This window comes from Williamsia sp. (assembly GCF_036566845.1).
Taxonomy (GTDB): domain Bacteria; phylum Actinomycetota; class Actinomycetes; order Mycobacteriales; family Mycobacteriaceae; genus Williamsia.
The window spans coordinates 1-53,421 of sequence record NZ_DATCVM010000289.1 but is presented as its reverse complement, the minus strand read 5'-3'; the positions used below and the strand labels follow the sequence as shown (position 1 = coordinate 53,421).

Below are 53,421 nucleotides of genomic sequence, written 5' to 3'. Positions count from 1 at the left end.
GCGGGGCGTGCAATGTCGATCGCACGGTCGGTCCGCACCGGGACGTTGGCGATCAACGGCGGCAACTATTCGGGCGCCGACGCACCGTTCGGCGGATTCAAGAGCAGCGGCGTCGGAAGGCAGTGCGGCATCGAAGGATTCGCGCAGTACCTGGAGACGAAGACTGTCGCTCACCGGGCGCCGCGACAACGCTGACCGGACCGCGAAACCCGGCATCGCACTTCAATTCATCAACAGCAAGGGGATCAGCACATGGGACAACTGGACAACAAGGTGGCGGTGGTGTCGGGTGCGGCACGTGGCCAGGGCCGTTCGCACGCGGTGAATCTGGCCGCCCAGGGCGCCAGCATCATCGCACTGGATATCTGCGCCGACCTGGAGGGCAACACGTATCCGCTGGCCCGGATCGAAGACCTGGAGGAGACCGCGCGCCTGATCGAGAAGGAGAACGTGCGGGTGGTCACCGCGGTGGTCGATGTTCGCGAACGGGCCGCGGTGTGGAACGCGGTCGCCGACGGCGTCGAAGAGCTCGGCCGCCTCGACATCGTTGTCGCCAATGCCGGAATCTGTGCCATGGGCGACGGGCAGACGATGCAGTCGTGGTCGGACACGATCGACACCGACCTCTCCGGTGTTTTCAACGTGATTCAGGCCAGCCTGCCGCACGTCGCCGACGGGTCGTCCATCATCGCGACGGGCTCGCTGGCTGCACAGCTCGGTAGCGCCACCAATCAGGGGCCGGGTGGGTCGGCCTACAGCCTGGCGAAACAGATCGTGGCCCGGTACGTCAACGATCTGTCGATTCAGTTGGCCAAGAGGATGATTCGCGTCAACGCGGTCCATCCCACCAACGTCAACACCGACATGCTGCACAACGAGGGCATGTACAAGGTATTCCGTCCCGACCTCGAGAACCCGACTCGCGAGGATGCGGAGATGGGATTCCCGGCCATGCAGGCGATGCCGGTTCCGTACATCGAGCCGCAGGACGTCTCGGATGCGGTTGTGTTCCTCGCCAGCGACGCATCGAAGTACATCACCGGGACACAACTGCGGATCGATGCCGGTGGCTTCATCAAGGCCAAGCCGTACAAGGGCTGATGAGTCGGGTTGAAGGGAAGGGATGAACGCATGCCAGAGGTGATCGGCTTCATCGGGGCGGGGCAGATGGGTGAGCCCATGGTCACCCGTTTGCTCGCCGCCGGGCACGAGGTGCTGCTCTATGCCCGTAAAGACGAGGTGCGAAGCCGCCTGTCGGATCAAGGTGCACGGCTTGCGGATTCGGTAGCCGAGGTGGCCGCGGTCAGCGATATCCTGATCCTGTGCGTGTTCTCGGATCCGCAGATCTCCGAGATCGGACGTGGAGCGGAGGGATTCATGGCCAACGCGAAACCTGGATCGGTGATCATCTCGCACACCACGGGTTTGCTCAGCACCCTCACTGCGCTGACGGATGACCATCCGGCCGGCCCAACGCTGATCGATGCGCCGGTGAGTGGATCGTCGAACGACATCCTGGCCGGCGAGCTGACAGTTCTGCTGGCCGGACCGGAGGCGGTCCGTGACCGCGTCCGGCCGGTCCTGACCGCCTACGCCACACCGATCATCGATACCGGTGACGTGGGAAGTGCGCTGGCGCTCAAGCTCATCAACAACGTGCTGTTCGCCGCCAACGCGCAGTTGGTCGCCTCGGCGATCGAACTCGGTGAGAAGCTCGGTGTCAACGAAAAGAACTTGCTGGAGGCGCTGTCCGTCTGTAGCGGTTCGAGCAAGGCGGTGGAATCGTTGCAGCTGATCGGTGGCCTCCAGGGGTTCACCGACTTGGCCGGGCCGTACATCGCCAAGGACGTGGCGGCCTGTATCGCCTCGGCGGCGGAATCGGATGTTGATCTCGGCCAGTTGCGTTCGGTGGTCGAATCCGGACCGATGAAGATCACCTGAACGGTCCTATGAGCGGAATCCAACGATGAGTCTGAGCCCGTGCCATCGGCACGGGCTCAGACCTTGTTCGTCGTCACGGAGTGATGGCTGTTCGCAGAACGGGCTGGGCGGGAGCCTGGCGACCGCACAGGGCCAGTTCCAATGAGGTGAGAAGGGCATTGCGCGTTTCTGTGGGGTCGATGAGTTCGTCGAATCCGAGGTGTCCGGCGGACCGGTAGGAGGCCTCGAGTTCCATCTCGCGAAGTACCGTGCTCATGTCCTCCTTCGCGTTCGAGGCCCGGCTCAACGCGGCGGCACTCATCGCCCCCATGGTTGCCCCGGGGAACGCGAAAGTGGCCGCCTGGCTGTCGAACCCGATGAGCGACATGACCATCGACCCGAACCCGTAGGCCTTACGCAGCGTGACATGCAGCTTGATGGTGGAGGCTCCGGTTTGAGCCGCGAACATCCGGGCGCCGCTGCGGAGTACGCCGGCCCGCTCGGATTCACCACCCGGGAGCATGCCGGGGTTGTCGGCCAGGAAGATCAGCGGGAGGTGGAAGGAGTCGGCCACGTTGATGAAGTGCGCGGCTTTGTCGGCGGCGTCGGAGTTGATGGAGCCGGCAAGCATCTGCGGCTGATTTGCCACAACTGCCACCGGGTGCCCGCCCAGATGCGCGAGCGCGCAGATGATCGCGGGCCCGAAGTTCGGTTGCACCTCGAAGTAGTCGGGACGATCGAAGACGACGTCGAGTACATCGTGCATGTCATAGACCCGGCGACTGTCGCGGGCGATGATGTCGAGAAGCTCGGTGGTGGGTCGCTTCTCGTTGTCATCGTCGTCGCCGGCGACGACAGATGGCGGATATGACCAGGCACTCGAGGGAAAGTAGCTCAGGTACCGTCGGAGATCGTCGAGAGCCGCTTCGTCGTCGTCGGCGAGGTTGTGGATGACCCCGCTGGCAATCGCGGTTCGAGGTCCACCGAGGTCCTCTTTGGTGATGGTCTCGCCGGTCGACTCTTTGACCACGGGCGGCCCGGCGGTGAAGATTGCGCCCTGGGTGCTCATGACGGTGAAGTCGGAGATGGGGGCGACGAGGGCGCCGTGTCCGGCCGACGAACCCAGTACGGCCGTGACCAGCGGCACCTGGCCCGAACACCGGGCCTGCGCCAGCAGATCGGTGGGAGTGCGGCCGTATGCATGTGCGGTGGCGCGGAAACCGGCGCCCTCGAGCATCATGACCAGCGGGACCTTGTTGCGCACAGCGAGCTCGGCGATGCGGTACCGCTTGGAGTTGCTGCCCGGGGCGATGGTGCCCGCCATGGTGGTGAAGTCTTCCGCACCGATCATCACCGGGCTACCGCCCACCGTTCCCGATCCGACAACGATGCCGTCGGAGGCGATCTCGCCGCCGACCAGTGTGCCGATCTCCTGGAAGCTACCCGGATCGAGAAAGCGGGCAACACGTTGTCTCGCATCGAGTTTGCCCTTTGCGTGGTGCTTGGCAACCTTCTCCGGCCCGCCCATCGCGTGTGCGTGCTGCCGCCGGTGCTCGAGATCCTCGAGTGTTGCCTTCCAGCCCTGTGCGTTTGTCATGTGCCTCGTTCCTCTTTGAGAGAAGTGGTCGAAAGTGGTGGTGTGGGCGCTACTTGGCTGCGGTGTGCCCGGTCGCTGCCTTGATCTGGGTCTGGAAGTTCGCCAGCTTCTGCGACGCGTCGATGGTGTGGTGGCTGCGCGCTTGAATGCTGATGTCGTGGCCGGCCGCCGCCGCTCGCAACGCCCCGACCGTGGCCTGGTCGCGCGGAATGTGTTCGAACGGGTCAAATGAGTACCAGCGCATGGCATTGAGGTGGGTGATCTTGTTGATCTCGTTGTCGGGGACGTTCTCGGCGGTGAACACAGTGTCGAGTTCCTCTGGTGCCTCCGGCCACATCGAATCGCTGTGCGGGTAGTCCATCTCCCAGCTGATGTTGTCGATCCCGATCTCGTGGCGCAGCTTCACGCCGAGTGGATCGCTGATGAAGCAGGTGAGGAAGTGCTCGCGGAACACCTCGCTCGGCAGTTTGCCGCCGAAGTCCTGCAGCGTCCAGGTGGAGTGCATCTCGAAGGTGCGATCGACCCGTTCGAGGAAGTAGGGGATCCACCCGGTCCCGCCCTCGGAGAGGGCGATCTTCAGGTCGGGATAGTCCTTGATCGGCTTCGACCAGAGTAGATCTGCGGCCGCCTGCACGATGTTCATCGGCTGCAGTGTGATCATCACATCAGGCGGAGAATCGACGGCCGGGATCGAGAGCCGGCCCGAGGATCCGATGTGCACAGAGAGCACGGTCTCGGTGTCCACCAGCGCCTTCCACAGTGGGGTCCAATAGGGGTCGTGGAAACTCGGATAACCCAGTGCCGCCGGATTCTCGCTGAATGTCAGTGAATGAACACCCTTTTCGGAGACCCGGCGGACCTCTTCGGCGCAGAGTTCCGCGTCCCAGATCACCGGCAACGCCATCGGGATGAAGCGACCGGGATGCGCCCCGCACCATTCGTCGATGTGCCAGTCGTTGTAGGCCCGCACCAGCGCGAGAGAGAATTCGGCATCGTCGGTGGCGAACAGGCGCGCTGCGAACCCGGGGAACGACGGGAAGTTCATCTGGGCCAGGACGCCACCGGCATTCATGTCCTTGACGCGTTCGTCGACGTCGAAGCATCCCGGCCGGATCTCGTCCAGTCCATCCGGTTCGAGCCCGTATTCCTCCTTGGGGCGGCCGGCGACGGCGTTGAGCGCGACGTTCGGTATGACGATGTCGCGGAACTTCCAGACGTCGGCGCCGCTGTCCTGGTGAACCAGCACAGGCGCGTCGTCGAGGTACTTCTTCGGCAGGTGGTTCTTGAACATGTCCGGCGGTTCGATGATGTGGTCATCGACGCTGATCAGGATCATGTCATTTCTGTCCACGACTGTTCTCCGTTCCGAGGGACATACAGTATGGCTTTCAATTTAGCCTGCAACGACGATGTTGGGAAGGCGCCGCAGCATCTGGGGAATGGGATACGGTATGACTTACAGTTAAGGCTCGACCCGGGTTGTGGCGATGATCGCGGTCATCGCCCGGAGGCCGGAACACCGACTTCGCGAGGGACATGTGGGCGCTATGGGCAGACGTCGAATCATCCAGTGGGCCACGGGGACTGTCGGTAGGCATGCGTTGGCGGCCGTCTCGGCGCACCCCGATCTGGAGTTGGTGGGTGCCTATGCCTACAGCGACTCCAAGGTCGGCCGGGACATCGGTGGGGTCTGTGGAATCGCCGACACGGGTGTGCTCGCCACCAACAGCATCGATGACATCCTCGCGCTCGACGCCGATTGCGTCCTCTACATGGCGCAGGGAGAGATGGATCCGTTTGGAGCGGTGGACAACATCTGCCGGCTGCTGGCGTCCGGAAAGAACGTCGTCTCCACCGCGGTGACCGCACTGATCTATCCCCGGAGCCTCGGCGCGCATGTGGTCGACAGGCTGGAGGCGGCCTGCGCAGAAGGAGGGACATCGTTCCACGCCACGGGCATCGAGCCCGGCTGGGCGTCAGAAGTGGTGCCGCTGATCATGTCTGGCCTCTGCGGTCACGTAGAGTCGATCCTTGTGCAGGAGCTTCTCGACTACGCGGCCTACGACAGCCCCTCGATGTTGTTCGACATCATGGGTTTTGCGAAACGTCCGGAGGAGCAGGTGCCGATGTCCGACCCGGCCGTCGCCGGATCCTCGTTCCGGGCGCCACTGATGCTGCTGGCCGATGGCTTCGGCGCCACCATCGACGAGTTCACCTTCGACCGCCGGGTTGCGGTCACCGACGAGGCGTTCGAGGTGAAGGCGGGCAGCGTTGCGGCCCGAACCGTGTCGGCCCAGCGATTCAGTTGTACCGCGGTTGTCGACGGCAGGGCTGCCCTGACCGTCGAACACATCACGCGGCTGCGTGATGATCAGGCCCCGGACTGGCCCAGCGGGCGCGGATGGAAAGTCACCGTGGCGGGCACGCCCTCACTGGTCCTCGAAGCCCAGATCGCCACCGGCGGTGAAGACGAGAACGACCAGGCCTGTTTGGGAACAGCGATGCATGCTGTTCACGCGATCGAACCCGTGTGCGCGGCAGCGCCCGGAATCCGCACATTCCTGGACTTGCCGATGATAATCGGCAAGCACGTGTTGTCCGGCTCAGAGAAGTGATCTGCAGGGGGTTGTGAAATGACGGTTCCGAGTATCGATGACGCAGCGGGGGTATTGGCCGATCCATCGGCCTACACCGATGAGTCACGGTTACACAGCGCGCTGACCCATCTACGGACCACCGCTCCGGTCTCGCTGGTGGAGTCACCCAAGTACCGCCCCTTCTGGGCGATCACCAAACACGAAGACATCATGGCGATTTCGCGGAACAACTCCCTGTTCACCAACTTTCCGCGGCCAGTGCTGATCAAGGCCGTGCAAGAGGAGATGGACATCGCGAGTCAGGTGAAAACCCTGATCCACATGGACGATCCCGAACACAAGGTGGTGCGTGCGATCGCGGGGGACTGGTTCCGCCCCAAGGCGATGAAGGCCATGAAGGCCAGGGTCTCCGAACTCGCCACCACCTATGTCGACAAGATGCGTGCGATGGATGGCGACTACGACTTCGTCCAGCAGATCGCGGTGAATTATCCGTTGTACGTGATCATGTCGCTGTTGGGCGTGCCGGAGTCCGACTTCCCGCTGATGCTCAAACTGACGCAGGAGTTGCTCGGCAGCGAGGAGCCTGAGTACCACCGCGGCGCAAACCAGGAAGACCGGACCATGGCCCTGCTGGAGATGTTCGAGTACTTCAACGCCGTCACCGCGTCCCGGCGTGAACATCCCACCGACGATCTGGCGTCCACCATTGCCAACGCAACGATCGATGGCGAGCCGCTCTCGGACATCGAGACGGTGTCGTACTACCTGATCATCGCCACGGCCGGTCACGACACCACCAGCGCAACCATCGCCGGCGGCATGCAGGCGCTGATCGAGAACCCGGGTGAGCGGGCACGTTTGGTGTCCGATCCGGGGTTGATCACCTCGGCGGCCGAAGAGATGATCCGGTGGACCACACCGGTGAAGGCATTCATGCGGACCGCGGCGCAGGACACCGAGGTGCGCGGAGTGCCGGTCGCGCAGGGGGAGTCGCTGCTGCTGTCGTACGTGTCGGGCAACCGGGACGAAGACATCTTCGACGACCCGTTCCGGTTCGATGTCGGCCGCAGCCCCAACAATCACGTTGCCTTCGGTTACGGGGTCCACTTCTGCCTGGGGGCCGCGCTGGCCCGCATGGAGGTCAGCAGCTTCTACTCGGAACTGCTCCCACGCCTGGAGTCGGTGGAACTGGCCGGTGAACCCGAACTGATCGCGACCACCTTCGTCGGTGGCCTCAAGCACCTGCCGGTCCGGGCGGCTGTGGTCTGAAACCGGGCCTCGACCAACAAATCCGCCCGCCCGGCTGAAGCCGGGCGGGCGGATTGTTTTGTCTTACTTCAGATCACACGCGACGATCACACGTCGCATCGTCGGAGACGATCACACGTCGTAGTAGAGCGAGAACTCGTACGGGTGCGGGCGGATCTGGACGGGCTCGATTTCGTTCTCGCGCTTGAAGCTGACCCAGGTCTCGATGAGATCCTCGGTGAACACGCCACCCTCGGTGAGGTAGTCGTGATCCTCTTCGAGGCGGTCGATGACAGCGCCGAGCGAGGTGGGAGCCTGCGGGATGCCCTTGGCCTCCTCCGGCGGGAGCTCGTACAGGTCCTTGTCGACGGGCTCGTGCGGCTCGATCTTGTTCTTGATGCCGTCGAGGCCGGCCATCATCATGGCGGCGAACGCGAGGTACGGGTTGCCCGAGCTGTCGGGGCAACGGAACTCGAGGCGCTTGGCCTTCGGGTTGTTGCCGGTGATCGGGATACGCACGCAGGCGGAGCGGTTGCGCTGGCTGTAGACCAGGTTGATGGGAGCCTCGTAGCCCGGGACCAGACGCTTGTAGGAGTTCACCGTGGGGTTGGTGAACGCCAGCAGCGACGGCGCGTGGTGCAGGATGCCGCCGATGTAGTGGCGGGCCAGGTCGGAGAGTCCCGCGTAGCCGGCCTCGTCGTGGAACAGCGGCTTGCCGTCTTTCCACAGCGACTGGTGGGCGTGCATGCCCGATCCGTTGTCACCGAAGAGGGGCTTGGGCATGAAGGTGACGGTCTTGCCGTTCTGCCATGCGGTGTTCTTCACGATGTACTTGAACAGCTGGACGTCGTCCGCGGCGTGCAAGAGGGTGTTGAACTTGTAGTTGATCTCGGCCTGGCCGGCGGTGCCGACCTCGTGATGGCCACGCTCCAAGGTGAAGCCGGCCTTCTGAAGGTTGGTCGAGATCTCGTCACGCAGGTCGACGTAGTGGTCGTACGGTGCGACGGGGAAGTAGCCGCCCTTCTGGCGGACTTTGTAGCCGAGGTTCGGTGAGCCGTCGGGATCGACCTGCGAGCCGGTGTTCCACCAGCCCGACTCCGACTCGACGTTGTAGTGGGTGCCGTTGATCTCGGAGCTGAACGAGACCGAGTCGAAGATGTAGAACTCGGCCTCGGCGCCGAAGAAGCACGTGTCGGCGATGCCGGTGCTGGCGAGGTAGTCCTCGGCCTTGCGTGCGATGTTGCGCGGGTCGCGGCTGTAGGACTCACGCGTGAACGGATCGTGCACGAAGAAGGTCACGTTCATCGTCTTCGCCTTGCGGAAAGGATCGATGCGTGCGGTTGCCGGGTCGGGCAGCAACATCATGTCCGACTCGTCGATCGACTGGAAGCCGCGAACCGACGAACCGTCGAATGCCAGGCCGTCCTCGAAGACACTCTCATCGAAGGCCGATGCCGGGATCGAGAAATGCTGCATCGTTCCGGGGAGGTCGCAGAAGCGGATGTCGACGTATTCGACACCCTCAGCCTTGATGCCCTCGAGCAGTTCTTCCTTTGTGTTGTACACCTGCGGGTGACTCCTTCACTCGTGCCCAATTGCTGCCAGCGCCAGATTCATGGGTTTTGCAAGGGCTGGCGATTGTCCTTGTCCACTGTAGAGTGGCGGATCATCAACGCTGACCGTATTGACGTCAAGTTGCTTCGTGGATACTTCGGTGTTTCGCCCGTGTTACGTACGGCCGTCCGTGGGGATTTGTTGTGTGACGTTGGCCGCACAATGCCTGGTGAGGCTGTTCTCCCAGCGCATCTATGATTGAGGCATGGGACGTATTACCGGATCGTGGCTTTCGGGCCCGCAGGCGGCACTCGGAGAGAACACCGAAGTGGGTGCATACCGCGGCGAAAAGCTCGGTTTGGCCGAGTCCGGCCCGAACTCGCTGGCATCGTCGTGGCATCGCTGCCTAGGACTGCTTGCCGACTGGCTGATGTCGGGCGGCGTCACACTGATCTTCGTCCGTGACCTGCAGTCGCCGATCCTGTCGAACGTGGTGTTGCTCGTCTGGTTCGTGGTCGGCATCGGATCGGTGACCGCGTTCGGCTTCACCCCCGGGCAGTACCTCACCGGCATGCGGGTGGCGCGAGTCGACGGGGGAGCGAGAGTCGGTTTCGTCCGGGCGCTCGTCCGCCAGATCCTCATCGTCTTCCTGGTGCCACCGCTGATCAACGACCACGACGGACGCGGCATGCACGACCGGGCCACCGGCACCGCATTGATCCGCACTCGCTGACAGAACAAAAGGAAACCACCCGTCCCGGTCAGCCGAGGGCGGGTGGTTTCCTTTTGTTTTGTGATCAGCGAGAGTGATCAGCGCCGACGCGCGGTGCGCTGGATGCTGCGCATCTTGGCTCCCGCGGGCATCGGTCCCTTGGGCATACCCGGACCTGGCGTTTTGCCGCCGAGTGCCGCCAAGCGCGACTCGAGCTGATCGATGCGCTTCTTGTCGATGTTCTTCGGGAGTTTGTTCAGGTGCCGCTCGAGGTTCTTCAGCGGGATCTGACCCTCCTCGTTGCCGACGGTGATGTCGTAGATCGGGGTGTCACCGACGATGCGGGCAACACGCTTCTTCTCCTGGGCCAGCAACGACTTCGTGCGGCTCGGAGCGCCTTCGGCGACGATGATCACGCCCGGCCGACCGATCACGCGATGGATGGCGTCGAGTTGAGCGGTTCCGGAGACGGCCTGCTTGACGCGCCACTGACCCCGCATGTTGTCGAGGGCCCAGGCAGCGGCACCGGCCTGACCGTCCGCCTTCTTGAACACCGTCTTCTGCACGCGGCGCCCGAAGATGATGAATGCGAGCAGCACACCGAGCAGGATGCCCATCGGCAGGACGAAGACGAGACCGCCGACGAAGATCCCGATGAGAACCGCGATCACCGTGAGGCCGACGATCACACCGATCATCAGTGGCAACAGCAGCTTGTCTTCTTTGCGCTGCATCTGGAACGCCTGCCACAGCTGTTTGCGGCGAGCGCGCGACGCTTCCTTACGAGCAGCCTTCGCCGCCGCCTTTGATTCTTTTGTCGCTTTTGTTGCCTTCGCCATGCTCATCAGGATACTGGCCCGTGGTCGCGGTCAGGTCAACGCGGTACCCCGGACTCCGCCGGTGCCGAAACCGCCACGCGATTCTTGCGTGCGATCAAACGTCAGCGAGCGAGTCGGGCGATCAGTGAGGATGCTTCCTGGCTGGCGCTTCCACCGTCGGCCAGATGCGACATCGCTTCGGGGAGTTCGCGTCCGTGATGCCTCATCGCCTGCGCGTACAGACGGCCGGCCCGGTACGACGAACGAACCAGGGGTCCGGCCATGACACCGGCGTAACCGAGATCCTCGGCGAACTTCGAATGCTCTACGAACTCTTCGGGCTTGACCCACCGGTCCACCGGATGATGCCGCGGCGACGGACGCAGGTACTGCGTGATCGTGAGGATGTCGCAGCCGGCCTTGTGCAGGTCGACAATCGCCTCGGAGACCTCGTCGGGGGTTTCGCCCATACCGAGGATCAGGTTCGACTTGGTGACCAGGCCGTAGTCGCGGGCAGCGGTGATGACGTCGAGGCTGCGCTGGTAGCGGAACGCCGGGCGGATCCGCTTGAAGATACGCGGCACCGTTTCGACGTTGTGCGCCAACACCTCCGGGCGTGACGCGAACACCTCGGCGAGCTGCGCCGGGTCGGCGTTGAAGTCGGGGATCAGCAACTCGACGCCGGTGGTCGGGTTGAGTTGTTTGATGTACCGGACCGTCTCGGCGTAGAGCCAGGCGCCGCCGTCGTCGAGGTCGTCGCGGGCCACACCGGTCACCGTGGAGTAGCGCAGGCCCATGGTGGCCACACTCTCGGCCACCCGCCGCGGCTCATCGCGGTCGAGGTCCGCGGGCTTACCGGTGTCGATCTGGCAGAAGTCGCAACGGCGGGTGCACTGCTCGCCGCCGATCAGGAACGTGGCCTCGCGGTCTTCCCAGCATTCATAGATGTTGGGGCAGCCGGCCTCTTCGCAGACCGTGTGCAGACCCTCGCTCTTGACCAGGGATTTGAGCTCGGTGTAGTCCGGACCCATCGTCGCGCGCGTCTTGATCCACGACGGCTTGCGCTCGATCGGGGTCTCGGAGTTGCGGGCCTCGAGGCGCAGGAGTTTGCGTCCATTCGGGCCGACAGACGCCGGAGCGCTCGACTTGGCTGGTTTGTCTTGCGAAACAGTCACTGGGTTGATCCTACGTGGGTGGGGGTGTCACGCTCGGTGACCATGGATGATGCAGTGTGGGTGGCGACCGGCAACGTCCCGTCGAGAGCGTCGGCCACCGCCGCGGCGAGCAGCGGCCTCACCTCCTCGACGGTGATCGTGCGACCGAGTTCGCCGGTGAGGGAACCTGCTCCGGCATCCGGGATGCCGCAGGGAATGATCGATCCGAACGCACTGAGGTCGGGATCGCAGTTCACGGCGATGCCATGCAGCGCGACCGCCCGGGCCACCCGGATGCCGATCGCACCGATCTTGCGATCGGGACGGCGCATGATCCCGGTGGGCCCGGCCTGATCGACGGCCCAGACACCAGAGCGGCCGTCCACCCGGAACGTCGGCAGACCCAACGCCTGACAGACGTGGATAATCGCTTCTTCCAGGCGCCGGACGTAGTCGACCACGTCGACTGGACTGGCCAACGCGACAATCGGGTACGCGACGAGCTGTCCGGGGCCGTGCCAGGTGATCTTGCCGCCGCGGTCCACATCGATGACGGGCGAGCCGTCGGTGGGACGATCGGCGGCCTCGGTACGGCGGCCCGCGGTGTACACGGACGGATGTTCGAGCAACAGCAGGACGTCGTGGCCCAGGACACCGTCGGCCCGTTCATCCGCCAGCCGATGCTGCAGGTCGAAGGTCTCCTGGTAGTCGACGCGGCCGAGCCACCGGACTTCGAGAGGTTCGGTGGACAGACGAGCACTGGACATCAGGACGCCTTGTCCACTGCGTAGGCGAGCGCAGAGTCGATGGTGGGATGGCGGAAAACGAAGTCGTTGTCGATCAGCACCTCAGGTACAACGTTCTGACCCTGCAACAACATTTCCTCGGCCATTTCGCCGGCTGCCTTCGACAGCACGGCACCGGGCACCGCGAACACCGCGGGGCGTCCGGCCGCACGCCCGAAACTCTTGGTGAACTCGGCGTTCGTGACCGCTTGGGGCGCGCACATGTTGACCGGGCCGGCGAGCGGCCGCGTCAATACCAACTCCAGGACCCGCACCGCGTCGACAAGGCTGATCCACGGGAAGTACTGCTTCCCGTTTCCCAGCCGACCGCCGAGGCCGAGCCGGAACAGGGGCCGAAGCTTGCCGAGCAGTCCGCCGGACGGTGACAACACCGGCGCGGTACGGATCAGGGCGACCCTGGTCGACGATCCCGACGTCTGAGCCGTGAGAGCGGTGGCTTCCCAGTCGGTGGTGAGATCGGCCAGGAACCCGGTCCCGGCGGCGTCCTTCTCGGTCACCGCGCGGGTACCGGTGTCGCCGTAGTAGCCGGTTGCGCTGGAACTCACAAAGATCGGGACCCCGGCCTGCCGGACGGAGTCGGCGAGGACCCGTGTCGGGATGATCCGGCTGTCCCGGATCTCCTGCTTGACGTGTCCGGACCACCTGCGATCGGCGATGCCTCGACCACAGAGGTTCACCACCGCGCGTCGACCCCGTCCAATGCGGTGGGGTCGATGCCGAACGAATCAGGGGCCCAACGGATCTGGTCCGGGGCGGTGGTCGGGCGGCGGACCAGGCGGACGACCTGATGGCCGGCCCCGGTGAGACTTTCCACCAGGGCCGAGCCGATCAGGCCAGAAGATCCCGCTATGGCGATCCGCACAGGGCGTCCTACAGCCCCAGATCCGCCTCGAACGAGGCCTCTTCGAGGCGGTGCTTGACGGTGCTCAGGAAGCGTCCGGCATCAGCGCCGTCGATCAGGCGGTGATCGTAGGTGAGCGGAAGGAAGGACATCGAGCGCACTGCGATCGACTCGGAACCGTCCGCGCTGGTCATCACGACCGGACGCTTGACGATGGCACCGGTACCGAGCATGGCCGCCTGCGGCGGAACCAGGATGGGGGTGTCGAAGAGCGCACCCTGGCTACCGATGTTGGTGATGGTGAAGGTCCCACCGGTGAGGTCGTCGAGCTTGAGGTTGTTGCTCCGTGCCCGCGCGGCGATGTCCGCGATGGCCCGCGCCAGACCGGCGATCGACAGATCGTCGGCGTTGTGGATGACGGGGGAGAGCAGCCCCTGCTCGGTGTCGACCGCGATCCCGAGGTTGACCTTGGAGTAGTACGTGATCTCCTTGGCCTCTTCGTTGATCGAGGCGTTGACGTTCGGATGCGCCTTCAGTGCCTCCACGACTGCCTTGGCGATGAACGGCAGGTAGGTCAGGTTCACACCCTCGCTGGCCTTGAAACCTGCCTTCGCGGCGGCGCGCAGTGCGGCGATCTTGGTCATGTCGACCTCGAACACCTGGGTGAGCTGTGCGCTCTCCTGCAGGGACTCGCGGGTCTTCTTGGCGGTGATCTGCCGGATCCGATTGATCTTCTGCGTGGTGCCGACCAGCTTGGCGAGCTCCGGGTTCGGTGCGGCCGGAGCCGACTTTGCCGGCGCGGCCGGGGCCGATTTCGCCTGTGCCGCAGCCGGTTCGGGAGTAGCCGGTGCTTTGGCTGCCTCGGCGGCGGCCAACACGTCCTGCTTGCGGATACGGCCACCGACACCGGTGCCCTTGATGGCGCCGAGGTCGACGTCGTTCTCCGCCGCGAGCTTGCGGACCAGCGGGGTCACGTACGGGGTGGCCTCCTGGTCGGCTGCAGGCTTGGACTCTTCCTTCGGTGCCGCCTTGGGCTCTTCCTTCGGTTCCGGCTTTGCCTTCGCGGCCGGGGCGGGCTCTGGCTCTGGCTCGGGTGCGGGCTCTGGCTCCGGATCGGACGGAGCGACGGTGGGCTTGGAATCGGCAGAACCGACCACGGCCAGGCGACCGCCGACCTCGATCACATCGTCTTCTTGGGCGATGATCTCGAGCAGGGTGCCGGCAACCGGCGACGGGATCTCGGTGTCGACCTTGTCGGTGGAGACCTCCAGCAGCGGCTCGTCCTCCGCGACGGAATCCCCGACCTCCTTGAGCCAGCGGGTGACCGTTCCCTCGGTGACCGACTCGCCCAGTTCGGGCATCGTGACGTCGGTGCCCTGCGGCGACCCGTCGGAGGATGCAGCCGGTGCCGCCGGGGTCGCCGGTGCCTCTGGCTCAGATTCCGGTTCGGGCTCTGCCTCGGGCTCCGCGTCTTTCTCGGCGGGCGCCTCGGAGGCCGGGGCACTGTCACCGGCGGACTCGCCTGCCTCGCCGATCTGGCCCAGCTCGCCGCCGACCTCGATGACGTCGTCTTCCTGCGCGACGATCTTGATCAGGACGCCGGACGTCGGTGCCGGGATCTCGGTGTCGACCTTGTCGGTCGACACCTCCAGCAACGGTTCGTCGGCCTCGACCGTGTCACCCTCCTGCTTGAGCCACCTGGTGACGGTGCCTTCGGTGACGCTTTCACCCAGGGCTGGCATTTGGACGGAGAAGGCCATCGTTGTCGACTCCTTGATTTCGAGAACCGGTGTGCGGTCTACGGTCTGGGCCTTACCACCGGTGTTGGTGGCAGGCATGTTGTTGATGATCCGCCGGATGAGGCGAACCGCCGGTCTAACCCTACCTTTTGCCCTATCCTTCGGCAGCGATGTCCTCCAGTACGGCGAAGATGGTCCGTACCGGCACCCCCGTTCCACCCTTACCGGTGTAGCCCCACGGGCCGCCGGTGTTGAAAGCCGGGCCGGCGATGTCGATGTGCACCCACTGCACGTCCTTCGCAACGAACTCCCGGAGGTAGATGCCCGCCGAAAGCATTCCGCCCCACCGATGGTTGGTGACATTGGCGAGATCGGCGACTCGTGAATCGAGGTCGGGGCGGAGCTCTTCGGGGAACGGCATCGGCCAACCCGATTCGCCTTCTGCCTGCGAGATCGACGCAACGCGGTCACGGAAATCGTCGGTGCCCATCACGCCGGGGGTACGGGTCCCGAGTGCGACCATCTGCGCGCCGGTCAAAGTGGCGGTGTCGATCAGGTAGTCGGGCTCGTCCTCGCACGCCCGAACGATGGCGTCGGCCAGGATCAGCCGGCCCTCGGCGTCGGTGTTGATGACCTCGACGGTCTTGCCGCCGTACTGGGTCAGGACGTCGCCGGGACGCTGAGCCGTACTCGACGGCATGTTCTCGGCCATCGGAACCGTGGCGATCACGTTGACCCCGACATCGAGGTCGGCCGCCAGGATCGCGGTGGCGATCACGGCCGCCGCGCCGCCCATGTCGGACGTCATGTTCTCCATGCCGGCAGCCGGCTTGATCGAGATGCCGCCGGTGTCGAAGGTGATGCCCTTGCCGACGAGCGCGACGGTCTTGGCCTTCTTCCCGGCGCTGTGGCTCAGGCGGACGAGGCGCGGCGGCCGTGAACTGCCCTTGCCGACGCCGATGATGCCGCCGTAGCCGGCCTTGTCCAGAGCGGACTCGTCGAGGATCTCGACCTTGAGTCCGGCCGCTGATCCGAGGGCCTTCGCACGGTCGGCGAACTCCTCGGGGAACAGGTGGCTCGGCGGGGTGTTCACGAAGTCGCGTGCGATGGACACCGCCCGGGCGATGGCCTTGGCGCGATCGAGTTCGGCCTGTGTGGTCTTGTCGACCGCGGGCACGATCAGGCCAACCGCCGCCAGCGGAGCCTTCTCGGGCGGAGTCGAACGGAACTCGTCGAATCGGTACGCGCCCAGGAAGAATCCTTCGGCGGCCGCGGCCAGATCGGCGGCCGGGAGGCTAGTCACGGCGGTTGCCACACCCTGCAGGCTGCGGGCGGCGACACCGGCCTGACGGCGAACGTGTTCGGCGTCGTCGAGCTTGTCCGGCGAACCGAGTCCGACGGCGAGCACCGAGGTGACGCCGAGGCCCGCGGGGGCGGGAAGTTTGGTCAGTTCACCGGCCGAACCCTTGGCGCCGACGGCGGCGAGCGCGTCGTCGATCGCGGAGGCGGTGGCATCGTCGAAGAGACCTTCACCGATGACCAGGCTCGGTGCCCCGTCTTCTTCGGCCGAGGTCAGTCCGATGACCAGAACGTCGTCGTCCTTGCTGATCCCGGTGACCAGAGACAGTTGCGGACCCAGCTGACGTATTGCGCTTGACTTGCTCACACTTCACTCCCAGTCGTAGCGGTACCTTGCCGAGGCCCAAGCTTAGTGGTCGGCGCCCGGTCGCTCTCGCGGCGCGATAGCGTTGCTCCCATGAGCGAAGGCGAACTGCTGGCCGGCCCCATCGAAGATCTGCATCGCGGACTCGGCGCAAGTTTCGCCGAATTCGGCGGTTGGAACATGCCGGTGTCGTACGCGGGTACCGTGGCCGAACACACCGCGGTCCGCGAAGCGGTCGGCATCTTCGACGTGAGTCATCTGGGCAAGGCCTCGGTGACCGGACCTGGTGCCGCCGAGTTCGTCAATCGTTGCCTGACCAACGATCTGAACAAGATTCACCCGGGCAAGGCGCAGTACACGTTGTGTACCAACAACTCTGGTGGTGTGGTCGACGACCTCATCGTCTACTGGGTCTCCGACGACGACGTGTTCCTGGTTCCCAATGCCGCCAACACCGCCGCGGTGGTGGCGGCGCTGGCCGCGGTGGCCCCCGAGGGTGTCGAGGTGGTCGACCGCCATCGTGACTTCGGTGTGTTCGCCGTCCAGGGACCCCGGTCGTCTGCGGTGTTGTCGGGGCTGGGATTGCCCACCGACATGGAGTACATGTCGTTCGCCGACACCGAAATGGTTGTGGGCCAGTCGGGTTACCCCGTCCGGGTCTGCCGGACCGGGTACACCGGTGAGATCGGCTACGAATTGTTGCCGGCCTGGGACGACAGCGAACCGGTCTTCGCGGCGCTGTCCGCCGCCGTGATCGCGGCCGGGGGAGCGCCCGCCGGGTTGGGGGCACGCGACACCCTGCGCACCGAGATGGGTTACCCGTTGCACGGTCACGAACTGTCCGTCGACATCAGTCCGGTGCAAGCCCGCTGCAGCTGGGCCGTGGGTTGGAAAAAGCCCGAGTTCTTCGGTCGCGAGGCCCTGCTCGCAGAGAAGGAGTCGGGTCCTTTGCGTCGACTCTGGGGCCTGCGGGCAACCGGGCGGGGCGTGCCGCGGGCGGATCTGGCGGTCCTCGACGGCCCTGGGGGGACACAGATCGGCGCCACCACGTCGGGAACCTTCTCGCCGACGCTCAAGACGGGAATCGCCCTGGCACTCATCGATTCGTCCGCGAACGTCGCCAAAGGTGACACCGTCGTGATCGATGTCCGCGGCCGTGCGCTCGAGTGCGAGGTCGTCCTGCCGCCATTTGTGACGGCAGGGACCAGCTAGCTCCAACTGGCTAGCTCCGGCCTGCCTCCGCCCGACGGTGGTCCACCGGGAGAAATGGCTCGCGACGTCAGGCGATAGGATTGACACATGACTTTGGAGTTCGCCCGGACCGAGCACCCGCAGCCGCTGTCGGCAGAACGCCGTGCGGAAATCCTGGCTGCCCCGGGGTTCGGTAAATACTTCACCGACCACATGGTGACCATCGAGCACAGCGCCGAACAGGGCTGGCACGATGCCCGGGTGGTTCCGTACGGACCGATCCAGCTCGACCCATCGGCGATGGTCCTGCACTACGCGCAGGAGATCTTCGAAGGCCTCAAGGCGTACCGCCAGGCGGACGGGACTGTCTCATCGTTCCGTCCCGACGCCAACGCGCTGCGTATGCAGCGGTCGGCGGAGCGTCTGGCGATGCCGGAACTGCCGGTCGAGGACTTCATGGGCTCGTTGCGGGCCCTCGTGGAGGCCGACCATCTCTGGGTTCCGGAAGCCGGCGGCGAGGCCTCGCTCTACCTGCGTCCCTTCATGATTGCCACCGAAGTCGGTCTCGGCGTGCGTCCATCGAACGAATACCGCTATCTGCTGATCGCATCGCCGGCCGGGGCGTACTTCCCGCGCGGCGTGCACCCGGTGAGTGTGTGGCTCTCCACCGAATACGTGCGGGCCGCCCCCGGTGGAACCGGCGCGGCGAAGTTCGGCGGCAATTACGCCGCCTCGCTGCTCGCGCAGGCTCAGGCCGCCGACAAGGGCTGCGATCAGGTGGTCTGGCTCGACGCCATCGAACGCCGCTTCGTCGAGGAAATGGGTGGCATGAACCTGTTCTTCGTCTTCGGCTCCGGGGCCGACGCCAAGCTCGTGACCCCCGAACTGTCCGGGTCGTTGCTTCCGGGCATCACCCGGGAATCGCTGCTGCAGCTCGCCGCCGATGCCGGCTTCGACGTCGCCGAGCGCAAGATCAGCGTCGAGGAGTTGCGCAAGGGTGTGGCCTCCGGCGAGATCACCGAGGTCTTCGCCTGCGGTACCGCCGCAGTCATCACGCCGGTCGGCCACGTCAAGGGCGACACCGACGACTACACCATCGGTGACGGACAGCCGGGCGAGGTCACGATGGCCTTGCGCGACACGCTCACCGGTATCCAGCGCGGCACCTTCGCCGACACCCACGGCTGGATGACAAAGCTCCACGGCTGATCTCGTGACGGCTGATCTCGTCAGAGCCCAGGTGCGAATCGCGACTCAGGCGATCAGCAGTCCGCAGATCGCGATCAGGGCACTGAGTTCGATCAGTGCGCCGAGCACATCGCCGTTGATGCCGGCGAATCGGCGGGAGCAGTGAAAGCTGAACCACCAGGCGAACGCGACAACCGCCACCGCGCTGAACACGCCCGGAAGCGGTAACGCCGGGTCGACCATGTACCCGACCGCAACGGCGCCGAGCGCCCAGAACACGACCGTGAGTCGCTGAGTTCCGGCAGTCAGCGCGCCGAACTTCGATTCCTCGGTTGCCGACAGGTTGACGCGGCATCCGACGACTGGTGCGACCCGGCTGGCGAACAGCACGAAAACGATTGCTGCCCAATCTTTTTGCTCGATCAGTGCCCCATAACCGACTGCCTGTGCGACCAGGACCAGCACCAGGGTGGCCGCGCCGAACGGACCGGCACTGCCGCTGTGCATCACCTTGTGCACGCGTTCGGGAGAACCGAAACAACCCAGTCCGTCCGCGGTGTCCGACAATCCGTCCAGATGCATTCCGCGGGTGAGAATCGCGATGACACCGACGGTCAACAAACCTGCCAGCAGCGGTGGCAGGTCGGTATGACCGAGGCCGACGGCGATTGCCGCCGTGATCACACCGAGCAGTGCACCCACGAGCGGTGCCGATCCGATGGCCGCGCCGCCCAGCGCGCGGTCAAAGGGCCCCTTGGGCGCGGGGATCGGCAGGATCGTCAACCACGAGATCGCGGTCTGTGGACCCCGAAACGCGGCGCGCACATTCATCAGTTGTCAGGACACATCGGGTGCACCGCTGACCTGGGCTTCGGCAAACGTCGCCATCGATGCGAGCGTGTTCACCGCAGCCTGCACCAGGGGGAGCGCGGTCAGGGCCCCGCTGCCTTCACCGAGACGCATCGACAGATCGAGCAGTGGAACCAGATCCAGCTGCCGCAAAGCGATCTGGTGAGCCGGCTCGGCCGAGCGGTGACCGGCCACCCACCACTCGCGGGCACCGGGTGCAAGGTCGTTGGCCACCAAAGCGGCCGCCGTCACCACCATGCCGTCGAGGATGACAGGTGTCTTGCGCACAGCGGCCTGCGCGAGGAACCCGGCCATCGCCGCGATCTCCGCGCCGGAGACGGTGCGCAAGAGGTCGAAGGGGATGCGGGCGTGCGGCCGGCCCCGGCGCATGCCGTCCCGTACCGCTGCGGTCTTGCGGATCCACCCGTTGTCGTCGATGCCGGTGCCGCGCCCGACAACCACGACGGGCTCGGTGTCGGTGAGCAGGCCGATCAGCACCGTGGCCGGTGTGGTGTTTCCGATACCCATCTCGCCGGCGATGAGAAGATCTGCGCCGGAATCGATTTCCCGGTCCGCGATGGTGCGCCCGGCTGCCAGCGCGGCGCGGGTCTCGTCCGCGGTCAGCGCATCTTCACGCGTGAGGTCGCCGGTGCTGCGACGGACCTTGAAGCGGCTGATCGCTTCCGGGGTCTCCGCGTTGACGGCGAGGTCCTCGACACGGACCCGGGCACCGTTCTGTTTTGCCAGCACGTTGACCGCCGCGCCGCCGGCCGAGAAGTTCGCCACCATCTGTGCCGTGACCTCGGGGGGGAACGCCGACACGCCTGCCTGGGCGACGCCGTGGTCGCCGGCGAAGATCACCACGGTGGGTTCTGTGATCGGGCGGGGTGGGCAGACTCCCTGGCAGGAGGCCATCCAGATGCCGATCTCCTCGAGCCGCCCGAGTGATCCGGCCGGCTTGGTCAGTTCCCCGTGGCGCGCTCGTGCGGCGATCGCGGCCGTGCGGTCCGGTGCGTCCACGAAACCGAACTGTTCCGGGTTCTCGAACTCGGTGATGGGCGCGGCACCGTCGGTGACGGACACGGCACCCAGTGTGCTCGGGGCGGGTACCGGGTCGGGAGAAGGCACCGGCGCGGGGGCCGGGATCGGAGCCGGAATCGGTGCGGGGACAGCGGATGCGACCTCGTGTGGCACAGCCGCGTCGGCGGCCGCGCCACCGCGGAGTTCGAGTGCTCGACCCGCAACCACCAGCACAACCCGGTCACAGACCGCGGCGACCGCGGCATTGAGGATGCCCAACTGATCCTGGAACAGCCGTCCGGCCGGAACCGGCGCCACCAGCGACAGGCCGACCTCGGGGCTGATCATCACCAGGTCCCCGGTGAAATCGGCCACTGCCGTGGACAATTCCGTCACAGCCGCGGACATGTCGAAGGTCTCGTCGTCCCAGCCGCCGACCCCGTCGATGTGCCGGCTCAGCCAGCTCCCGAGATCGTCGACCAGCGTTGGCGTGACGGGGTCACGGCGCAATTCGGTTGCAACGTCGGCGGATTCGACCGTGGTCCACCCACTCGGCCGGCGAGCGCGGTGCGCATCGATCCGGCACGCCCACTCGGGGTCGCCGGTTGCCGGATCAGATGCCGTTGCCAGGTATCTGACGCCGACTTCCGGCAGCAGACCTTCACCGAAAGCTGATTTGCCCGAACGTATTCCACCGAGTACCAGGGTTCGCATCACCGATCAGACCGCGTCGCCCGGCTTGACCGTGGGGCGAGGGGCGCGCATGAATCGCATCTGCATGGCGCGGCTGAAGCCGTACCAGGTGAGTTTGAATCCACCGTCCGAGGTGTTCGGGAAGCGTTCGTGAATCCGGTTGTTGAGGGTCCGGCCGAGCAGGAAGCCGTCGATCACCAGGAAGATGACGAAGATGAGCATGAACAGCGTGGCGTAGACCGCGAGGGCGGGCAAGAACATCACGAGGATCAGCAGGATTGCGAACGGCATGAACAGCCCGGCGAAGTTGCGCCGGGAATCGACGATGTCGCGGGCGTATCGACGGACTTCGCCTTTGTCTCGAGCCATCAGGTAGCGCTCGTCGCCGTCCATCATCTTCTCGCGCTGTTCGGTGCGAGCCTTGCGGCGTTGATCGGACTGGGCCCGCTTCTCCTCTTTGGTCAGGCTGACGGCTGAACCCTTCAGGTCCTTCTTGCGGGCCCGGGCCTCGGCGCGGGTCGTCGGGGCCGGAGCAACCGGGCCGCGACGCTTGCCCTCGGCTTCCCGGCGCTTGGGAGTCGGGCGACCCTTGCCCTCGGTGTACCTGCGATCGGCCGCAGCTTCTTCCGGAGTCTGCTCGACTGTCGACGTCGTATCGACCTCGGCGTCGTCGTCTTTCTTCCAGGGCAATTTCACCCTTCCAGATTATCCCGCCCGCGTGCGCCACCGCTGTCGGGTCTGCGCTGCGCGAATTGTGATGGCCGCGGCGCTTCATCGCGATCGCGGGCCCTGCCGACCGGGCGCGTCCTTCCTATACTTCCCACATGAAAGCGCTGATCGCCCCGGACTCGTTCGGTGACACACTGACCGCCGTTGCCGCCGCGGAGGCGATCGCTGCCGGCTGGGCAGAGTCCCGTCCGGACGACGACTTGATCCTGGCACCGCAATCCGATGGCGGTCCCGGATTCGTGGCTGTCCTGGCGAGCCGGTTCGGTGAGGTCCACACAGAAACCGTCAACGGACCCCTGGGTGCGCTGGTCGACGCCCAGTGGCTGCTCCACGGTGACACCGCCTACATCGAATGCGCGCAGGCCTGCGGGCTGCACCAGCTCGGCGGTCGCCCGTCGCCACGGACCGCGGTCGCGGCGGACACCTACGGGGTGGGGCAGCTCATCGGGGCAGCCGTCGACGCCGGTGCGGCGAAGGTCGTCGTCGGTCTCGGTGGCAGCGGCAGTACCGATGGGGGCAAGGGCCTGGTCGATGCCCTCGGCGGACTGGACAGTGCGGCGCGACTGTTGCAGGGCGTGGAGCTGGTGGCCGCCTCGGACGTCGAGAACCCGCTGCTCGGCCTGGAGGGCGCGGCTGCCGTGTTCGGTCCGCAAAAGGGTGCCGACCCCGACACCGTCGCCGCATTGGAGCAGCGGATGAGCACGTGGGCCGCACTGCTCGGAGAGTTCGCCGGCCGCGACATCAGTCCGCTTGCCGGAGCCGGCGCCGCCGGCGGACTGGGAGCGGTGCTGCTGGCGCTCGGCGGCACCCGGATCTCCGGCGCGACGGTGATCGCGGATGCGACCGGACAGGCCGACCTGATCGCCGGAGTCGACCTGGTGATCACCGGTGAGGGCAAATGTGATGAACAGACCCTCAAGGGGAAGGTCGTCGCGGCCCTGACCAGCGCGGCCCGGGCGCACCAGACCCCGACAATCGTGTTCGCCGGGCAGCTCGCACTGACACCGGCGCAGATCGCCGAGGCGGGCATCGCACGCGCTCACGCCATCGTCGAGGTCGCCGGATCGGTCCAGCGGGCGATGGACGACGCGCAGAATCAACTGACGGAGCTCACCAGGCAGGTCGCCGGCACTTGGTGATGACCGGTGACGGCTCACCGGTGTGATAGGCGGGAATAGTCCGCAAAGGAGTACGGTTGTACCCGACGGAAGTTCGCATCCGATCCCGGACCACTGTGGGTTCGCACGCCTACGCCCCGCACACTGAGGAGATTTCATGACCGCATCGAACGAGACTGCTGTGCAGACCGAGACCGAGGCACCCGCGCACGGTGTGATCCTGACCGATGCCGCAGCGTCCAAGGCGAAGGCACTACGTGAGCAAGAAGGCCGTGAAGAGCTGATGCTCCGTATCGCCGTTCAGCCCGGCGGCTGCGCCGGCCTGCGCTACCAGCTGTACTTCGACGACCGCAATCTCGACGGCGACCTCGTTGTCGAGTTCGACGGCGTCGGACTGGCCGTCGATCGGATGAGCGCTCCGTACGTCATGGGTGCGAGCATCGACTTCGTCGACACCATCGAGAAGCAGGGCTTCACCATCGACAACCCGAACGCAACGGGCAGCTGTGCCTGCGGCGATTCGTTCAACTGACGCCAGGCACTCTCACCAGGCAGCGTGACCCCCGCACTTCGAGAATGGGGCCGCATCCGAGTTCGTCTCGGATGCGGCCCTTTTTTGTTGTCGGACCTCGGCGATGTTCGTATGATCTGGCCGGGGCTGGCTGCGTTCACCTGGTGGGAAGGTAGCGTTAAGCCATTATTCGGTGAGTAAGAAAGGCACTCCTTCGTGGCCATTGCCATTTGCGGATCGATCGCTACCGACCATCTGATGCGTTTTCAGGGCAAGTTCTCTGAACAGCTCTTGCCAGAACACCTCAGCCACATCTCCCTGAGCTTCCTCGTGGAGGACCTGGTGATCCGGCGCGGTGGTGTCGCCGGCAACATCGCGTATGCGATGGGAGTGCTCGGGGGGTCGCCGCTGCTGGTCGGCTCGGTCGGCAGTGATTTTGACGACTACCGGCGCTGGCTCGAGCGCAACGGCGTCGACACGCGTGGTGTCCGGGTGTCGGAGACGGCGCACACGGCGCGCTTCATGTGCACCACGGACGACGAGATGGCCCAGCTGGCAAGCTTTTACGCCGGTGCGATGAGCGAGTCGCGCGAGATCTCGCTGAACAAGCTGGCCGCCGAACTCGGATCCCCGGAGCTGGTCCTCATCGGTGCCGATGACCCCGAGGGCATGATTGTCCACAGCCGCGAATGCCGCGAGCTGGGCATCCCGTTCGCCGCCGATCCCTCGCAGCAGCTCGCGCGACTCGACGGTGAGCAGGTGCGCGCCCTGATCGACGGGGCCACCTACCTGTTCACCAACGAATACGAGTGGGGTCTGCTCCGCCAGAAGTCGGGCCTGAGTGATGCCCAGGTCGCCAAGATGGTCGGTGTCCGGATCACCACACTCGGTGGTGGGGGAGCGGAGATCGTCGAAGCCGACGGTTCACGCATCCACGTTCCGGTTGTCCCGGAGACCGCCAAGGTCGACCCGACCGGAGTCGGCGACGCCTTCCGTGCCGGATTCCTCGTCGGCAACGCGGCCGGTCTGAGCCACGAGCGCAGCGCCCAGCTCGGTTCGATGGTCGCCGTCCTCGTTCTGGAGACTGTCGGCACCCAGGAATGGGTGTGGGACCGCGAAAGTGCCCTCGGGCGCATGTCGGGTGTCTACGGATCACAGGCCGCCGCCGAGATCGGCGCGATACTCCCGGCTTGACGCGACACCAAACGCTCCACCTATACGAAGACGCTCCACAAATATGTGGAGCGTCTTCGTATAGGTGGAGCGTTTGCGGTTGGGGTGCTACAGGCGGACGGGGTAGTGGTGGTCCTCGATCTGCGGAACGATGGTGCCCTCGACGAAGATCCCGTGCCACACCATGAAGATCAGCACGGTCCACAGTCGACGGCTGTTGTCGACCGCGCCGGTCCGGTGCTCGGTGAGCATGGTCCGGATCGCGTCCTTGTTCAGGATGTGGTCGGTCTGTGAATGCTCGATCGTCTCGTGCGCCCAGTCGTAGAGCTCGGTGCCGCGAAGCCAATGCCGAACGGGCACCGGGAATCCGAGCTTCTTGCGGTGCAGGACGTGTGCCGGAACGATCTGTTCCAGCGCCTTACGAAGCGCGTATTTGGTTGTCCCGTGGGAGATCTTCTCCTCGAACGGCAGAGCCTCGGCCACCCGCAGCACCTCGGAGTCGAGGAACGGCACCCGCAATTCGAGCGAGTTTGCCATCGTCACCTTGTCGGCTTTGACGAGGATGTCGCCGCGCAGCCAGGTGAACAGATCCAGATGTTGCATCCGGGCAACCGGATCCCAGCCGCGCGACGTCGCGTAGATGGGGGCCGTGACATCGGTGTGGAGCCAATCGGGACGGAAGTCCTTGAGCACGGCCTTGAGTCGGGCATCGTCGAAGCTGCGGGCGTTGCCGTAGTAGCGCTCTTCGAGTGTCATGGACCCGCGGTGCAGAAGGCTCTTTCCGCGCTTGCCTTCGGGGATCCGGTCCGACAGTTTGCCCGCTGCGGCGCGCAGGCCGCGGGGGAGACGTTCGAAGGGCTTGAGCGACAACGGCTCTTTGTAGATGGTGTACCCACCGAACAGTTCGTCGGCGCCCTCGCCGGACAACACGACCTTGACGTGCTTGCGGGCTTCCTTCGCCACGAAGTACAGCGGGATCAACGACGGGTCGGCCACCGGATCATCGAGATACCAGACGATTTCGGGAATCGCGGCGACGAACTCGGCCGGCCCGACGGTCTTCACGATGTGCTTGGCGCCGATCGCGGCGGCGGATTCGGCGGCCACGTCGACCTCCGAATAGCCTTCCCGCTCGAACCCGGTGGTGAAGGTGATCAGGTTGGGATTGTGCTTGATCGCCAAAGCAGCGATCGCGGTCGAGTCGATACCGCCGGAGAGGAACGAGCCGACGGTGACGTCGGCGCGCATGTGCTTGGCCACCGAGTCGGACAATGCCTCGGCGATCTCGTCGTAGCGAGCCTGCTCACTGCCCGGAGTGAAGGGGCGCACCGCGAACTGCGGTGTGAAGTATCGGTAGACCTTCGGCATCTGGCCCGGTCGCAGAGTTGCATAGCTGCCCGACTCCAATCGGCGGATGCCGGCGTGCAGTGTCTCCGGTTCGGGGACGTACTGGAGCACCGTGTAGTGCTGGATCGCCCGACTGTCGAGTGAGTCCGAGACGCCGATGCGGTCGATCAGTTCGAGAAGGCTCTTCTTCTCGCTGCCGAAGATGGTGCCGCCCGACCCGGTAGCGATGAACAGCGGCTTGATGCCGAAAGGATCGCGGGCCAAGAACAGGGAGCGGTCCTCGGTGTCCCAGATCGCGAACGCGAACATTCCGCGCAGGCGGGTGACCGAATCGGGGCCCCAGTGATGGAAGGCCGCGACGATCGCCTCGCCGTCACCCTCGGTGTGGAACTGGGCGCCCTCGTCCTCGGCCAGCTGAGCGCGGATCTCGAGGTAGTTGTAGATCTCGCCGTTGAAGACGAGTGCATAGCGTTCCGGGTTCTCCGGCGGGCCCCACCGCAACGGCTGGTGCGAATGCTCGATGTCGATGATCGAGAGCCGATTGAAGCCGAAGACCAGGTCGGAATCGTGCCACGTGCCCGGTTCGTCAGGTCCTCGATGCCGCATGCAGTGCAACGCGGAAGCGACCAGATCGGCTGACTCGGCGGCCGATGCGTCGCTAGACAGCAGACCTAACAGACCACACACGAAAATTGCCTCAATTCGTCCAGGGACGGGGTAGGGATCACGCCCGAGTATGCCGCAATGAGGAGTGCCACCGCGTGTGCGGCCCAGGTTGTGTGGTCGGTCGACAGCACCCGGTGACACGAACCCAAACCCCGATACGAATGTTGACCGGGGTTGGTCTACGCTGCGTAGTACACGAGTTACCAGTCGTGGTTAGCGTTGTGACTGTTTCCAGTCAGGGCAGGGTAGGAAGGCGTGAAATTGGCACACGGTGGGCGACCTCCGGCATCGACCAAACGTCAGCACCGCGGACGTCGAATCAAGCAGATAAGCGCAGCCTTGTTCCTAGGCGTTGGCGCACTGATGCTGTCGAGCTGCAGCGCTGAGGAAGCACTGCGATTCGGTTGGCCCGTGGGCATTACGCCCGAGGCCGAGGATATGCGGCATCTATGGACGTGGTCGGTGATCTCGGCCCTCATCATGGGTGTTTTGGTGTGGGGTCTGACGTTCTGGACCATCACGTTCCACCGTCGCAAGGCAGGACAAGATGAGTTCCCGCGTCAGACGGCATACAACGTGCCGTTGGAGTTGACGTACACCGCGATTCCCTTCGTGATCATCGCAGTCCTCTTCTACTTCACGATCATCGTGCAGAACAAGGTCGAGGCGAAGCAGCCCGATCCTGCAGTGGTGGTCGACGTGACCGCATTCCAGTGGAACTGGAAGTTCGGCTACCGCACCGTCCGCTTCGAGGACGGTCAGATCTATGACGGCGCCTTGACCGAGGGCAATCCGTACGATCGTCAGGTCCCGCACGGTGACTCGGAAGAGTCCGAGGGCGGTCACAGCGATGCTCCGGACCAGTCCGAAGAGGACGACGTCCGTGATTACCTGAAGTTCAACGAGATCGAGACCATCGGTACGTCCGATGTGATCCCGGTTCTGGTGCTCCCGACCGATCGTCGTATCGAGTTTGAGATCGCGGCAACAGATGTCGTTCACTCGTTCTGGGTTCCGGAGTTCCTCTTCAAGCGGGACGTCATGCCGTTCCCGAAGGAGAACCACTCGGACAACCGGTTCCAGGTCAGTGAGATCGATCGCGAGGGCGCGTTCGTAGGCCGCTGTGCGGAAATGTGCGGCACCTACCACTCGATGATGAACTTCGAAGTTCGTGCGGTGAGCCCGGAGAAGTTCGACGAATACATCAAGTTCCGCGAAGCCAACCCCGACGCGACCAATGCCGAGGCACTCGAAGCGATCGGTGAGGATCCACTTGCGGTCACCACCGCGCCCTTCGATACCAAGCGCGGCACGCAGACCGCGTCGAACTAGTCACGGAGAAGCTACGAGATGCATATTGAAGCGCGGATCTTCGAGATCCTCACCGGATTCTTTTTTGCGGTGGCTCTCGCGTACGGGTTGGCCACGGGTCTGACCAGTAAGAACGTCGAATGGGTAGGCGTCACCGGCATCGTCATGACCGGTGGTCTGACGCTGCTGATCGGCACCTACTTCCGCTTCGTGGCCCGACGGGTGGACATCCGCCCGGAAGACTACGAAGATGCCGAGGTCTCTGACGGTGCAGGCGAACTGGGATTCTTCAGCGCCGGTAGCTGGTGGCCGATCCTGATCGCCGGCGGCGCCGCACTCTTCGCGGTCGCACTCGCTTTCGCACAGTTCTGGCTGGTTGCTTTCGCCGCTGTCTGCATCATCGGCGCGGTGTGCGGTCTGGTGCTCGAATACCATATCGGGCCCGAAAAGCACTGACAACAATCACCAACACTCAGCTCCCAGGTCCGCAGCTCCAACTGCGGCACACCTGGGAGCTGAGTGCTTTCTGCCGAAAGGCGATCCGGGAACTCCTCGACGGGGCCTTCGACGGCGACTTCACCGACACCGACTTCGATCACGCACTCGGGGGACTGCACGCGATCATCACCGACGGAGACGTCGTGATCGGTCATGCCGCGGTGGTCGCCCGTTCGATCGTCCACGACGGCCGCGCATACCGCGTGGGCTACGTCGAAGCGGTGGCGACCGATCCGGAGCGACAACGTCAGGGTCTCGGTGACCGCGTCATGAGTGCTGTGGAGGCCGTGATCGATGGCGCGTACGACTTCGGTGTCCTGGGGGCCAGCGAGGCGGGTCTGCGTCTCTACCGCGCACACGGCTGGACACCCTTCACCGGTCGGTTGTCGGCGATGACCCCGGACGGCGTCATCGAGACCGCTGACGACAGCGTCCACGTCTACGGACGGTCGGCACCGGTATCGGGTCAACTCATCTGTGATTGGCGCTCAGGAGAGCTCTGGTGAACGATCCGTCCGCACCTCGGGACTGAACATCATGTGTAGCAATGGAAACGGACGCCCGCCGGAGTCCAATGCGGATCGACCTGTCACCACAAACCCTTTGCGTCGATAGAAGTCGGCGGCATCGGGATTCTGTTCGTTCACGTCAAGCCCCAGTGCTCTTGTTCGAGCGAGAGCGTCTTCGAGCAGGGACGATATTCACAGGCGTCACGGCTGAAACCCTCCAGGGGCCGAAAGTGGCGGCACCGCAGCGAGAGACCCACGGTGGGGTAGGGGAGGGGCCCGTGCATACAACAAGAGCCGAACCGCGATTGCGGTCCGGCTCTTGTTGATTGGCTGTGTCAGTCGACGAAGGGATCTCCGCCGCGCTGCTGGAGCTCGCGCAGCGCGTCCTTCTCCTCGTGATGAGCCTGCTTGTCCTGCTCGACGTTCCGGGTCTGCTCTTCGGTCGGGTCTGCGACCAGCAGGGAACCGGTACCCGGCGCACCAGCGGAACCGAGCTTGTTCATGCGCTTCGGAAGTGCAGCGCCCTCGTACGGCAACGGAACCGGATGTCCGTGGTCGTCGACAGGTCCGAGCGGCTGATGCAGTTCGATGAACTCACCGTGAGGCAGACGCATGATGATGCCGGTCTCGATGCCGTGCTCGAGCACGTCCCGGTCGCTGCGCTGCAGTGCCAGAGCCCAGCGGTAGGCGATGTAGTACGCCAGCGGCGGGATGACGATCAGGCCGATTCGACCCATCCACGTCGTCGCGTTCAGCGAGATGTCGAATTTGTACGCGATGATGTCGTTCATACACGAGATCGTGAGAATGATGTAGAACGACAGCGCCATCGCGCCGACAGCGGTGCGCACCGGAACGTCACGCGGACGCTGCAGCAGGTTGTGGTGAGCGTGATCGCCGGTCAGCTTCTTCTCGATGAACGGATACGTGAACATGAGCCCGAAGACAATGGTCAGCACCACGACCACCCAGAAGATGGCCGGGATCGTGTAGGCGTTCCCGAAGTAGATCTCCCATGCGGGCATGAGTCGGGCCAGGCCGTCGGTCCACATCATGTAGATGTCAGGCTGGGAGCCGGCAGACACGTGTGCCGGGTTGTATGGCCCGAGCACCCATACTGGGTTGATCTGGAACAGACCCGCGATGATCGCCAGGATGCCGAAGGTGACCGCGAAGAACGCGCCCGACTTGACGGCGAACACCGGGAGGATCCGGACACCGACGACATTTGTCTCGGTGCGGCCGGGGCCGGGGAACTGCGTGTGTTTCTGGTACCAGACCAGCGCGAGGTGAGCACCGATGAGCGCCAGGATGATTCCCGGGAACAACAGGATGTGCAGCACATACAGGCGCGGGATGATGATGTCGCCGGGGAACTGTCCACCGAACAGAGCCCAGTGGATCCAGGTGCCGACAACCGGGATACCCAAGACGATGCCCGACATGGCGGCGCGGACGCCGGTGCCCGAGAGGAGGTCGTCGGGGAGTGAGTATCCGAAGAAGCCCTCGAACATCGCCAGAACCAGCAGGAAGCAGCCGATGACCCAGTTGGCCTCACGCGGACGCCGGAAGGCGCCGGTGAAGAAGATGCGGGCCATGTGGATGATGATCGACGCCGCGAACAGCAGCGCTGCCCAGTGGTGGATCTGACGGACGAAGAGGCCGCCGCGTACCTCGAAGGAGATGTCGAGGGTGGTGGCGTACGCCCTGGTCATCATGACGCCGTTGAGCGGTTCGTAGGCACCGTTGTAGATGACCTCGGACATCGACGGATCGAAGAAGAACGTCAGGTACACACCTGAGATCAGCAAGATGATGAAGCTGTACAGAGCGATCTCACCGAGCAGGAACGACCAGTGGGTGGGGAAGACCTTGTTGATCTGGCGGCGAATACCGGCCGCCATGTGATACCGGGCATCTGCTGCCTCGGCCTGCTGTCCGATCTTGCTCATGGTCGATCCTCTCCTCTGCCGCGTTCCCAGAACGCCGGGCCGACGGGCTCGATGAAGTCGCCGGCAGCCACCATGAAGCCCTGTTCATTGACCGTGATCGGCAGCTGCGCCAGAGCACGGGCGGCAGGGCCGAAGATCGGCTTGCCGTATTCGAGGGCATCAAACTGTGACTGGTGGCAGGGGCACAGAATGCGATTTGTCTGCTGCTCGAACAGTGAGGTCGGGCAGCCGAGATGCGAGCAGACCTTGGTGTACGCGAAGTAGTCGCCGTAATTGAAGCTCTCCTGGCCCTTGCGCTTGATCGCCTTGGCGGCGTCGTTCGGGCGGAGACGGATCAACATGACCGGGTTGCTGATGTAGCGCAGCCCCTCGATCAGCTTGTGCCGAGACTCTTCGGTCTCGCCGGTTCCATCGGACACGCGCCAGGGGAACACCGTCTCCATGCCGCCGGCATCGAGGTCTTCGGGACGGACCAGGACGACGGACATCGGGTTACCGGTGTCGCGGCGCAGGAAGACCGTCTCGTTCGGGTTCTCCGGAGAGTTGTAGATCGGGGACCAACCGGTGTGCCACAGCGGCGCATCCTTGCCGAGTGCCCATGGGTTCTTGATGATGCCGCCGAGCATCGCGACGACACCGGTCAGCGCAAACGCACCCAGGCCGAACAGCCCGGCCCGCTTGATCGCCTTGCGGCGGGGGAGGGTGGAGGTGTTGAGCGAATCGGAGAACTCTGCAGCGATGGTCCGCTTGTCGACCTCGGCCGAACCGCCGTCGTGGCGATCCTGCACCGAGATCTCTTCGGGGATGAAGCGCTTGGTGAACTGCACGGCGCCGATGCCGATGGAGAGGATCGACAGACCGAACGTGAAGCCGATCAGCGGGGTGTTGAGGATGTATGCCCAGTAGTTGTCACCATCGGGCATCACGAATTCCCATTGGTTGAACAGGAAGACGATCAGGCATGCGAGGGCTGAAACGCCGGCAAGAGTGAACCAGAACGCGACTGTGCGCTCTGCGCGCTTCTCCGCCTTGGTGCCCGGCACGGGGAAACGCTCGCGGCGGTGGATGACCTCCACGCCGTCGAGGTTGGTGCCGAGTTTGACCAGCGCTGCGTGGTCCATGGCATCCAGCTCATCCGTGGTCGGAGCTGGCTTCTGCTGGTCGGTCATGTACGTGATCCCATCCACATCGCACCGGCGACAACTGCTACGACGCCGACGAACCACATGAACATTCCTTCGGACACCGGGCCGAAGCCGCCGAGTCCGTAGCCGCCCGGATCCTTCGCCGTGGTGGCGTACTTGACGTAGCCGATGATGTCGCGCTTTTCATTGTCCGTCAGCTGCCGGTCGGAGAACTTGGGCATGTTCTGAGGTCCGGTGAGCATGGCGGTATAGATTTCCTGCTCGCTCGGCGCGTCGAGGGCGGGTGCGAACTTTCCCGACGACAGTGCGCCTCCACGGCCGGTGAAGTTGTGGCACGACGCGCAGTTCAGGCGGAACAGCTCGCTACCGCGGCCGATGTTCTCGCCACGCAGTTCGCCCTGCTCGACGACTGGGTAGCCGTCCTTGAAGATGACGTTGCCGTTCGCATCCTTGGCGTAGACAACCTGAGGGCCGCCGCCGACGGACTGTATGTAGGCGCCGAGCTGGTCGATCTGGGCCTGAGAGAATTTGGACGGCTTGCGCTCGATCTGGGCTTCGCCGCGGACCGCGGGCATACGGCCGGTCGAGACCTGGAAGTACACAGCCGCGTCGCCGACACCCACCAGTGACGGACCGCGATCGGCCACACCTTCGAGGTTGGCGCCGTGGCAGGTGATGCAGGACGTCTCGTAGAGCTTGCGGCCATCCTGGACCAGCGCGGCAGTTGAATCACTGTCGGCCTTGGCGACCTGCGCCTCGGGCGTGATGGCAGTGGCCAGTCCACCGGCGACAACCAGTCCTGCCAACAGCAGGAGAATGCCGGAGGCGCGACGGCGCATCTTGCGGCGCGACTTCGACTTCTTGGCAGCTGTGTTGCCGGTGCCCTCGCTCAGGGCACCCGTTTCAGAATCCCCAGGTGAGGTGGGTGGGGGAGATGAACTCATCTGTATCTCTCTGCTTAGCGGACTGACTTTGCCTGTGCCAAAAGACTGTTTCGGCCGTTACCGGATGAAGTAGATGGTCGCGAAGAGTGCGATCCAGACGATGTCGACGAAGTGCCAGTAATACGAGACGACGATCGCGGCGGTGGCCTGAGCCGGGGTGAACTTGCTGAGCCGCGTGCGGATCAGCAAGACCACGAAGGCGATGAGACCGCCGATCACGTGTAGGCCGTGGAAGCCTGTCGTGATGTAGAAGACAGAGCCGTAGGCGCTCGACGAGAGCGTGGTGCCTTCGTGGACCAGGTGGTAGTACTCGTACGCCTGGCCGGCAACGAAGAACGCGCCCATGAACAGGGTGAGGGTGTACCACCGTCGAAGACCGAAGACGTCGCCCCTCTCGGCGGCGAAGACGCCGAGCTGACATGTCACCGAGGACAGAATCAGTACGGCGGTCACGGGGATCGCCAAGTACAGATTGAGCTCGGTGGGCTCCATCGGCCAATTGCCGTAGTTTCCGGCCCTTGCCACGAAGTACATCGCGAACAATCCGGCAAAGAACATCAGCTCGCTCGAAAGCCACACAATGGTGCCCACGCTGACCATGTTTGGCCGGTTCAGCGAGTGCACGCGCTGGGTGATAGCTGATCCTGTGGGTGCTGCAGCGCTAGTCACCAGAGAAGTATGACGGTTCGTAGTAAGCCCTGACCACTTGGGTCCAGATTTTTTTCTGCGCTGATGCGGCGCTGCTGGTAGTAGGGCTGAAACGGTTTCTCGCGGCGTGTCCGTGGTGTGGTTTTGTGGCACCTGAGAGGCTGGTGGTGTGGCACGCGATGTGAACGGAAATCCGATCGAGGTCCCGCGGTGGAAGCGTCTCGCCGACCGATTCGGCGGTGGCCGAAAGCCCAACGGGGAGTTGTCGGTCGACGATTCTTCACTGGTGATCACCGCGGAGTGTTTCGACGACGCGGAAGCGGCATCGACGACCTTGTCCGCTTCGCGATGGAGACAGGACGACCAGGCGGTGCTGCGGCATCTCCTGGCGGTGCCCGGTGGCGAGGTCGAAGCGGTTCTCGCCGTGGCCGCGCAGGACCACTATCAACGGGTTTCGGTGGATGTTCCGGGCGCGCTGGAGATCGAGCCGGGACAGGAGTTCGTGGCGCTCGCGCGGGTGCAGTTGGTGGACGCGCTGCACGTGTCGCAGGAGCGGTCGCGGATGGCGGGGCTGGCGCAGCGTCACGACGGCACCGTCATTGCTTGGCAGGTGCTGCAGCCGGGGTAGGGGCGGGCGGGGTTCGGAAACCTCGTTGACGGTTCTGGTCGGGCAGTAGATAGTCTTTTCGCGTGACCCACTCCGATGCGCAGGCCCGCAGCTGGCCGCAGGTATTAGGTGTTCTGGCCGATGGCCGGGACCTGACCACCGACGGCGCCGAGTGGGCGATGAACGAGATCATGTCGGACAACGCGACACCGTCGCAGATCGCCGCATTCGGGGTGGCGATGAAGATCAAGGGTCCGGTGCCCGCGGAATTGCGTGGCCTGGCCGACGCGATGCTCAGCCATTCGACGGTTGTCCCCACTTCTGTGGCGTGTGTCGACATCGTCGGTACGGGCGGTGACCGCTCCAATACCGTGAACATCTCGACGATGGCCTCTGTGGTGGTCGCGGCCGCGGGCGTCCCGGTGGTCAAACACGGAAACCGGGCCGCCACGTCGAAGAGCGGTGGCGCCGACGTCCTCGAGGCGCTGGGCGTGAACATCGCGCTGGATGCCGCCGGTGTGTCGCGGTCTGTCACCGAGGTGGGTATCGGATTCTGCTTTGCTCCGGTCTTTCATCCGGCGCTGCGCTTCGCCGCCGCGCCGCGCAAGGAGATTGGCATCCCCACCGTCTTCAATGTGCTCGGACCGCTGACCAACCCGGCGCGTCCGACCAGCGGTCTGGTCGGTTGTGCGTTTGCCGACCTGGCCCCCGTACTGGCGCAGACTTTCGTCGAACGCGGTGACTCGGTGTTGGTCGTCCGCGGCGACGACGGTCTCGACGAGCTGACCACCACGTCGACATCCACCGTGTGGCAGGCGTTCGGTGGTTCGGTACGCAAGCAGACCCTGGATCCGACCACCCTCGGATTGGCCCGGGTCGAGCTGTCGGCGCTGCAGGGTGGGGATGCGGAACACAATGCCACTGTGGCGCGGGAGATCTTTGCCGGTCAGGCCGGACCCGTTCGGGATGCCGTGCTGCTCAACGCCGCCGCTGCCCTGACCGCATACCGGCCGCAACCGGATGTGGATCTGGTTGATCAGTTGGGTGAGCACCTGGCCGTGGCCGCGGCAGCGATCGATTCGGGCGCTGCCACGGCGTTGCTGGCCGACTGGGTTCGCGTCAGCAATTCCTGACGACGCCGGACGGCCCCCTATTCTCCGATGGAGAAGCCGGCGTCGATGTCGGCGCTCGAGTAGCTCTTGAATGCGATGTGGGTGGCTGTGTGCTTGACGCCGGGCAGCCTGCTGATGGCCGCGGTGACGACTTCGGCGATCTCTGCGTGATCACGGACCCGGAGTTTTGCGATCAGGTCGACGTCACCGGCGCACGAATAGACCTCGGTGACACCGGGGATGTCCGCAACCGCCTGCGCGGTTTCGGGGATCTGGTGGACGTCGGTCTGAATCAGGACGATCGCAGTAATCATGGCTTCAGATTAGTTCTGCATCGAGCGTGATGGTGCGATGCGCCGAACCGACGAGTTCGCGCCACTGTGCCCAACGCCCGGCGCCATGCCGCGGGAGGCTGAATCCGCTTGTGGCGCACACAATTCGAATACCCGGGGTGGTGAGCCAGCGAAAGATCAGGGCGGTTTCCTCCGGTGGGGCCCCGCAGAGTGGTCCGGGTGTGGGGATCACGGTCTCGGCGGAGGCGGCCAGCAATTCGACCACCGGCATCGGTGGGACACCACGGACCGCGACGCCGGCACTGGCCAGTCGTCCGTGTCGGATGACGGCGAGGTCCCAGCCTCTGCGACCGTCGGGTGCGGCGGCAACGAGTTCGGAGATACGGGCCAGCGCCGCGAGGCGCTGACAGCGTTCGAGGTGGGCGATGAGCTGATCGAGCCGGTCGCGTAGCCGCGCGGCGTTCTCGAACAGCTCGGCACCGGAGAGTGCGGTCAGCCGATCCAGTGCCGCGAGTACGGGTGCGTCGCTGCGCCCGGAGAACAGGTCGGCCACCGCCCGCGCCCGCGGAGCGTAGGTCTGGGCGTCGGCGGCGTGAGTACTCGCGCCGTGACATCCGCCGACGATTCGTCGGCCGTCGGATCGGACCTCGCACTGATGTAGTCCGGACGCGCGCAGCGGGGTGCGGCAGGTACGCAATTCGCAGAGATCGGAGATGAGATCGGCGATGTCGTATGCGACGGCTCGCGATCGGACGGGGCCCAGAGCGATCGGGGTGGGGGCGCGGCTGACCTTGAGTCGCGGGAACGGCTCGTCGGTGAGACAGAGCCACCACCCGCGGTGCGGAAACTTGGATCGGCGATTGTAAGGCGGGGCATGCGCGCCGAGTAGCCGTAATTCCCGCACTCCGGCTTCGATGCGGTGCGCGCACTGGACGTGATCGACGCGGGTGGCCAACTCCACCATCTCGCGGACGCGGGTGCGGGTTTCCGCGCCGGTGAAATAGCTGCGCACGCGTCGCCGTAGGTCGACCGCTGTTCCTATATAGAGGACCTCGTCTGACGGGCCACGGAAGAGATAGACGCCGGGCTCGGATGGCAGGTGATCGGAAAGAGTGCGTTTACTTCGGGTGGCGGCGGAGATCCCGGGAAGATACTCGCGCAGTTCCCTATATGTATGGATGCCCTGATTGCCCACTCGCTCGAACAGGCGATGCAGTACCTCCACGGTCGCGCGGGCGTCGTCGAGTGCACGGTGGGTGGGCCGGGTCTGGACGGCGAACAGTGCGGCGAGCGCCGACAGTTTCACCGTGGGCGCCTCGTCGCGCGTCAGCACGCGCCGGGCGAGCTTGACCGTGCACAGCACTCGGTGAAAATTCCACGGGTGGCCGAGATCGGTGGCCGCTGCCCGGAGGAATCCGATGTCGAATCGGGCGTTGTGCGCAACGATCACCGAATCCCGCGCGAATTCGAGGAATGCGGGCAGTACCTGATCGATGGTCGGCGCGCGATAGACCATCGCTTCCGTGATCCCGGTCAATCGGACGATGTGTGGCGGGATGCCCCGGCGCGGATCGACGAGCGTCGCGAAATCGCCGAGCACCTCGCCGCCGCGGATCTTGACCGCACCTATCTCGGTGATCCGGTCGTCGGTGGGGCTACCGCCAGTGGTCTCGAGGTCGACGACAACAAACGTGGTCTCGCGGAGCGGTAGGTCGTCCGGATGTGTCAGAAATGGGTCGTCGAACGACAATTGCGCCCTAGTGGCCTCACCAACACCAATCACAACGGGAACACTAGTTCGATGGTCTGACATCGCCCGGGATGTTTCCGGCCGCCGCCGGTGGGTACCCGGCAGCGAGATGTGTTGTCGGGGGGTGTCGCTAGCGTCGCGATCGACGTACAAAAGTCGGCTCATCCCGCCTCCGGGTAACCCCTGAGTGACCCTGAGATCGAGATGAGAAGACCCAATGAGACGGAGATCACATTGCTCATCGAATGCAGCACCTGCCCCGGCCGTCCAGTCGCGTGTGACGACTGCATGATGACCGTTTTCATGGGCCCGGTAGGGGTCCGGAGCAGCGACAACGCGGAAGTTCGCTGTGATGAATTCGTTATTGACGACGAGACTTGCCTCGCGGAAGCGGTGGCGCTGTTCCATGCCGCGGGGATGCTCCCGAAGTCTGACACTGACGATCATCAAAAAGCTATCAGTCCAGCTCAGGCCCACTTCTCGGGTGGAAATCAGCAGCAATTGTGGGCTGTGTAACACGACACGCCAGTAGGGCTTTGTCGTCCTTCCGGTAGACATTCGCCACCACGGTTTCGTAACCTTTCTGAGACCTTGCGAAAGCGTTCACTCCAACCGGAGCGAATCGTGAGGTCGCCGCTTAATCACCAACACGGTGAACCGGGGAACCATCTGATGCGACCACAAGTCCGCATCCGGGGTGAATCCCACAGAACCCTGAGGTCTCGACGACCTTGCGGGTTCACCGGGTAGGGCCATCTTCCGGCCCGAATCCGACAGCTAACTCGGTCAGCGGACAGGGAAGAAACAAGGAGACCTCGCTTCGTGGCGAAACATCGTTTGAAACAAGAAAGCCGTGGCGTCAAGAGTGCCCGCGGTGCTCTCATTGCCGGCTCGATCACTCTCGGCACCATGGGTATCGCCGCAGCGCCTGCCTTTGCCGCACCGGTGACGGTTCCCGGTGTCGGAACGTTCGACATCCCGGGTGTGAGCCCGGAACAGATTCCGAATGAGTTCAAGCCGCAGAACGTCCTGCCCGGCATCGCCTCCGCACCCGCGCCCACCAAGGCAGTCGGTCAGGTAGCCGCAGATGCCGCAATCAGCAAGATCGGTTCGCCGTACGTCTACGGTGCTGCCGGCCCCGACGCTTTCGATTGCTCCGGCCTCGTCTACTGGGCACACCAGCAGGCTGGTCAGACCATTCCTCGTGACAGCTACGGCCAGCTCGGCGGAGGCACCAGCGTCAGCGCTGCGAATGCCCAGCCCGGCGACGTCGTGATCTACAACGGCGGCGGCCACGCCGGCATCTATGTCGGCAACGGCGAGGTTGTGCACTCTTCGACTGAAGGTGTGCCGGTCGCGCGCATGGCTCTCAACGGCATGTCGATTGTCGACATCCGCCACTACTGAGCAACACAGAACTGAACAAGCCATTGGGCGGGTCCGCGAGTTGCGGTCCCGCCCGACGGCATCCGGCCACCTGTACGGCGGTGATTTCGGTGCGATTCGCCCTTGCCCGGGCCGCGCTGTGTAGCCTGGCCGGGTTGGTCTTTTGCAGTACACAGGGGAGCTGGTCGACGGGTGACCGTCGTCGACCAGGTTGTGAACACCGGTTAACGAGGAGTTGTCAGAGTCGTGGTGCGTGAGGGATATGCCGCCGTGATGCGGACCGCGGTGGCCGGTATGGTCGTCACTCTTGCCGTTGCGCTCGGCGCCGGGGCCCCGGCCAGTGGGGAACCTACTCCTCAGAGTCCCGACATGATGCTCGCCGATTACACGAAACTCGGTCGTGAAGCCGAACAGGCCACCGAGGCGATCCACAACACCGCGATCGAACTGGGCAAGCAGCGTGACGCCGTCGCTGCCGCGACCACGGAAACCGACGCTGCCGAAGCCAATCTCGTGGCACTCGACAAGAAGGCCGAAGACCTGCAGGGCGCGGTCGATGCCCTCGTCACCGCCAGCTACAAAGGTGCGCGGGTCAACCGCCTCTATGCGGTGCTGGTCAGTGATTCACCGCAGTCGCTCCTCGATCAGATGTCCGGCCTGGAGATGATCTCCCGCCAGACCGTCGAGGACGTCAAGAAGTTCACCGAGGCGAAGACCAAGGCCGAAGAGGCCAAGACGGTCGCGGTGGATGCCAAGTTGAAAGCCGAAGCGGCCGTCGCGACCGCGGAGAAGACCAGCGCAGACCTGCAGGCCCAGCAGAGTGAGCGCGTTTTCAAGGCAACCGAGATCCGGGCCATGTATCAGGCCCTCACCGGCAAGCAGCTGGCCGAACTGGCCGGTGCGAGCGTCGACTTCGACCCGAAGCTGCTGCCCGTCGGCACCGCACCCGAGGTGATCGCGGTTCGTGCAGCGATGACCCGGATCGGGGATCCGTACGTCTGGGGCGCCACCGGCCCCGACCAGTTCGACTGCTCCGGATTGATGGTCTGGGCATACAAGCAGGCCGGAAAGACCTTGCCTCGATCGAGCCAGGCCCAATTGGCCGGTGGCACCGAGGTATCCCGCGACGACATGCGGCCCGGCGACCTGATCATCTACTACCCCGACGCCACCCACGTGGGCATGTACGTCGGCAACGGATACGTGATCCACGCGTCCACCTTCGGTGTGCCGGTGGCGGTTGTCCCGGTCGACAAGGGCGGCCCGTTCAACTCGGCTCGCCGGTTCTGATCATCTCGATAGTCGTCGAGGTCCCCCGCATCCCCAGGAATTCGCTCCGCCTCCCGGCGTACGCTCCTGTTGCAACTGGTGCGAACGCGGGTACGTGGAGCGAATTTTGGGTTCGGCGGTACGCATGAAGTTTCTCGGTGCTCTGGCCCCACGGACCCGCCGGGTCGTCTTCGCGGCGATCGCTGTGGTGATCGTCGCTGTGGTGGCGATCGTGGCCACCTTGATCGTGAGAGATTCCGCCGTTGATTCGGACGGCCCGGCCAACGCATCCATCGAGAGGCCCGAGAATCCATACGAGCAAGCGCGGACGCTCGGCGTCACCCTGACCCTGCAGGCCTACACCGACGCGCTGCGTGATGCCGACGCCGGAGCCGCGCTGGCACAGCTGGATCCGTCCGCCGATGCCGCGTTGCGAACCAAGACCGAGATCAGCGCCGCCGGTGTCGAGGAACTGCCGCTGACCACCTTCGAATATCGCCTGTCCGACAGTCGCGACTTCGAGCGGCTGGTGCCACCGCAGATCCAGGAGACGCTGGATGCCGCGGGAAGCGTCGATTCCTGGGTTGCGCCGGTACAGCTGCGCTACGCCTACGCGGGTATCGATTCCAAAACCGTGGTCGTGGACATCCCGATGGTGATGGCAAGGTACTCCGACGGCTGGCGGATCGTCGCCGAAGCCGCACCGTTGTTCGGCGAGCCGCCGGCAGCCGGACAGGTATGGCAGTTCCCGGATCCCACGGCCCAGCAGGTCGCCACGAGTCCGGGTGAGTCGCTGGTGCTCAGCAACGGCACCGACCGTGGATTCGCCGACAGCATCGCGGGGCAGCTCCCGGCCGCGGTGACCGCCGTCAGCAGGTTCTGGGGAACCAAGTGGCCGCAGAGCGTCGGTGCGATCGCGGCCGCGACCGACGACGAGTTCCTCTCGATCACCGGAGCAGGTGCAGATGATGCCCGAGCTGCTGCCGCGGTCACGGTCTACACCGGAATCGACCGGCCGGAAGGGGCGGCACCCGTCGCCGTCGGGCAGCGTGTCGTGTTCACTCCGCAGGCAGCACAACTGGATTCGGCGAACCTCGCCGTGGTCCTGCGTCACGAGGTGTTCCACATCGCAGCCCGGACCGCGACCGCGGAGAAGGCCGCGGTCTGGGTCACCGAGGCCGTCGCCGAGTATGTCGGCCGCCAGGGCACCTACACCGACCTCGCGCAGGCGGCACCGGAACTGGCCGAGCAGATCGCCGTCTCCGGGCCACCGGTGGACCTGCCGAGCGACGCAGACTTCGCGCCGAGCAATCCCGATGCCGCCGTGTCGTATCAGTCGTCGTGGTCGGTTGCAGCCTTCATCGCAGAGAAGTTCGGCGAAGACAAGCTGCGGAACTTCTACGTGGCCCTCGCCGGTGCCGACCAGCCGGTGGATCCGGCGTTGGTGGTCGCGGCGCAGGACACCGTGTCACGGTTGGTTCTGAAGATCTCACGCGAAGAACTGGTGCGGCAATGGGGCGAGTGGCTCACCGCGCAGATACGGTGAGCTGATGCACCGGACCCTGTTGGTCACCAACGACTTTCCACCCCGGCAAGGGGGTATCCAGTCGTATCTGCAGAATCTGGTCGATCGGCTTCCGGCCCACGACATCATCGTCTATGCGCCGCGTTGGCGAGGCGACAGCCACGTCCGGTTCGATGCCCGGCAACCCTATGAGATCGTCCGGCATCCGACCACCTTGATGTTGCCGACGCCGGTGATCGCCCATCGGGCCGCGGAATTGGTTCGGGCTCACCAGGTGGACACGGTGTGGTTCGGTGCGGCCGCACCGTTGGCGACCTTGGCCGGTGCGGTCCGCCGGGCGGGCGCCCATCGGGTCATCGCCAGTACGCACGGTCACGAGGTGGGCTGGTCCATGTTGCCGATCGCCCGTCAGACACTGGGCATGATCGGCAGCAACACTGACGTGATCACTTACGTCAGCAAGTACACCCGAGGGCGTTTCGCCGCTGCGTTCGGTGCCGACGCGGCGCTGGAGCATCTCCCGCCCGGTGTCGATGTCGACCGGTTCGCTCCGGACCCGGTTGCCCGCAAAGCGTTTCGGGAAAAGCTCGGGTTGGGGGACGCGCCGACGATCTTGTGCCTGTCCCGGCTGGTGCCGCGTAAGGGGCAGGACATGCTGATCCGGGCGCTGCCGGAGGTTCGGGCGTCGATCGACGGGGCGAGGTTGGTGATCGTCGGCGGTGGGCCTGATGCGAAGCGACTTCGCGAACTCGCGGCGCAGACCGGTATGAGCGACCACGTCTTGTTCACCGGGTCGGTGGCAGCCGATGATCTGGCGAGCTATCACAACATCGCGGATGTCTTCGCGATGCCGGCCCGCACACGGGGACACGGACTGGACGTAGAGGGTTTGGGCATCGTCTATCTCGAGGCGTCGTCGACCGGGGTGCCCGTGATCGCCGGGCAGTCGGGAGGCGCACCCGAGACCGTACTGGAGGGTGAGACCGGGCTCGTGGTGGACGGGCGTTCGGTGGCGCAGGTATCCGAGGCGCTGATCACCGTCCTGGGCAGCGCGGAGCTGCGCGAATCGATGGGCCGGGCCGGGCGTGAGTGGGTTTGTTCACGCTGGCGGTGGGAGCACATGGCCGGAAGGCTCGGGCACCTACTGTGACCGGAATGATCAGGCGGGCCGCGGTCAAGGCAGGGTTTGTGGCCGGTCCGCGAAGCCGATATGTGAAGCTATTGCGGTGACCAGCATTCAGGTTGCCGACCAGACATTCATCGCAGCGCCACCCACCACGGCGACTGCGGTGATAGCCGACCGCGGAAACTGGCGTCGATGGTGGCCAGATCTCCAACTGTCGGTTGTCGAGGATCGGGCAGAACAGGGCGTCCGCTGGAGTGTCACCGGCCCGTTGACCGGAACCAGTGAGCTCTGGCTCGAACCGGTTCTCGACGGTTTTGTGATGCACTACTTTCTGCATGCGGAACCGACCGGCGAGCTTCCCGCGGAGCCACGGGCACTCATGGACACCGTCGCCAAACTCAACCACCGGCGGCGGGTTGCCGGGCGGGCGATGGCATTTGAGGTGAAGGACCGGCTCGAGCGAGAACGCCATGTCGGGGGACCGGCAGTGAGTCCGGCAGGTGAGGTCGGAGCTGGACCCGTTGGAGATGGACACCGAGCCGAAGGCGAAGCTGGACCCGTTGGAGATGGACACGGAGCCGAAGGCGGAGCTGGACCCATGGGAAGGGCCGGTAAATGACCGACCGCACTGAGCAATCGATCGTCATCAACGCCGATGCCGACGTCATCATGGCGGTGATCGCCGATTTCGAGCAGTACCCGCAGTGGGTGTCGGCGGCCCGTGAGGTCGAGGTGGTGAAGGCCGGTGCCGACGGCCGTGCCGAGCACGTCCGGTTTGTTCTGGACGCCGGTGTCCTCAAGGACAACTACGAGCTCAGCTATGAGTGGGCCACCGATGGGCATTCGGTCACCTGGGATCTGATCACCAGCGATTTGCAGACCGCGCAGCACGGACGGTATTCGCTTGTGCAGCAGGCTCCCGGATCGACGAAGGTGACCTACGAGTTGACCGTGGATCTGGCGATTCCGATGATCGGCCAACTCAAGCGCCGCGCCGAGAAGGCCATCACCGACGCTGCGCTCAAGGAACTCAAGAAGAGGGTCGAAGACTGATCGATCTAGCGCCCATCCACCTCGTCCTGGGACCGGGTGGTGCCGGAACGTCGACGGTTGCCGCCGCCGGTGCGGTAGGTGTGCGGCGATCCTCCGGTCGTCTGGCGGGATCGGGTCGCCGCGGTAAGACGCTGGTGGTGTCTCTGGACAGATTTCATGTCCTGTCGGGGATCTTCGGGGTGTTCTCGGTTCCGGGTCAACCGATTCCGGCGTCGCAGCAGGTTGATCTCCTGGAACTCGACACCCTCGAGATGCTGGCCGACACCTGGAGTACGGTCCGGTCGGCTCTTGCTGCCGGTGCGTTGACCGGGGCCGCCATACCGGGTTCCGACGACGTGCTCGCCGGGCTGGATCCGGAGGAGATCCTCGGGATGCCCGGGGTGGAATCGCTTCTGGCGCTGCGGCGTATCCGCGACGAAGCGGCGTCGGGAAAGTGGTCGCAGGTGGTGGTCGACACCTCCGGTGCGGTCGATCCCTTCGAGTTGTTCCGGATCCCTCAGATGGTGGCCGACACCATCGAGCGGCTGTGGCCCCGACATCGCAGGCTGGGTGCGGCGACGGACAACACCCGGATCGCACGTGTGGTCGCGGTGCTCGATGCCCTGATCCGGGACTGTTCCGACATCGACGACCTGTTGTTCGATTCGTCGGGTGTGAGTGCGCATCTGGTGGTCGGGGCCGATGATCACGGCGTGCTGGCCGCGCGCCGGTATCAGGCTGTGCTGCAGGTGATGGGTTTGCCGTTGACCTCGGTTCTGGTCAATCGGATGCTGCCGGATGTCAGTGTGGACGTGGACGTGACGTCGCAGTGGTATGCCCGCAGAATCGCAGATCAGCGTCTCTGTGTCGAGCAGCTGCGAGAGATCGGCGGGGAGGCCGAATTGATCTGCCTGCCTTGGCTTTCCGATCCCATCGATTCGGTGCTCCGGATGCGCGAGATGGGTGTGCGGCTCGATTCGAGGCCGATCGGCCCTGTCGGTCCGGGCGCGGCCGAGGTGGCTCGGGAGTCGGGCAGCGGTGTCGATTCCGTCTACCGGATGAGGTGGCGGCAGTCGTTGCCCGATCCGTCCGGCCTCAAGCTGGGCCGCAGCGGGGACGATCTGATGGTCACCGTGAGCGGTGTCCGCAAGCGGGTCAGGTTACCGTCGGTGCTGCGCCGGTGCGTGGTTACCGGTGCCCGCTGGGATGATGGTTTCATGACCGTGCGGTTCCGGCCGGACCCCGAACTGTGGCCGAGTCAGTCGTAGATGCGTAAGAATGGCGGGCACCGCAGAAGTTCGTGACCGATGAGTCACTTCCGATCGAGAGAAGGGCCGAGTGGACCAACATCACGACGGCCCGGCAGGTGGATCCGGATCAGGGGGCGATGCGGACGCGTGGCGGGCTCTGCTCATCGGCATTCTCGAGAAGGTGGATCTCCTCGCTGGGGGTCTGCTCGGCGACGAGTCCGGTGCCCGCGGCCGAGGGACATCAGGTGGGGGAACGGCAGCGTCGTCGGGCGATTTCTCGGCCCAGTTCCGGTCCACGCTGGAGTTCATCATCGAGGAAGCCGGAGATCTGATCTGGCAGATGCTCGGTCAGCTGATCGCGATTCTGGAGGCGATCCAACAGGCGCTGGAGCACGTGATGGGCGGAACTCCCGGAGCCGCGGCGACCTCATCGAGCGGCGGAGGCCGCAGAAGTGAGGGAGTCGGCGGGCGTGGGCACGCGTACGAGCCGATCACCGTGCACTTCGAATCCCCGGACGGTCCGCCGGCGGGCAGCGTGTGAGCGCCGGGGCGACCGGCCCCATCCGGATGGGCGGTGCTGTCGGCGGGGGACTCGCGATCGGCATCGACATCGGCGGTACGAGTATCCGGGCTGCCGTGGTCGACGAACAGGGACAGGTGCATGACACCGTTCGCGCACCGACTCCGGGGACCGAAGCGGCCCTGGAATCCGGACTCGATCGCGCCGTGGCCGAACTCACCGGCCGGTGGGATGTGATGGCGGTGGGACTGGCGGTGGCCGGTTTCCTCACCGCAGACCGTCAGACGATTCGCTTCTCGCCACATCTTCCGTGGCGTGAGGCGCGCGTCGCCGAAGACATGAGCAAGAGGATCGGGTTGCCCGTCTTCCTCGAGCACGACGCCAACGCCGCGGCGGTGGCCGAATATCACTTCGGTGCGGGCCGGGGCCGCAACACCGTGGTCGTCACGATCGGTACCGGTATCGGTGCCGGATTCCTGATCGACGGCGAGGTCTATCGCGGCAGCTTCGGCGTGGCACCCGAACTCGGGCATCTACGTGTGATGCCCGACGGCCGGCCTTGTTCGTGTGGCAAATACGGATGCTGGGAAAGATATTGCAGCGGTACCGCTTTGGTTGACACGGTGGTCGAGATGATTGCCGACAGCGGTGACTGGAACAGCCAGCTCACCCACGAGATCATGGAAGATCCGGGTTCCCTCACCGGCCGCCGGATCGCCGCCGCGGCGCATGACGGTGACGCGCTAGCACTGGCCGCGTTTGCGGATTTCGCGCGCTGGCTTGGGTTGGGACTGGCCATGGTCGGCGATGTCTTCGATCCCGATCTGGTGGTGATCGCCGGTGGTGTGGGATCGTCGGCCGGGCTGTACCTCGACGAGGCGCGCGAGCATTACTCGGCTCTGCTCACCGGCGCCGGGCACAGGCGGATGGCGCGCATCCGCGGTACACAGCTCGGTGAGGCCGCCGGGATGATCGGTGCCGCGCAGGTGGCGCGCAGCGAGACCTTGGCGATGACGCCGCCGCGCCCGGGTGGGTAAAGTTTGCATTCGTAATTCGGTTCGGTAACTGCGGCGGGACGTTCGTGGCTCGTCAGAGAGTGGGAAGACATGTGGTACTGGGTCTTCAAATACATCCTGATGGGACCGTTCCTTCGGCTCATCGGTCGGCCGAAAGTTGAAGGACTGGAGAATATTCCGGCAAAGGGGCCGGCCATCCTGGCGAGTAACCATCTGGCCGTTGTCGACAGTTTCTACCTCCCGTTGATGGTGCCGCGCCGGATGTACTTCTTGGCCAAGAGCGAATACTTCACCGGAACCGGGGCCAAGGGCGCGTTTCAGCGTTGGTTCTTCAGCGCGTCGAGCCAGATCCCGATCGATCGCACCGGGGCCGATGCGGCTGCCGGTGCCCTGTCCGCGGCCAGGCGCAAACTCGACACCGGTGACCTGATGGCGATGTACCCGGAGGGCACCCGCTCGCCCGATGGCCGCCTGTACAAGGGCAAGACGGGCCTGGCGCGGATCGCGATGGAGTGTGGTGTCCCGGTGATCCCGGTTGCGATGGTCGGCACCAGCGACCTGAACCCGCCCGGCACCACTATTCCCCGCCTGGGGCGGATCACGGTGAAGATCGGCAAGCCGCTCGACTTCAGCCGGTACGAGGGCATGGAGGGCAACCGCTTCATCGAGCGGGCCGTCACCGACGAGATCATGTACGAACTCATGCGCCTGGGGGGACAGCAGTACGTCGACGTGTACGCCGCCTCCCTCAAGGACAAACCGGCCGTGCCGCCCGCCTCCACCTCTCCGGCCGCCTGAGCCCGGCGTTGCGTTACTTCTACGACTGCGAGTTCATCGAGGACGGCCACACCATCGACCTGGTGTCGATCGGCATGGCGGCCGAGGACGGCCGCGAGTTCTATGCGGTGTCCACCGAGTTCAATCCGGACAAGGCGGGACCCTGGGTCCGGGCGAATGTGCTTCCCAAGCTGCCTTCTCCGTCGTCGAAGGCCTGGCGGGGCCGGAGCCGGATCAAAGCCGATCTCCTCGAGTTCTTGAACGAGGGTGACGGCACCATCGAGCTGTGGGCCTGGGTCGGCGCCTACGACCACGTGGTGCTCTGCCAGCTTTGGGGGCCGATGACCGCTCTGCCACGAGAGATGCCACGGTATACCCGTGAGCTCAAGCAGCACTGGGAGCGCAGCGGCAGCCCGGAACTGCCCGCCGCCCCGAAGGATGCGCACGATGCGCTCGCCGACGCCCGGCACAACCTCAACAAGTGGCTGGCCATCGAGGCCTCGCTGGGTTCTCGGCGGGCGTGACCGCGCCTTTTGTCCCCACCGGGCGGGGCACTAGGCTGTTGGGGTGGTGAACTGGACCGTAGATGTTCCTCTGAACGAACTTCCCGAACTGCCGCCGTTGCCCGGCGAGCTGGCCGAGCGCTTTGCCGAGGCGATCAGCAAACCGGCGTTGCAGCAACCGAGTTGGCCCGAGGACAAGGCCCGCGCCATGCGGACGGTCCTGGAGAGCGTGCCGCCGATCTGCCTCCCGAACGAGGTCGAGGAGCTCAAGTCGCAGCTCGCGGAGGTCGCTCTCGGGCGCGCGTTCCTGCTGCAGGGCGGTGACTGCGCCGAGACGTTCGCCGACAACACCGAACCGCACATCAAGGGCAACATCCGCACGCTGCTGCAGATGGCCGTGGTGCTCACCTACGGCGCCAGCCTGCCGGTGGTCAAAGTCGCGCGCATCGCCGGCCAGTACGCCAAGCCCCGTTCGTCCGACACCGATGCTCTGGGCCTGCCGTCGTACCGCGGAGACATGGTCAACGGCTTCCCGCCCGATCAGGCGGTGCGGGAACACGACGCCTCCCGGCTGGTCCGCGCATACGCGAACGCCAGTGCGGCGATGAACCTGGTGCGGGCGCTGTCCGGCGCCGGCCACGCAGACCTGCACCGGGTACACGACTGGAACCGGGAGTTCGTGCGGACCTCGCCGGCCGGTGCCCGCTACGAGGCCCTGGCCTCGGAGATCGACCGTGGCCTGAAGTTCATGGATGCCTGTGGCGTCCGCGATTCGAATCTCGAATCGGCGAACATCTACGCCTCGCACGAGGCTCTGGTGCTGGACTACGAACGCGCGCTGCTGCGTCTGTCCGACGATCCGGAGGATCCGGAAGGCGGCAAGCTGCTCTACGACCTGTCAGCCCACTTCCTCTGGATCGGGGAGCGCACCCGCCAGCTCGATGGCGCGCACATCGCCTTCGCCGAACTCCTCTCGAATCCGATCGGTGTGAAGATCGGGCCGGGTACCACGCCGGAACTGGCCGTCGAATACGTAGAGCGTCTCGACCCGCGCAACGTGCCGGGGCGTCTGACGCTGGTCGCGCGGATGGGCAACTCCAAGGTGCGTGAGGTGCTGCCCGCGATCGTCGCCGCCGTCGAGGCCACCGGTCACAAGGTGATCTGGCAGTGCGATCCGATGCACGGCAACACCCACGAGGCCAGCACCGGCTACAAGACCCGCCACTTCGACCGCATCGTCGACGAGGTCCAGGGATTCTTCGAGGTCCATCACGCGCTGGGGACCCACCCCGGCGGGATCCACATCGAGTTGACCGGTGAAGACGTCACCGAATGCCTCGGTGGCGCACAGGACATCTCCGATCTGGATCTGGCCGGACGCTACGAAACCGCGTGCGACCCGAGGCTCAACACCCAGCAGTCACTCGAGTTGGCGTTCCTGGTCGCGGAGATGCTGCGGGGCTGACCCCGCCCGGCCCGGTCGCGTCGCTCAGGCGCTTTCAGTTCGCGTCGCTCAGGGAATGGACGTGATGTCGACGGTGGAGCCTGTCTTGACGCGGGATCCACCGTCTGGGCTCTGCGTCACCACGATCGAGATGTTCGCACCGGTCAGACCTCGGCTGTTCACTTCGAGTCCGGCGTCGGAGAGCTTCTTCTTGGCGGTCCCGACGGTGTCGCCGGTGACGTCGGGTACCGACACGGCGTCCGACACGAAGATCGTGACCACCGGATTGCGTGGATCGACGCGGGCCCCGAACGTCGGGCTGGCGGTGGTGATGGTGCCGGCCTTGGCTTTTCCGTCGGTGGACGTTCCGCCGTCCTCGGCGATCAGACCGGCGTCCTGCAGGGTGCGGCGCGCATCGGCGGGCGATTGTCCCGACAGGTCCGGCACCGTGATGGCATCGGAGACGACCAGGGTCACCGTGCTGCCGGGTTCCGCGAGCTGCCCGGAGGCCGGTTCGGTACCGATCACGTCTCCGCCGTCGATGTCCGGGCTGAACCGGGTGGTCACCGTACCGGGTTTGAGTTTGGCGGACTTGATGAGCTCGGTGGCCTCGGCCTGATCCCGCCCGGCCACGTCGGGCACCGAAACAGGTTCGGGCCCACGGCTTGTGGTGATCTGGACTGAACTGCCGACCGGGACGGTCGTACCCGAATTGGGCGTCAGTGACACCACCGTGCCCTTCGGTGCGGTCGCGCTGTACTGCTGCCGGGTCACCTCGGGTACGAGGGTGTATTCCTTGAGAACTTTCTCCGCCGCCGGCAGAGCCGTCCCGGAACCGATCTCCGGGACCTTCGGCTGGCCTACCGAATAGGCCAGTGTCACATCCGAAAACCGGCTGACTCGGGTACCCGGGGCCGGTTCGACCGACATCACCTCGTCGACCGGTATCTCGTTGTGGAACGTGGGGTCGTCCACGACATCGAGCCCGGCGTCCTCGATCGCGGCGGTCGCGGCAACCCTGTCCATGCCGCTGGTGTCGGGGACCGTGGTGAACCGGCCCGAACCCAGCCACCAGCCGCCGACACCGACCAGCACGGCGATCAACACCACGACGAGGACCCAGATGAGGGCCGTGCGACGGGATTTACGCCGGCGTTCCTCGTATTGCGCAGCCTGCGAGGACAGCACCTGCGATGTCGGCTGCGGGCCCGGTGGCCCAGCCGGAACCGGCGGATGTCCGTGGTCGGCCGGCGGGCGACCCGGAGGTGCCTCGGCCGGGCCCCGGGTGTCCGGAGGCAACGTCTGGACGCGGGTGGGATTGCGGCCGGCAGGCGGTGGTGGTGGCGCTGGGGCCGCGGCCCGGATCGGGTCGGTCATGTCGGGATCTGCGGCCGGTGACATCTTTCGGTCCCGGAAGGCGACCATCGTGTCGCGTTCGGCCGATCGGGCCGGAGCCGGCACGGTGAACGACGGCAGTTCCAGATCGGCGGCCATCTGTTCGAGGTGCTCGCGCATGTGAATGCCGTCGCGGTAACGGCCGCGCGGGTCTCGGGCGGTGGCGGTCAGCACGAACTCGTCGAACTCCGGCGGGACACCGGCGATGAGTGAACCCGGTGCGGGCACGTCGTTCTTGAGTCGCTGGTACGCCAGACCCAGGGCGGTGTCGCCGCTGAACGGTGTTTGACCGGTGAGCATTTCGAAGACGAGGATGCCGGTCGAATAGACATCGGAACGGGCGTCGGCCGATGCCGTCTCCACCTGTTCGGGGGAGAGGTAGGCCGCGGTTCCGAGGATGACGCTGTTGGACGTGATGCCTGCTGCGGCGATCGCCCGGACCAGTCCGAAGTCGACAACCTTGACTTCGCCCTCATCGGAGATCAGGACGTTCTCGGGTTTGACGTCGCGATGGACCAGGCCGGCCCGGTGGGCCGCACCCAGCGCACCGAGGACGGGCGCGGTCACCGCGGTCACGGCGTGTGGTGGCATCGGTCCGCGTTCGCGCAGCAACTCCCGGAGCGTGCCGCCTTCGACGAGTTCCATCACCAGGAACGCGTAGTCGCCGTCGGCGCCCTGGTCGTACACCGGTACCAGGCCGGGGTCCTTGAGCCGGGCCACCGAGCGGGCCTCGAACTCGAGTCGGGCCAGGAACTGTGGGTCGGCCGAGAACCGCGGGTCCATGACCTTGACCGCCACCGGCCGGTCAAGACGAAGGTCCATACCGAGATAGACGCTGGACATGCCGCCACGGGCGATGAGCGCATCGATGCGGTACCTGCGCTCCAGGAGCGCACCCAAGAGCACGTCGGAGGGAGCGTTCACCGTGTCGAAGCCTTTCTGCGAAGTTGTGAAGGTCGGTGGGGAGGCCGAACCGAGTCCACATTAGCGATGCGGGATCGAGAATCGATCACGACGCGGTCGCACGGACCTGCTCAGGTGAGTGATTCGACGGTTTGACCACCGGCTCGGTACCCTCTTGACCGTGGGTTCCGTACCGCTTTCCCCAGACACTCTTCCAGCTGACGTCGACGTCCTGTCGGTCTCTCAGGTTTCCTCTCGAATGGGCTTCTCGAACAGCAAAGTCCTCAACTTGATCACCGACCACAATCTGCTCGCGGTGCGCCGCGACGGACAGGTCGCGATCCCGGAGTTGTTCTTCGACGGCTCCGACATCGTCAAGCACCTCAATGGCCTGATCAAGGTCCTGCTCGACGGCGGCTTCAACCGCGACGAGATCATGCGCTGGATGTTCACCGAGCAGGAAGACCTGGGCATCACGCCCGCGGCGGCACTCCACGGCCATCAGGCCCGCGAGATGATCCGCCGCGCGCAGGCCGAGGCTTTCTGACGTAGCGCTCGCTACCGTCGCCGGTCCGGCCGATCTGCGATGCGCTCCGCAATCCAGGATTCGATGTCGCGGCGTGCGCCTGCTGCGATGGCGGTGGGGTGAGCGGCGAAGCCGTGGGGCGATTCCGGGTAGATCCGGAGGTCGACGTCGTTGCCTGCAGCGCACAGCCGGGCCGTCATCGCCAGATTGTCCTCGAGCAGAATGTCCTTGTCACCGACCACCATCAGGGCGTGTGGCAGATCGCGGAGGTCGGCGAAGACGGGGGAGATGTCCCCGACGGTCGTGTCGTCGACGTGACCGATGTAGGCCCGGAGAAAGTACTCGTCGGCGATGAGGCGGCCGGCGGGTGTGGCGGAACTGAGGTCGTAGGTGCCGAATTGGAGTGCGGCGCCGCAGAATCCATCGCCGATTCCTCGGTCGCGTAGACGCAGCAGCGTCGTCATCGCCAGGGTGGCCCCGGCAGACGCGCCACCTATCACCATCCGGGTCGTGCCGAATCGCTCCGCGGCGTGATCGAGCAACCACAACGCAGCTGTTTCGCAGTCGTCCGGTGCTGCAGGCCATGGGCATTCGGGTGCCAGACGGTAGTCGACGCTCACGACAACCACACTGAGGGAGTCGGCGAGCGCACGGTTGCGGGTATCTCCGCGGTCCGCCGAATCCATGTAGAACCCGCCCCCGTGGATGTCGAGATAGACGCCCTCCGGTTCCGTGTCACGAGGAATGAGTACGCGGACCGGGACGGCCCGCCCGTGCGCCTCGGCCGTGATGGTGACTGCGTGGGGATCGGTGGCCGGAGACTGCTCGGCTCGGCGGGCGCGG

The 53,421-nt window shown here is 65.0% G+C and carries 48 protein-coding genes, 2 pseudogenes and 1 riboswitch; of the genes and pseudogenes, 29 read left to right on the top strand and 21 right to left on the bottom strand.

The genetic code is table 11. The features are described from left to right. From VIQ49_RS28855 to VIQ49_RS28845, 3 genes are all read left to right on the top strand, one after another. Positions 1-195 (top strand): aldehyde dehydrogenase family protein (locus VIQ49_RS28855; RefSeq protein WP_331890598.1); only part of this gene is annotated, 195 nt, incomplete at its 5' end. Between the two features lie 57 nt (positions 196-252). Continuing rightward, entirely contained in the window at positions 253-1,101 is an 849-nt protein-coding gene (locus VIQ49_RS28850) for a mycofactocin-coupled SDR family oxidoreductase (protein ID WP_331890596.1), read from the top strand. A 30-nt stretch (positions 1,102-1,131) separates the two neighbouring features. Beyond that, entirely contained in the window at positions 1,132-1,941 is an 810-nt protein-coding gene (locus VIQ49_RS28845; protein ID WP_331890594.1) for an NAD(P)-dependent oxidoreductase, read from the top strand. A 73-nt stretch (positions 1,942-2,014) separates the two neighbouring features. Here the strand turns inward: VIQ49_RS28845 and VIQ49_RS28840 are convergent, their stop codons facing one another. Together VIQ49_RS28840 and VIQ49_RS28835 are read right to left on the bottom strand one after the other, a co-directional pair. Then, positions 2,015-3,517: an acyl-CoA carboxylase subunit beta gene (locus tag VIQ49_RS28840; RefSeq protein ID WP_331890592.1), complete on the bottom strand. Its 1,503-nt coding sequence runs from the start codon at positions 3,515-3,517 to the stop codon at positions 2,015-2,017. Positions 3,518-3,566: 49 nt separating this feature from the next. After that, a complete protein-coding gene (locus VIQ49_RS28835; RefSeq protein WP_331890590.1) occupies positions 3,567-4,868 on the bottom strand; it encodes an amidohydrolase family protein in 1,302 nt (433 codons plus the stop codon). 196 nt (positions 4,869-5,064) lie between these two features. On the opposite strand from VIQ49_RS28835, the gene VIQ49_RS28830 reads away from it, so the two are divergent. Together VIQ49_RS28830 and VIQ49_RS28825 are read left to right on the top strand one after the other, a co-directional pair. Then, positions 5,065-6,132 (top strand): dihydrodipicolinate reductase, encoded by a 1,068-nt coding sequence (locus VIQ49_RS28830; RefSeq protein WP_331890588.1) that lies wholly within the window; start codon positions 5,065-5,067, stop codon positions 6,130-6,132. Between the two features lie 18 nt (positions 6,133-6,150). Next, positions 6,151-7,386 carry a cytochrome P450 gene (locus tag VIQ49_RS28825; RefSeq protein WP_331890586.1) on the top strand — a complete coding sequence of 412 codons (1,236 nt, stop codon included), beginning with the start codon at positions 6,151-6,153 and terminating at the stop codon, positions 7,384-7,386. A gap of 111 nt (positions 7,387-7,497) precedes the next feature. Here the strand turns inward: VIQ49_RS28825 and glnA are convergent, their stop codons facing one another. Next, on the bottom strand, positions 7,498-8,931 hold the full coding sequence (gene glnA, locus VIQ49_RS28820; RefSeq protein WP_331890584.1) for a type I glutamate--ammonia ligase: 1,434 nt from the start codon (positions 8,929-8,931) through the stop codon (positions 7,498-7,500). A 253-nt stretch (positions 8,932-9,184) separates the two neighbouring features. Here glnA and VIQ49_RS28815 point away from each other — a divergent pair, with 253 nt between their 5' ends. After that, on the top strand, positions 9,185-9,652 hold the full coding sequence (locus tag VIQ49_RS28815) for an RDD family protein (RefSeq protein ID WP_331890582.1): 468 nt from the start codon (positions 9,185-9,187) through the stop codon (positions 9,650-9,652). A 77-nt stretch (positions 9,653-9,729) separates the two neighbouring features. On the opposite strand, the gene VIQ49_RS28810 is transcribed toward VIQ49_RS28815, so the two are convergent. From VIQ49_RS28810 to VIQ49_RS28785, 6 genes and pseudogenes are all read right to left on the bottom strand, one after another. Then, entirely contained in the window at positions 9,730-10,470 is a 741-nt protein-coding gene (locus VIQ49_RS28810) for a DUF4191 domain-containing protein (RefSeq protein WP_331890580.1), read from the bottom strand. Between the two features lie 101 nt (positions 10,471-10,571). Further along, positions 10,572-11,624 (bottom strand): lipoyl synthase, encoded by a 1,053-nt coding sequence (gene lipA, locus VIQ49_RS28805; RefSeq protein ID WP_331890578.1) that lies wholly within the window; start codon positions 11,622-11,624, stop codon positions 10,572-10,574. Then, entirely contained in the window at positions 11,621-12,370 is a 750-nt protein-coding gene (gene lipB / locus VIQ49_RS28800) for a lipoyl(octanoyl) transferase LipB (RefSeq protein ID WP_331890576.1), read from the bottom strand. Before lipB ends, lipA begins: the two co-directional genes overlap by 4 nt. Further along, positions 12,370-13,271: pseudogene (locus VIQ49_RS28795) on the bottom strand (TIGR01777 family oxidoreductase). Before VIQ49_RS28795 ends, lipB begins: the two are co-directional and overlap by 1 nt. A gap of 8 nt (positions 13,272-13,279) precedes the next feature. After that, the gene (gene sucB / locus VIQ49_RS28790) at positions 13,280-15,010 is read right to left on the bottom strand and encodes a 2-oxoglutarate dehydrogenase, E2 component, dihydrolipoamide succinyltransferase (protein ID WP_331890604.1); all 1,731 of its coding nucleotides are present in this window, start codon (positions 15,008-15,010) and stop codon (positions 13,280-13,282) included. A 133-nt stretch (positions 15,011-15,143) separates the two neighbouring features. Then, a complete protein-coding gene (locus tag VIQ49_RS28785; protein ID WP_331890574.1) occupies positions 15,144-16,655 on the bottom strand; it encodes a leucyl aminopeptidase in 1,512 nt (503 codons plus the stop codon). 90 nt (positions 16,656-16,745) lie between these two features. Between VIQ49_RS28785 and gcvT the strand changes: the two genes are divergently transcribed. After that, on the top strand, positions 16,746-17,864 hold the full coding sequence (gcvT, locus tag VIQ49_RS28780) for a glycine cleavage system aminomethyltransferase GcvT (RefSeq protein ID WP_331890572.1): 1,119 nt from the start codon (positions 16,746-16,748) through the stop codon (positions 17,862-17,864). A gap of 87 nt (positions 17,865-17,951) precedes the next feature. Further along, positions 17,952-19,052, top strand: a complete 1,101-nt coding sequence (locus tag VIQ49_RS28775) for a branched-chain amino acid aminotransferase (RefSeq protein WP_331890570.1) — start codon at positions 17,952-17,954, stop codon at positions 19,050-19,052. Between the two features lie 45 nt (positions 19,053-19,097). Here the strand turns inward: VIQ49_RS28775 and VIQ49_RS28770 are convergent, their stop codons facing one another. The 3 genes from VIQ49_RS28770 to VIQ49_RS28760 are packed head-to-tail and all read right to left on the bottom strand — an operon-like array spanning position 19,098 to position 22,289. Next, entirely contained in the window at positions 19,098-19,862 is a 765-nt protein-coding gene (locus VIQ49_RS28770) for an adenosylcobinamide-GDP ribazoletransferase (protein ID WP_331890568.1), read from the bottom strand. A 6-nt stretch (positions 19,863-19,868) separates the two neighbouring features. Continuing rightward, positions 19,869-21,614 (bottom strand): nicotinate-nucleotide--dimethylbenzimidazole phosphoribosyltransferase, encoded by a 1,746-nt coding sequence (gene cobT / locus VIQ49_RS28765; RefSeq protein WP_331890566.1) that lies wholly within the window; start codon positions 21,612-21,614, stop codon positions 19,869-19,871. Positions 21,615-21,620: 6 nt separating this feature from the next. Then, entirely contained in the window at positions 21,621-22,289 is a 669-nt protein-coding gene (locus VIQ49_RS28760) for a DUF3043 domain-containing protein (RefSeq protein ID WP_331890564.1), read from the bottom strand. Between the two features lie 128 nt (positions 22,290-22,417). Here VIQ49_RS28760 and VIQ49_RS28755 point away from each other — a divergent pair, with 128 nt between their 5' ends. The 3 genes from VIQ49_RS28755 to VIQ49_RS28745 all read left to right on the top strand — a co-directional run bounded on the left by VIQ49_RS28755 (position 22,418) and on the right by VIQ49_RS28745 (position 25,145). Beyond that, positions 22,418-23,461, top strand: a complete 1,044-nt coding sequence (locus VIQ49_RS28755) for a glycerate kinase (RefSeq protein ID WP_331890562.1) — start codon at positions 22,418-22,420, stop codon at positions 23,459-23,461. A gap of 136 nt (positions 23,462-23,597) precedes the next feature. After that, positions 23,598-23,972: an iron-sulfur cluster assembly accessory protein gene (locus VIQ49_RS28750; RefSeq protein WP_331890560.1), complete on the top strand. Its 375-nt coding sequence runs from the start codon at positions 23,598-23,600 to the stop codon at positions 23,970-23,972. A gap of 195 nt (positions 23,973-24,167) precedes the next feature. Next, entirely contained in the window at positions 24,168-25,145 is a 978-nt protein-coding gene (locus VIQ49_RS28745) for a carbohydrate kinase family protein (RefSeq protein WP_331890558.1), read from the top strand. Positions 25,146-25,232: 87 nt separating this feature from the next. Here the strand turns inward: VIQ49_RS28745 and asnB are convergent, their stop codons facing one another. Then, on the bottom strand, positions 25,233-27,158 hold the full coding sequence (gene asnB, locus VIQ49_RS28740) for an asparagine synthase (glutamine-hydrolyzing) (protein WP_331890557.1): 1,926 nt from the start codon (positions 27,156-27,158) through the stop codon (positions 25,233-25,235). 297 nt (positions 27,159-27,455) lie between these two features. Between asnB and VIQ49_RS28735 the strand changes: the two genes are divergently transcribed. From VIQ49_RS28735 to VIQ49_RS28725, 3 genes are read left to right on the top strand one after another with little or no spacing between them, the layout of a single operon-like run. Beyond that, positions 27,456-28,469, top strand: coding sequence for a cytochrome c oxidase subunit II (locus tag VIQ49_RS28735; RefSeq protein ID WP_414731740.1), 1,014 nt, complete (start codon positions 27,456-27,458; stop codon positions 28,467-28,469). Between the two features lie 18 nt (positions 28,470-28,487). After that, the gene (locus VIQ49_RS28730; protein ID WP_331890553.1) at positions 28,488-28,904 is read left to right on the top strand and encodes a cytochrome c oxidase subunit 4; all 417 of its coding nucleotides are present in this window, start codon (positions 28,488-28,490) and stop codon (positions 28,902-28,904) included. Continuing rightward, on the top strand, positions 28,859-29,452 hold the full coding sequence (locus tag VIQ49_RS28725; RefSeq protein WP_331890551.1) for a GNAT family N-acetyltransferase: 594 nt from the start codon (positions 28,859-28,861) through the stop codon (positions 29,450-29,452). Before VIQ49_RS28730 ends, VIQ49_RS28725 begins: the two co-directional genes overlap by 46 nt. A gap of 338 nt (positions 29,453-29,790) precedes the next feature. Here the strand turns inward: VIQ49_RS28725 and VIQ49_RS28715 are convergent, their stop codons facing one another. Genes VIQ49_RS28715 through VIQ49_RS28700 form a run of 4 tightly spaced genes read right to left on the bottom strand, consistent with a single transcriptional unit; the run spans position 29,791 to position 34,096 of the window. Then, the gene (locus VIQ49_RS28715) at positions 29,791-31,407 is read right to left on the bottom strand and encodes a cytochrome bc complex cytochrome b subunit (RefSeq protein ID WP_331890549.1); all 1,617 of its coding nucleotides are present in this window, start codon (positions 31,405-31,407) and stop codon (positions 29,791-29,793) included. After that, complete coding sequence (locus tag VIQ49_RS28710) at positions 31,404-32,576, bottom strand: ubiquinol-cytochrome c reductase iron-sulfur subunit (RefSeq protein WP_331890547.1); 1,173 nt, start codon at positions 32,574-32,576, stop codon at positions 31,404-31,406. Before VIQ49_RS28710 ends, VIQ49_RS28715 begins: the two co-directional genes overlap by 4 nt. Continuing rightward, entirely contained in the window at positions 32,573-33,496 is a 924-nt protein-coding gene (locus tag VIQ49_RS28705) for a cytochrome c (protein WP_331890545.1), read from the bottom strand. The genes VIQ49_RS28710 and VIQ49_RS28705 overlap by 4 nt, the downstream gene beginning before the upstream one ends. Before the next feature lie 57 nt (positions 33,497-33,553). Further along, positions 33,554-34,096, bottom strand: coding sequence for a cytochrome c oxidase subunit 3 (locus VIQ49_RS28700; protein ID WP_414731739.1), 543 nt, complete (start codon positions 34,094-34,096; stop codon positions 33,554-33,556). Positions 34,097-34,313: 217 nt separating this feature from the next. On the opposite strand from VIQ49_RS28700, the gene VIQ49_RS28695 reads away from it, so the two are divergent. Further along, positions 34,314-34,772, top strand: coding sequence for a hypothetical protein (locus VIQ49_RS28695; protein ID WP_331890542.1), 459 nt, complete (start codon positions 34,314-34,316; stop codon positions 34,770-34,772). A gap of 62 nt (positions 34,773-34,834) precedes the next feature. After that, positions 34,835-35,884: an anthranilate phosphoribosyltransferase gene (trpD, locus tag VIQ49_RS28690; protein WP_331890541.1), complete on the top strand. Its 1,050-nt coding sequence runs from the start codon at positions 34,835-34,837 to the stop codon at positions 35,882-35,884. 17 nt (positions 35,885-35,901) lie between these two features. Here the strand turns inward: trpD and VIQ49_RS28685 are convergent, their stop codons facing one another. Then, positions 35,902-36,177, bottom strand: coding sequence for an Lrp/AsnC ligand binding domain-containing protein (locus tag VIQ49_RS28685; RefSeq protein WP_331890539.1), 276 nt, complete (start codon positions 36,175-36,177; stop codon positions 35,902-35,904). Positions 36,178-36,181: 4 nt separating this feature from the next. Beyond that, positions 36,182-37,969, bottom strand: coding sequence for a DEDD exonuclease domain-containing protein (locus VIQ49_RS28680; protein WP_414731737.1), 1,788 nt, complete (start codon positions 37,967-37,969; stop codon positions 36,182-36,184). Between the two features lie 561 nt (positions 37,970-38,530). Continuing rightward, positions 38,531-38,713, top strand: a riboswitch (cyclic di-AMP (ydaO/yuaA leader). Between the two features lie 15 nt (positions 38,714-38,728). Here VIQ49_RS28680 and VIQ49_RS28675 point away from each other — a divergent pair. The 12 genes and pseudogenes from VIQ49_RS28675 to VIQ49_RS28620 all read left to right on the top strand — a co-directional run bounded on the left by VIQ49_RS28675 (position 38,729) and on the right by VIQ49_RS28620 (position 49,775). Further along, on the top strand, positions 38,729-39,313 hold the full coding sequence (locus VIQ49_RS28675) for a C40 family peptidase (RefSeq protein WP_331890535.1): 585 nt from the start codon (positions 38,729-38,731) through the stop codon (positions 39,311-39,313). 252 nt (positions 39,314-39,565) lie between these two features. Then, the gene (locus VIQ49_RS28670; protein ID WP_414731738.1) at positions 39,566-40,582 is read left to right on the top strand and encodes a C40 family peptidase; all 1,017 of its coding nucleotides are present in this window, start codon (positions 39,566-39,568) and stop codon (positions 40,580-40,582) included. Between the two features lie 124 nt (positions 40,583-40,706). Beyond that, entirely contained in the window at positions 40,707-42,107 is a 1,401-nt protein-coding gene (locus VIQ49_RS28665) for a hypothetical protein (RefSeq protein WP_331890531.1), read from the top strand. Between the two features lie 4 nt (positions 42,108-42,111). After that, positions 42,112-43,236 (top strand): glycosyltransferase family 4 protein, encoded by a 1,125-nt coding sequence (locus VIQ49_RS28660; RefSeq protein ID WP_331890529.1) that lies wholly within the window; start codon positions 42,112-42,114, stop codon positions 43,234-43,236. A gap of 70 nt (positions 43,237-43,306) precedes the next feature. Then, positions 43,307-43,699: pseudogene (locus VIQ49_RS28655) on the top strand (SRPBCC family protein); the annotation flags it as partial. A gap of 128 nt (positions 43,700-43,827) precedes the next feature. Next, a complete protein-coding gene (locus VIQ49_RS28650) occupies positions 43,828-44,265 on the top strand; it encodes an SRPBCC family protein (RefSeq protein ID WP_331890527.1) in 438 nt (145 codons plus the stop codon). Further along, positions 44,262-45,512 (top strand): ArsA family ATPase, encoded by a 1,251-nt coding sequence (locus VIQ49_RS28645; protein ID WP_331890602.1) that lies wholly within the window; start codon positions 44,262-44,264, stop codon positions 45,510-45,512. The genes VIQ49_RS28650 and VIQ49_RS28645 overlap by 4 nt, the downstream gene beginning before the upstream one ends. A 70-nt stretch (positions 45,513-45,582) precedes the next feature. Beyond that, on the top strand, positions 45,583-46,035 hold the full coding sequence (locus VIQ49_RS28640) for a hypothetical protein (RefSeq protein WP_331890525.1): 453 nt from the start codon (positions 45,583-45,585) through the stop codon (positions 46,033-46,035). A 26-nt stretch (positions 46,036-46,061) separates the two neighbouring features. Next, positions 46,062-47,051: an ROK family protein gene (locus VIQ49_RS28635; RefSeq protein ID WP_331890600.1), complete on the top strand. Its 990-nt coding sequence runs from the start codon at positions 46,062-46,064 to the stop codon at positions 47,049-47,051. Positions 47,052-47,120: 69 nt separating this feature from the next. Further along, positions 47,121-47,828, top strand: a complete 708-nt coding sequence (locus VIQ49_RS28630; RefSeq protein WP_331890523.1) for a lysophospholipid acyltransferase family protein — start codon at positions 47,121-47,123, stop codon at positions 47,826-47,828. A gap of 8 nt (positions 47,829-47,836) precedes the next feature. Further along, the gene (locus tag VIQ49_RS28625) at positions 47,837-48,331 is read left to right on the top strand and encodes a polyadenylate-specific 3'-exoribonuclease AS (RefSeq protein ID WP_331890521.1); all 495 of its coding nucleotides are present in this window, start codon (positions 47,837-47,839) and stop codon (positions 48,329-48,331) included. Positions 48,332-48,374: 43 nt separating this feature from the next. Further along, positions 48,375-49,775, top strand: coding sequence for a class II 3-deoxy-7-phosphoheptulonate synthase (locus tag VIQ49_RS28620; protein WP_331890520.1), 1,401 nt, complete (start codon positions 48,375-48,377; stop codon positions 49,773-49,775). A gap of 48 nt (positions 49,776-49,823) precedes the next feature. Here the strand turns inward: VIQ49_RS28620 and pknB are convergent, their stop codons facing one another. Beyond that, positions 49,824-52,073 carry a Stk1 family PASTA domain-containing Ser/Thr kinase gene (gene pknB / locus VIQ49_RS28615; RefSeq protein ID WP_331890518.1) on the bottom strand — a complete coding sequence of 750 codons (2,250 nt, stop codon included), beginning with the start codon at positions 52,071-52,073 and terminating at the stop codon, positions 49,824-49,826. Positions 52,074-52,233: 160 nt separating this feature from the next. Between pknB and VIQ49_RS28610 the strand changes: the two genes are divergently transcribed. Then, entirely contained in the window at positions 52,234-52,599 is a 366-nt protein-coding gene (locus tag VIQ49_RS28610) for an Rv2175c family DNA-binding protein (protein ID WP_331890516.1), read from the top strand. Positions 52,600-52,610: 11 nt separating this feature from the next. Here VIQ49_RS28610 and VIQ49_RS28605 read toward each other — a convergent pair. Then, positions 52,611-53,421: alpha/beta hydrolase (locus VIQ49_RS28605; protein ID WP_331890514.1), on the bottom strand; the 811-nt coding region annotated here is incomplete at its 5' end.

Coding starts and splice junctions, on each gene's coding strand:
- VIQ49_RS28850 (WP_331890596.1), top strand. CDS start 253: ATGGGACAACTGGACAACAAGGTGGCGGTGGTGTCGGGTGCGGCACGT.
- VIQ49_RS28845 (WP_331890594.1), top strand. CDS start 1,132: ATGCCAGAGGTGATCGGCTTCATCGGGGCGGGGCAGATGGGTGAGCCC.
- VIQ49_RS28840 (WP_331890592.1), bottom strand. CDS start 3,517: ATGACAAACGCACAGGGCTGGAAGGCAACACTCGAGGATCTCGAGCAC.
- VIQ49_RS28830 (WP_331890588.1), top strand. CDS start 5,065: ATGGGCAGACGTCGAATCATCCAGTGGGCCACGGGGACTGTCGGTAGG.
- VIQ49_RS28825 (WP_331890586.1), top strand. CDS start 6,151: ATGACGGTTCCGAGTATCGATGACGCAGCGGGGGTATTGGCCGATCCA.
- VIQ49_RS28815 (WP_331890582.1), top strand. CDS start 9,185: ATGGGACGTATTACCGGATCGTGGCTTTCGGGCCCGCAGGCGGCACTC.
- VIQ49_RS28810 (WP_331890580.1), bottom strand. CDS start 10,470: ATGGCGAAGGCAACAAAAGCGACAAAAGAATCAAAGGCGGCGGCGAAG.
- lipB (WP_331890576.1), bottom strand. CDS start 12,370: ATGTCCAGTGCTCGTCTGTCCACCGAACCTCTCGAAGTCCGGTGGCTC.
- sucB (WP_331890604.1), bottom strand. CDS start 15,010: ATGGCCTTCTCCGTCCAAATGCCAGCCCTGGGTGAAAGCGTCACCGAA.
- gcvT (WP_331890572.1), top strand. CDS start 16,746: ATGAGCGAAGGCGAACTGCTGGCCGGCCCCATCGAAGATCTGCATCGC.
- VIQ49_RS28775 (WP_331890570.1), top strand. CDS start 17,952: ATGACTTTGGAGTTCGCCCGGACCGAGCACCCGCAGCCGCTGTCGGCA.
- VIQ49_RS28770 (WP_331890568.1), bottom strand. CDS start 19,862: ATGAATGTGCGCGCCGCGTTTCGGGGTCCACAGACCGCGATCTCGTGG.
- cobT (WP_331890566.1), bottom strand. CDS start 21,614: ATGCGAACCCTGGTACTCGGTGGAATACGTTCGGGCAAATCAGCTTTC.
- VIQ49_RS28755 (WP_331890562.1), top strand. CDS start 22,418: ATGAAAGCGCTGATCGCCCCGGACTCGTTCGGTGACACACTGACCGCC.
- VIQ49_RS28750 (WP_331890560.1), top strand. CDS start 23,598: ATGACCGCATCGAACGAGACTGCTGTGCAGACCGAGACCGAGGCACCC.
- VIQ49_RS28730 (WP_331890553.1), top strand. CDS start 28,488: ATGCATATTGAAGCGCGGATCTTCGAGATCCTCACCGGATTCTTTTTT.
- VIQ49_RS28715 (WP_331890549.1), bottom strand. CDS start 31,407: ATGAGCAAGATCGGACAGCAGGCCGAGGCAGCAGATGCCCGGTATCAC.
- VIQ49_RS28710 (WP_331890547.1), bottom strand. CDS start 32,576: ATGACCGACCAGCAGAAGCCAGCTCCGACCACGGATGAGCTGGATGCC.
- VIQ49_RS28705 (WP_331890545.1), bottom strand. CDS start 33,496: ATGAGTTCATCTCCCCCACCCACCTCACCTGGGGATTCTGAAACGGGT.
- VIQ49_RS28700 (WP_414731739.1), bottom strand. CDS start 34,096: ATGGTCAGCGTGGGCACCATTGTGTGGCTTTCGAGCGAGCTGATGTTC.
- VIQ49_RS28685 (WP_331890539.1), bottom strand. CDS start 36,177: ATGATTACTGCGATCGTCCTGATTCAGACCGACGTCCACCAGATCCCC.
- VIQ49_RS28680 (WP_414731737.1), bottom strand. CDS start 37,969: ATGTCAGACCATCGAACTAGTGTTCCCGTTGTGATTGGTGTTGGTGAG.
- VIQ49_RS28670 (WP_414731738.1), top strand. CDS start 39,566: ATGCGGACCGCGGTGGCCGGTATGGTCGTCACTCTTGCCGTTGCGCTC.
- VIQ49_RS28665 (WP_331890531.1), top strand. CDS start 40,707: ATGAAGTTTCTCGGTGCTCTGGCCCCACGGACCCGCCGGGTCGTCTTC.
- VIQ49_RS28660 (WP_331890529.1), top strand. CDS start 42,112: ATGCACCGGACCCTGTTGGTCACCAACGACTTTCCACCCCGGCAAGGG.
- VIQ49_RS28650 (WP_331890527.1), top strand. CDS start 43,828: ATGACCGACCGCACTGAGCAATCGATCGTCATCAACGCCGATGCCGAC.
- VIQ49_RS28635 (WP_331890600.1), top strand. CDS start 46,062: ATGGGCGGTGCTGTCGGCGGGGGACTCGCGATCGGCATCGACATCGGC.
- VIQ49_RS28630 (WP_331890523.1), top strand. CDS start 47,121: ATGTGGTACTGGGTCTTCAAATACATCCTGATGGGACCGTTCCTTCGG.